45 protein-coding genes (1 of these 45 only partly in view) are annotated in these 57,671 nt (G+C 63.0%); 29 read left to right on the top strand and 16 right to left on the bottom strand.

Features of this window, described 5'->3' with window-relative positions; genetic code table 11:
• On the bottom strand, positions 1-74 hold the 5' portion of the coding sequence (locus TP2_RS18575) for a hypothetical protein (RefSeq protein ID WP_157617161.1). 103 nt of this gene lie to the left of the window's left edge; only the first 74 of its 177 coding nucleotides appear in the window; it begins with the start codon at positions 72-74; its stop codon lies off the left edge, out of view.
• Between the two features lie 489 nt (positions 75-563).
• Between TP2_RS18575 and TP2_RS17175 the strand changes: the two genes are divergently transcribed.
• From TP2_RS17175 to TP2_RS17115, 13 genes are all read left to right on the top strand, one after another.
• Complete coding sequence (locus TP2_RS17175; RefSeq protein ID WP_051692813.1) at positions 564-2,351, top strand: sensor histidine kinase; 1,788 nt, start codon at positions 564-566, stop codon at positions 2,349-2,351.
• Positions 2,348-2,965, top strand: a complete 618-nt coding sequence (locus TP2_RS17170; protein WP_038080016.1) for a response regulator transcription factor — start codon at positions 2,348-2,350, stop codon at positions 2,963-2,965. The genes TP2_RS17175 and TP2_RS17170 overlap by 4 nt, the downstream gene beginning before the upstream one ends.
• Positions 2,966-3,086: 121 nt before the next feature.
• Positions 3,087-3,863: a sulfate reduction electron transfer complex DsrMKJOP subunit DsrO gene (dsrO, locus tag TP2_RS17165; RefSeq protein ID WP_051692811.1), complete on the top strand. Its 777-nt coding sequence runs from the start codon at positions 3,087-3,089 to the stop codon at positions 3,861-3,863.
• The gene (gene nrfD / locus TP2_RS17160; RefSeq protein WP_038080014.1) at positions 3,863-4,972 is read left to right on the top strand and encodes an NrfD/PsrC family molybdoenzyme membrane anchor subunit; all 1,110 of its coding nucleotides are present in this window, start codon (positions 3,863-3,865) and stop codon (positions 4,970-4,972) included. The genes dsrO and nrfD overlap by 1 nt, the downstream gene beginning before the upstream one ends.
• Before the next feature lie 12 nt (positions 4,973-4,984).
• Complete coding sequence (locus TP2_RS17155; protein WP_038080012.1) at positions 4,985-8,059, top strand: molybdopterin dinucleotide binding domain-containing protein; 3,075 nt, start codon at positions 4,985-4,987, stop codon at positions 8,057-8,059.
• A gap of 546 nt (positions 8,060-8,605) precedes the next feature.
• A complete protein-coding gene (locus TP2_RS18140) occupies positions 8,606-13,243 on the top strand; it encodes a beta strand repeat-containing protein (protein ID WP_051692809.1) in 4,638 nt (1,545 codons plus the stop codon).
• A gap of 539 nt (positions 13,244-13,782) precedes the next feature.
• Positions 13,783-14,574, top strand: a complete 792-nt coding sequence (locus TP2_RS17145; RefSeq protein WP_051692807.1) for a nitrilase-related carbon-nitrogen hydrolase — start codon at positions 13,783-13,785, stop codon at positions 14,572-14,574.
• The gene (locus tag TP2_RS17140) at positions 14,574-15,494 is read left to right on the top strand and encodes a LysR family transcriptional regulator (RefSeq protein ID WP_051692805.1); all 921 of its coding nucleotides are present in this window, start codon (positions 14,574-14,576) and stop codon (positions 15,492-15,494) included. The genes TP2_RS17145 and TP2_RS17140 overlap by 1 nt, the downstream gene beginning before the upstream one ends.
• Before the next feature lie 96 nt (positions 15,495-15,590).
• Positions 15,591-16,550 (top strand): agmatinase, encoded by a 960-nt coding sequence (gene speB / locus TP2_RS17135; protein ID WP_038080011.1) that lies wholly within the window; start codon positions 15,591-15,593, stop codon positions 16,548-16,550.
• Between the two features lie 26 nt (positions 16,551-16,576).
• Positions 16,577-17,641, top strand: a complete 1,065-nt coding sequence (locus TP2_RS17130) for an extracellular solute-binding protein (protein ID WP_038080009.1) — start codon at positions 16,577-16,579, stop codon at positions 17,639-17,641.
• Between the two features lie 72 nt (positions 17,642-17,713).
• Positions 17,714-18,754 (top strand): ABC transporter ATP-binding protein, encoded by a 1,041-nt coding sequence (locus tag TP2_RS17125; RefSeq protein WP_038080007.1) that lies wholly within the window; start codon positions 17,714-17,716, stop codon positions 18,752-18,754.
• Positions 18,751-19,605: an ABC transporter permease gene (locus tag TP2_RS17120; RefSeq protein ID WP_051692803.1), complete on the top strand. Its 855-nt coding sequence runs from the start codon at positions 18,751-18,753 to the stop codon at positions 19,603-19,605. Before TP2_RS17125 ends, TP2_RS17120 begins: the two co-directional genes overlap by 4 nt.
• Positions 19,602-20,402 (top strand): ABC transporter permease, encoded by an 801-nt coding sequence (locus TP2_RS17115; protein WP_038080003.1) that lies wholly within the window; start codon positions 19,602-19,604, stop codon positions 20,400-20,402. The genes TP2_RS17120 and TP2_RS17115 overlap by 4 nt, the downstream gene beginning before the upstream one ends.
• Positions 20,403-20,494: 92 nt before the next feature.
• On the opposite strand, the gene TP2_RS17110 is transcribed toward TP2_RS17115, so the two are convergent.
• Positions 20,495-21,130, bottom strand: coding sequence for a TetR/AcrR family transcriptional regulator (locus TP2_RS17110; protein WP_038080001.1), 636 nt, complete (start codon positions 21,128-21,130; stop codon positions 20,495-20,497).
• A 110-nt stretch (positions 21,131-21,240) separates the two neighbouring features.
• Between TP2_RS17110 and TP2_RS17105 the strand changes: the two genes are divergently transcribed.
• The 6 genes from TP2_RS17105 (at position 21,241) to TP2_RS17080 (ending at position 26,920) form a co-directional block, all read left to right on the top strand.
• Positions 21,241-22,290 (top strand): polyamine ABC transporter substrate-binding protein, encoded by a 1,050-nt coding sequence (locus TP2_RS17105; protein WP_038080000.1) that lies wholly within the window; start codon positions 21,241-21,243, stop codon positions 22,288-22,290.
• Positions 22,291-22,303: 13 nt separating this feature from the next.
• On the top strand, positions 22,304-23,158 hold the full coding sequence (locus TP2_RS17100; RefSeq protein WP_038079999.1) for an ABC transporter permease: 855 nt from the start codon (positions 22,304-22,306) through the stop codon (positions 23,156-23,158).
• Positions 23,158-23,928, top strand: coding sequence for an ABC transporter permease (locus TP2_RS17095; RefSeq protein WP_038079998.1), 771 nt, complete (start codon positions 23,158-23,160; stop codon positions 23,926-23,928). The genes TP2_RS17100 and TP2_RS17095 overlap by 1 nt, the downstream gene beginning before the upstream one ends.
• Entirely contained in the window at positions 23,925-24,947 is a 1,023-nt protein-coding gene (locus TP2_RS19055) for an ABC transporter ATP-binding protein (RefSeq protein ID WP_038079997.1), read from the top strand. The genes TP2_RS17095 and TP2_RS19055 overlap by 4 nt, the downstream gene beginning before the upstream one ends.
• Positions 24,947-25,675 carry an MBL fold metallo-hydrolase gene (locus TP2_RS17085; protein ID WP_038079995.1) on the top strand — a complete coding sequence of 243 codons (729 nt, stop codon included), beginning with the start codon at positions 24,947-24,949 and terminating at the stop codon, positions 25,673-25,675. Before TP2_RS19055 ends, TP2_RS17085 begins: the two co-directional genes overlap by 1 nt.
• 297 nt (positions 25,676-25,972) lie before the next feature.
• Complete coding sequence (locus TP2_RS17080; protein ID WP_038079989.1) at positions 25,973-26,920, top strand: 1-phosphofructokinase family hexose kinase; 948 nt, start codon at positions 25,973-25,975, stop codon at positions 26,918-26,920.
• 182 nt (positions 26,921-27,102) lie between these two features.
• On the opposite strand, the gene TP2_RS17075 is transcribed toward TP2_RS17080, so the two are convergent.
• The 3 genes from TP2_RS17075 to TP2_RS17065 are packed head-to-tail and all read right to left on the bottom strand — an operon-like array spanning position 27,103 to position 31,776.
• A complete protein-coding gene (locus TP2_RS17075) occupies positions 27,103-29,010 on the bottom strand; it encodes a tripartite tricarboxylate transporter permease (protein WP_038079987.1) in 1,908 nt (635 codons plus the stop codon).
• A gap of 36 nt (positions 29,011-29,046) precedes the next feature.
• Positions 29,047-30,030 carry a Bug family tripartite tricarboxylate transporter substrate binding protein gene (locus TP2_RS17070; protein WP_038079985.1) on the bottom strand — a complete coding sequence of 328 codons (984 nt, stop codon included), beginning with the start codon at positions 30,028-30,030 and terminating at the stop codon, positions 29,047-29,049.
• 33 nt (positions 30,031-30,063) lie between these two features.
• On the bottom strand, positions 30,064-31,776 hold the full coding sequence (locus tag TP2_RS17065; RefSeq protein ID WP_169739556.1) for a class I adenylate-forming enzyme family protein: 1,713 nt from the start codon (positions 31,774-31,776) through the stop codon (positions 30,064-30,066).
• A 51-nt stretch (positions 31,777-31,827) separates the two neighbouring features.
• Between TP2_RS17065 and TP2_RS17060 the strand changes: the two genes are divergently transcribed.
• Complete coding sequence (locus tag TP2_RS17060; RefSeq protein WP_169739555.1) at positions 31,828-33,069, top strand: AMP-binding protein; 1,242 nt, start codon at positions 31,828-31,830, stop codon at positions 33,067-33,069.
• A 55-nt stretch (positions 33,070-33,124) separates the two neighbouring features.
• Here TP2_RS17060 and TP2_RS17055 read toward each other — a convergent pair whose 3' ends face one another.
• Together TP2_RS17055 and TP2_RS17050 are read right to left on the bottom strand one after the other, a co-directional pair.
• Entirely contained in the window at positions 33,125-33,712 is a 588-nt protein-coding gene (locus TP2_RS17055) for an outer membrane protein (RefSeq protein WP_038079981.1), read from the bottom strand.
• Positions 33,713-33,901: 189 nt separating this feature from the next.
• The gene (locus tag TP2_RS17050; protein ID WP_038079980.1) at positions 33,902-35,359 is read right to left on the bottom strand and encodes a class I adenylate-forming enzyme family protein; all 1,458 of its coding nucleotides are present in this window, start codon (positions 35,357-35,359) and stop codon (positions 33,902-33,904) included.
• Positions 35,360-35,812: 453 nt separating this feature from the next.
• On the opposite strand from TP2_RS17050, the gene TP2_RS17045 reads away from it, so the two are divergent.
• On the top strand, positions 35,813-36,376 hold the full coding sequence (locus TP2_RS17045) for a peptidoglycan L,D-endopeptidase MepK (RefSeq protein ID WP_084714448.1): 564 nt from the start codon (positions 35,813-35,815) through the stop codon (positions 36,374-36,376).
• Positions 36,377-36,393: 17 nt separating this feature from the next.
• Here the strand turns inward: TP2_RS17045 and TP2_RS17040 are convergent, their stop codons facing one another.
• The 3 genes from TP2_RS17040 to TP2_RS17030 all read right to left on the bottom strand — a co-directional run bounded on the left by TP2_RS17040 (position 36,394) and on the right by TP2_RS17030 (position 38,306).
• Entirely contained in the window at positions 36,394-36,702 is a 309-nt protein-coding gene (locus TP2_RS17040; protein WP_038079978.1) for a hypothetical protein, read from the bottom strand.
• A gap of 105 nt (positions 36,703-36,807) precedes the next feature.
• Positions 36,808-37,626 carry a GNAT family N-acetyltransferase gene (locus tag TP2_RS17035; RefSeq protein WP_038079975.1) on the bottom strand — a complete coding sequence of 273 codons (819 nt, stop codon included), beginning with the start codon at positions 37,624-37,626 and terminating at the stop codon, positions 36,808-36,810.
• Complete coding sequence (locus TP2_RS17030) at positions 37,623-38,306, bottom strand: GntR family transcriptional regulator (RefSeq protein ID WP_038079974.1); 684 nt, start codon at positions 38,304-38,306, stop codon at positions 37,623-37,625. Before TP2_RS17030 ends, TP2_RS17035 begins: the two co-directional genes overlap by 4 nt.
• Positions 38,307-38,534: 228 nt before the next feature.
• On the opposite strand from TP2_RS17030, the gene TP2_RS17025 reads away from it, so the two are divergent.
• The 5 genes from TP2_RS17025 (at position 38,535) to TP2_RS17005 (ending at position 43,227) form a co-directional block, all read left to right on the top strand.
• Positions 38,535-39,509, top strand: coding sequence for an ABC transporter ATP-binding protein (locus TP2_RS17025; protein ID WP_038079973.1), 975 nt, complete (start codon positions 38,535-38,537; stop codon positions 39,507-39,509).
• A 31-nt stretch (positions 39,510-39,540) separates the two neighbouring features.
• On the top strand, positions 39,541-40,806 hold the full coding sequence (locus TP2_RS17020) for an ABC transporter substrate-binding protein (RefSeq protein WP_038079972.1): 1,266 nt from the start codon (positions 39,541-39,543) through the stop codon (positions 40,804-40,806).
• A 66-nt stretch (positions 40,807-40,872) separates the two neighbouring features.
• On the top strand, positions 40,873-41,730 hold the full coding sequence (locus TP2_RS17015) for an ABC transporter permease (protein WP_038079971.1): 858 nt from the start codon (positions 40,873-40,875) through the stop codon (positions 41,728-41,730).
• Between the two features lie 3 nt (positions 41,731-41,733).
• On the top strand, positions 41,734-42,570 hold the full coding sequence (locus TP2_RS17010; RefSeq protein WP_038079970.1) for an ABC transporter permease: 837 nt from the start codon (positions 41,734-41,736) through the stop codon (positions 42,568-42,570).
• 6 nt (positions 42,571-42,576) lie between these two features.
• A complete protein-coding gene (locus TP2_RS17005; protein WP_038079969.1) occupies positions 42,577-43,227 on the top strand; it encodes an aspartate/glutamate racemase family protein in 651 nt (216 codons plus the stop codon).
• Between the two features lie 103 nt (positions 43,228-43,330).
• Here TP2_RS17005 and acmB read toward each other — a convergent pair whose 3' ends face one another.
• The 3 genes from acmB to TP2_RS18135 form a co-directional block, all read right to left on the bottom strand.
• Positions 43,331-44,530 (bottom strand): methyl acetate hydrolase AcmB, encoded by a 1,200-nt coding sequence (gene acmB, locus TP2_RS17000; RefSeq protein WP_084714445.1) that lies wholly within the window; start codon positions 44,528-44,530, stop codon positions 43,331-43,333.
• A gap of 96 nt (positions 44,531-44,626) precedes the next feature.
• Positions 44,627-45,649: an AraC family transcriptional regulator gene (locus tag TP2_RS16995; protein WP_038079968.1), complete on the bottom strand. Its 1,023-nt coding sequence runs from the start codon at positions 45,647-45,649 to the stop codon at positions 44,627-44,629.
• 221 nt (positions 45,650-45,870) lie between these two features.
• Positions 45,871-50,469, bottom strand: coding sequence for a fibronectin type III domain-containing protein (locus TP2_RS18135; RefSeq protein ID WP_206198358.1), 4,599 nt, complete (start codon positions 50,467-50,469; stop codon positions 45,871-45,873).
• A gap of 661 nt (positions 50,470-51,130) precedes the next feature.
• On the opposite strand from TP2_RS18135, the gene TP2_RS16985 reads away from it, so the two are divergent.
• From TP2_RS16985 to TP2_RS16975, 3 genes are read left to right on the top strand one after another with little or no spacing between them, the layout of a single operon-like run.
• Entirely contained in the window at positions 51,131-51,643 is a 513-nt protein-coding gene (locus TP2_RS16985) for a phage tail protein (protein WP_038079967.1), read from the top strand.
• Between the two features lie 36 nt (positions 51,644-51,679).
• Positions 51,680-52,219, top strand: a complete 540-nt coding sequence (locus TP2_RS16980) for a phage tail protein (RefSeq protein ID WP_038079965.1) — start codon at positions 51,680-51,682, stop codon at positions 52,217-52,219.
• Positions 52,220-52,249: 30 nt separating this feature from the next.
• The gene (locus tag TP2_RS16975; RefSeq protein ID WP_038079963.1) at positions 52,250-52,792 is read left to right on the top strand and encodes a phage tail protein; all 543 of its coding nucleotides are present in this window, start codon (positions 52,250-52,252) and stop codon (positions 52,790-52,792) included.
• A 288-nt stretch (positions 52,793-53,080) separates the two neighbouring features.
• On the opposite strand, the gene TP2_RS16970 is transcribed toward TP2_RS16975, so the two are convergent.
• From TP2_RS16970 to TP2_RS16960, 3 genes are all read right to left on the bottom strand, one after another.
• Complete coding sequence (locus TP2_RS16970) at positions 53,081-53,884, bottom strand: glutathione S-transferase family protein (protein WP_038079961.1); 804 nt, start codon at positions 53,882-53,884, stop codon at positions 53,081-53,083.
• 128 nt (positions 53,885-54,012) lie between these two features.
• Complete coding sequence (locus TP2_RS16965) at positions 54,013-56,436, bottom strand: plasma-membrane proton-efflux P-type ATPase (RefSeq protein WP_084714439.1); 2,424 nt, start codon at positions 56,434-56,436, stop codon at positions 54,013-54,015.
• Entirely contained in the window at positions 56,417-57,562 is a 1,146-nt protein-coding gene (locus TP2_RS16960; protein WP_038080034.1) for an alpha/beta fold hydrolase, read from the bottom strand. Before TP2_RS16960 ends, TP2_RS16965 begins: the two co-directional genes overlap by 20 nt.
• Positions 57,563-57,671: the final 109 nt, after the last annotated feature.

The following is a 57,671-nucleotide window of genomic DNA, read 5'->3' as shown; positions in this document are numbered from 1 at the left end:
AGCTGGTCCAGGGCAACCTTCTGCGGATCTTCGACATGCAGCATGATCTTCCGCGTGACCTCGGCATTGGACATCATGTTTTCCTCTCGATAGGGAGCACCGGGGTTCCTCTGGGGTTCCGTAGGGGCTCCAAATGCGACTTTCTTCAATGATGAAAATTGCTGGCACGCGTGTCATGCATTTCGCGCGGTTATCCACATAAATATATGATTTTTTGCGAAAAAATAGATACAGGCCCGGAGCAATATGGTTTCTTTTGGGGCATGCTGACTCCTTTGGAAATGACCCTTGCTGCGTTGAAAATCCGCGTGTCGGTGGTTCGAATGCGCCTCCGTCACCACTTCTTCCCTAAATGACAACCATTCAGGCGCAGGCATCACGCCGAGCGATGCTTCACAAGATCGAACCCATCTCGACGAAAGGCCGGTTTGGCATCTTAGCGGTAACTTGCACATCCAGATTGCAACTCCTCGCGAGACCAAGATAGCTTTTGTTTCACCAACCCACGAGATCAGGCACGCTGCAACGACGCGCCCTCGGCCCCGAGATACCGCAGAGGGACAATGGCGAAACTTCTCTGGATATTGAGATTACCTGCGGTGCTTGCGGTGCTGACGCTTGCCCTGCTGCGCCCCGCGATTGCGTCGGAAGAGCTCAGGATCGGGGTGCTCGATTTCGCAGGCGAGCTGCATTCGATCACCCATTGGCAGGCAACGGCGGACGCGCTCAATGCGGCGCTGCCTGAGTATCGGTTTTCCCTCGTGCCACTCGATCTCTCCGGTCTGGAGCGCGAATTGGCAGCGGGTCATCTCGACTTCGTCATCACCAATCCCGGCGATTACGTGACCCTCGAATATCGAGAACATATCAGCCGGATCGCGACGGTCGAGGAGGACACGCCGGTGGCCTCGACCCTCGTCGCCAAGGGCGATTTGACAACCCTTGAAGACCTTGCGGGCAAGCGGCTTGCCGTGGTTTCTCCCGATGCGTTCGGCGGGTTTCAGGCCGTGTGGGCAGAGATGCATCAAGTCGACCCGGGGCTGAAGGATCGGGTTCAGCTTGTCGTCACGGGGACACCGATGCACAAGGCGGCCGAGGCGGTGTTGGACGGGCGCGCTGACGCGGCGGTGCTGCGCGCCTGTATGCTGGAAGAGCTCCAGGCCGCCGATCCGGAGCGTTTTGCCCCGCTCCAGGCATTCGCCACCCGTCCCGAGAAAGCGCGCGGCTGTGCCGTGTCGAGCCCGGTCTATCCCGGCTGGCCCTTCGCGAAAGCCCAAGGCACCTCGCCGGCGCTCGCCAAGAAGGTCGCGATCGCGCTTCTGGGAATGCAGGCGGGGAATTACTGGACCGTGCCGCTCGATTATCAGCCCGTCCATGACGTGATGCGCGAGCTCAGGGTCGGGCCCTATCGGCGCACGGGCCCGGTCGCAATCTCGGAAGTCATCCACGATTATCGCGACTGGCTGATCGCCTTGGCCATCGCCCTGATTTTCTGGGCGATTTACTCCGTGCGGATCGAGACGCTCGTGCGGCGGAGGACGCAGGCGCTGAATGCGGCCAATGCCGGGCTCAAAAGGGAGATGGCCGAGCGGCGGCGCGCCGAAGAGGCGGATCGGCAGCACCGGCGCGAGCTCGAACATGTCGCCCGGCTCTCCATTCTGGGCGAAATGGCGTCGTCGATCGCGCATGAGCTGAACCAGCCGCTTGCCGCAATCAGTGGGTTCGCGCAGGGCAGCCTGCTCCGGCTTCAGGCCGGGAACTGCACCCCTGCCGACATGGAGCGCGCCTCGGAGGAGATTTCCCAGCAGGCCGAGCGTGCCGCGACGGTCATCAAACGTATCCGCGCCTTCGTGCGCAAACGCGACAGCCGACGCACGATGGTCGACCTGGCCGCTCTGACGGAAGAGGCGGCCGCCTTGTTCGCGGCGCCCACGAAACGCGCCGGGATCGTGACGCGCATGGATCTGCAGGCGGGCCTGCCGATGGTCAGTGCGGATGCGGTGCAGATTCAGCAGGTGGTGCTGAACCTTGTCCAGAACGCGGTCGAGGCAATGGGCGAGACCGCGCCGGAAGATCGCATTATAGAGATCCGTGTCGCCCGCGAGTTCGACCCGGTTCTGGGGACCGGTCTTTGCCTTTCGGTGCGCGACTATGGCACTGGGCTTGGTCCCGAAGGTTTGGCGCATTTCGCGGAAGCCTTCTATACGACGAAATCCGAGGGGTTGGGGCTCGGCCTGTCGCTGTCGCGGTCGATTGTCGAGGCGCATGGGGGCAGGCTGAGAGCAGAGATGCCGACGGAAGGGGCCGGGTTGCGGGTGAAAGTCTGGCTGCCGGTGAAGGAGAAGGAATGACCGAGACAGGGGCGGTGATCCATGTCGTCGATGACGACCGTGCGGCGCGCGAGGGGCTGCAATTCATGCTTGGCTCGCTCGGGCTCGAGGTGATGGCGCACGGGTCCGCCGCGGATCTTTTGGCAAAGCTGGATGATACCCAACGAGGCTGCATCCTTGCCGATGTGCGGATGCCGGGGATGTCCGGGCTTGAATTGCTCGACGAGTTGAAAGCGCGCCAGTGCCCGCTGCCGGTGATCATGATCACCGGGCATGGCGACGTGCCGATGGCGGTGCGCGCGATCCAGGCGGGCGCGCTCGACTTCTTCGAAAAGCCGGTGAACGGCATGGCGCTGGTCGAACGGATTCGCACGGCTTTGACCCTGTGCGACGAGCAGCTTGCGGTTGCGGTCGGGCGCAGTGCGCTGGCCACCCAGATCGACACGCTCACGCCGCGCGAAGCCGAGGTCGCGAAAGGCGTGCTGGCGGGGCGGCAGAACAAGCAGATCGCGGCCGATCTGGGCATCAGCCTCAAGACGGTCGAGATTCATCGCCACAATCTGATGGACAAGATGAACGCCCGCAGCGCCGCCGATCTCGTCCGAATGCTGATTGCGGCTGGCTGGGACGCCTAAGCGCCGGGGGCTTACACGCGCCACCCAAGGGTAAACCCCTAAGTCCCCCGGGTTTCCTCCGATTCCGCTCGCATGGTGGCGGACGTATCTTCTGGCCGATCGAATAGGAAAGGATCTGGCCATGGATACGAACCGCCGCGGTTTTCTGGGCGCGATCGGCCGGGTGACCATCGGCGCAGCAGCCTCGATCGCCGGAGTGACAGAGGCTTCCGCGTCCGAGATCGCCACCGGAGGCCCCGAAAGCGCCGTCAAGACGAAGGATGGTCATACCGTTCACTGGGGCATGGTTGTCGATCTGCGCAAATGCATCGGCTGCCAGGCCTGCACCGTCGCCTGCATCATGGAAAACGATGTGCCGGAAGATTCCTTCCGCACCCATGTCAGCGTCTACGAGGTGCTCAAGGACCGGCAGGATCCTGCGATGGTCATGCTGCCGCGCCTTTGCAACCATTGCGATGATCCGCCCTGCGTGCCGGTCTGCCCGGTCGAGGCGACCTTCAAGGCCGAAAACGGCGAGGTTTTGGTCGATGCGAGCCGCTGCGTTGGCTGTGCCTATTGCGTTCAGGCCTGCCCCTATGACGCGCGCTTCATCAATCACGAGACGCAGACGGCGGACAAATGCACCTTCTGCTATCACCGCACGCAAGAGGGGCTTTTGCCAGCCTGCGTGGAGACCTGCGTCGGCGGGGCGCGCAATTTCGGCGATCTCAACGATCCCGACAGCGAGGTGTCGCGGATGCTGCGGGATAACGAGGTCTCGGTGTTGCGTCCCGAAATGCACACCAATCCGAACGTCTATTACATCGGGCTCGACGAAGCGCTCGACGGCCGTGTCGCCGGTGAGGCCGCCTATCACCCGCCCCTGACTTCCAACACCCATCATGAGGAGAGTCTGTGATGGAGATTCATGAACTTGTCGGCGCCGTCCATGATGCCGCGTGGCTGCCATGGGCCGTGCAGTATTTCTTTCTGATCGCGATCTCGACCACGGCGTTCCTGATGGCGCTCCCGACTTTCGTGCTGGGCAATGAGGACGGGCTGCCGCGCGCGCGGCTGGCCTTGATGGTCGCGGTGACCACCGGGATCACCGCGCCGATCGCGCTTCTGGCCGACCTGCACCAGCCGTTCCGCTTCTGGGAGTTCTACGCCTATACCCACACGACCTCCTGGATGGCTTGGGGCGCCTGGATCGTGCCGGTCTATGTCGGTGGCGTGATCGCTTTCGCCTGGGCGCTGCATCGGCCCGCGCTCCATGCGATGGGGCAGGAAAACTGGCGTTTCGCTTGGGTCTTTCGCTGGCTCGCGCTTGGCGGCGAAACGAACTGGTTCGTTATCCCCCTCGGGCTGATCACCGGCGCCGCCGCGCTCGGGATCCTGACCTATACCGGCATGGAAGTGATGATCGTCCGCGCGCGCCCGTTGTGGAATACGCCGCTGCTGCCCCTGCAATTCGCGGCGACCGGGTTTGTCGGTGCGCTGGGCATGATGCTGATGCTCGAACGCGTCCTCGACCATTCCAAGACGCTTGAGGTGCGGCTCAATCGCCAACTTGTTTTTGCCTTGGCCGTTGTGGGTGGGCTCGGTGCGATCTGGTTCACGCTGGCACGCTCGGGGCTCTCTTCGGCCCATACCGAAGCGCTGACCTCGGTCGCGGGGTTCACGGTCTGGCGGATGATTGCGATCTGGGGTGGTCTCGCGATCGCGGTGCCCTTCGTGATCGCACTGATCCAGCCTGCGCATACCGGCTGGCTGACCGGGCTGATCGCGATCCATGCCGCCTGGATGTTCCGTTGGACCGTCTTCATGGGCGGACAGGCCGTGCCGAAGGTGGGGTCGGGTCTTTACGACGCGCTGATGCCCACCGGTGTTGCCGGACTGTTGGGAGTGATTGGAACCTTCGGGCTCTGGCTCTTCCTGCTCATCGCCTACACCACCTTCATGCCCTGGACCGAGGCCGGGCTGCCGCGTCGCAGCGCTGGTGCCCCGCGTCCGGCCCGTTCGATCTGAGGAGAGACTCACATGACCAACCGTCGCAATATCCTCAAGGGTGCAGCCGCAGCTGGCGCATTGGGCACGTTCGGCGTCGGCTATGCCGGCACCGTGAAGAAAATCGCCAAGGGCAAATGGTCCGGCGATGTGCCGCGCAACGAACATGTCACTGGCAACTCGTTGCCGCCTGAATACAGCGTTGATCCGCTGACCGGCGATGTCATCCCCAATCCCGACCAGGCGATGAGCTATACGATGTGCATCGGCTGCACGACGATGTGTGGCGTGCGCGTGCGCGTCGACAAGAAGAACAACAAGGTTCTGCGGGTCACCGGCAACCCCTATTCGCCGATGTCCACCGATCCGTTCATCCCCTATGAGAGCTCGGTCGCCGAGAGCTTCGCGGCGATGGCGCAGGCGGGTAAGGGCAACGGGCTGGCCAATCGCTCGACCGCCTGCGGGCGCGGCAACGCGGTGCTGCAACAGGTCGACAATCCGCGCCGGGTGCTCAAGCCGCTCAAGCGGGTCGGTCCGCGCGGGTCGGGCAAATGGGAGGCGATCAGCTTCGAACAGCTCGTCGAGGAGGTGGTCGAAGGCGGCAACCTCTTTGGCGAAGGGAATGTGGCGGGTCTGCGCGAGATCCGCGATCTTGAGACCCCGGCGGTGCCCGGGGCGCCCGAATTCGGTCCGCGCGCAAACCGGCTGGTCTGGATGAACTGCGTGGATGACGGGCGCGACAACTTCGTGCTGCGCTGGCTCAAGCAGAGCTTCGGGTCGAACAACTTCACCCGTCACGGCAGCTATTGCGGCGGGGCCTATCGCTCGGGCTCGGGGGCGATGTTCGGTGACTTCAAGGCGATGCCGCACGCGAAGCCCGACTTCCTGAATGCCGAGTTCATCATCTTCGCCGGCACCGCGCCGGGCAATGCGGGCAACCCGTTCAAGCGCGTCGGAAACCTGATCGCCAAGGCCCGGACCGACGAGAACCTGAGCTATGTGGTGATCGACCCGATCCTGAACAACGCACAGAACGCGCCTTCGGGCGAGCGCTCGAAATGGGTGCCGATCAAGCCCGGCACCGATGGTGCGATGGCGATGGCGATGATGCGCTGGATGTTCGAGAACGACCGCATCGACCATGCCTACCTGTCGCAACCGGGCGCTGAAGCGGCCAAGGCGGCGGGCGAGGCGAACTGGTCGAACGCGACCCATCTGGTGATCGTCGAGGCCGGTCACAAGCGCTACGGCCATTGCCTGCGCGGCTCCGACATGGGGCTCGAGATTGCGGGCGAGGCCTATTCGGAGGCCGATCCCTACATGATCGCTTCGGATGCGGGCCCGACCCCCGTGGCGGGTGCCCCGGCCCCGCTCTTCTTCGAGGGGGTGGCAGAGACGGCGCAAGGGCCGGTCGCGGTCAAAACCGCACTGACGCTGCTGCGCGACGAGGCGATGCGCAAGACGATCGACGCGTATTCGGCCGATTGCGGCATCCCGGCCGACACCCTGGTCGGCCTCGCGAAGGAGTTCACCAGCCATGGCCGCAAGGCTGCGGTGAACAGCCATGGCGGCATGATGGGGGGCTCTGGCTTCTACAACGCCTATTCGCTGGTGATGCTGAACACGCTGATCGGCAACCTGAACTGGAAGGGCGGCACGATGATCGCTGGCGGCTGGTTCCCCGACAACAAGGGCCCCGCCTACGACGTCGCGAAATTCCCGGGCATGGTGAAGGCCAAGGGTCTGCCGTTCGGGCGCAACGTTCCCTATGAGAAAACGACCGAATTCAAGACGAAGAAAGCTGCGGGGAAACCCTTCCCGGCGGATGGGCCGTGGTATCCCAACGCGCCCGGCCTCGCGACCGAATGGATCAGCTCGCTCGCCAATGGCTATCCCTATCACGCCGAGGCTCTGGTGTTCCGTAATACGAACCCGGTCTACGGGGTGCCCGGGATCGCCCATCTGGTCGACAAGCTGAAAGACCCGAAAGTGGTCCCGCTGATCATCTCGATCGACCCGTTCATCAATGAGAGCTCCTCGATCGCCGATTACATCGTGCCGGATTCGGTGATGTATGAGACCTGGGGCTTCGCCAAGCCGTGGGGCGGTGTCTGGACCAAGGCCACCACCGCGCGTTGGCCGGTGATCGAGCCGAAGATGGAGAAGAATGCCGAAGGCGAGCGTGTCGGGATGGAAACTTTCCTGATCGCCACGGCCAAGAAAATGGGTCTGCCCGGCTTCGGCGATAACGCGATCCCGGATGCCGAGGGCAACCTGCACCCGTTGAATCGGGCCGAGGATTTCTACATTCGCGGCGCGGCCAACGTGGCGATGCTGGGTCAACCGGTGGGTGATGCGACAGATGAGGACATTGCGCTGTCGAATGTCGCGCGCATTGCCGACGATCTGAAAGCGGTGCTCAAGCCCGAGGAATGGCGCAAGGCCGCGACGATCTATGCCAAAGGCGGGCGCTACGAGAATATCGAGCACGCCTATGCGGGCGACGAGGCGACCCATCAGTTCAGCGAGCCGATGCTGGTCTGGAACGAGGGTTTGGGCAGCTTCCGTCATGCTACGACGGGGCGCCACATGCCCGGTTGCCCGACCTGGCGCGAGGCGGAGTTCGCGGACGGCACCAAGGTCAGCGATCACTACCCCGAGGCCGAATGGCCGGTGAAGGTCATGAGCTTCAAATCGCCTTTGCAGAACTCTTACTCGGTCGGGGCGAAGGCGCTGCTGCGGATCGTCGCTGCAAATCCGGTGAACGTGGGGGCTGAGCTGGCCGCCGCGCATGGGATCAAGAACGGCGATATGGTCCGTCTGACGACGCCGGGTGGTGTGTTGGAGAGTGTCGCGGTCGTGCGCGATGGCGTGGCGCCGAATACGGTGGCGATCGAACACGGGTTCGGCCATCGCGGCTTCGGGGCCCGCGACATCACCATCGACGGCGAGACCTGGCCCGCGGACTCGCGTCTGGCTGCTGGCGTGCTGCTCAATGACCTCGGCATGGTGGACCCCACCCGTGAGAAGTCCGGGGTCTGGGTCGATCCGGTTTCGGGGACGGCGGTGCGTCAGGGGCTGCCCGCGCGGATCGAACGGATCGGCTAGGTGATGGTCGGGCGGTGCGACGGAGGTTTCGGTGTCACGAGGTTTCTTCGGCGTCGGTAGACCCCAAGCCTCTAGCATCCCTGAGGGGCGGCGGGAGTAGGCGTTGAAGCCGCCCCTCATCCAGATGCCAACGATGGGCTCATTGAGCGCTTCACCGGTTTAGCCCGCTTTCTCGAGGCGATTGCCGGATCGGCCGCCCCGTATGGCGACACTTGCGTGGTTGTGGTGGAGCTCCCTGCCGGGATTGCTGGGTTCGTCCTCTATCTGCGGCATGCAGTGTCTTACCGTTGCCGCTCGGATCATTGCTCGGCGACGCCTGTGGTGTGGGGGCGGTCACAGGCGAAAGGATCCGGACGGAATTGCTCTAAGCTTCCCAGCGTGGATCGGGCAGCGTTTGCCGCGCTGCGCCGATAGGCCGGCAACGTCCGAAGCTTCGTCAATATCACGTAATGTTTAGAAAGCTTTATCGGACGATCGCGTCGAGATGATGCATTCCTTGGCCCGAAGTTGTCGAAAAATGGCAATGTTTCCAAGGGGACAAGTGGGATGGGAAATGAGCCGCGCTGGTCTGTGCGCGTGACGCAGGATATTCTCAAATCGAGAAAGACGCTGCTGTGGGGAACCTCGGCGCTTTTGTTGGCGCTGAACTTTCTTTCGGGCGAAGTATACGCCGCTCAGGTGGGGGGCACTGGCGGTAATGGCGGCTATGGGGGCGCTGGTGGATCGCCGGATTTGACGACCGGCACCGCGACTGACGGCGGCAACGGAACCCGGTTTATCAACATCGGCACGGGCGGCGGTGGCGGCAGCGCCGGGATTACCGGCGGTGCGGGCGGGTCCGGCGGGACCTCGATGAGCGCAGGCGGTGGCGCTGGCGGCGCTGGCGGCGCGGCCGCGGTAGGCGGTGTCGGCGGCGACGGAAGCAACGGGAGCAATGGCGGGGCCAGCTCCGGCGGCGGCGGCGGCGGCGGCGGAGCGTTTGGCGCCGTGTCGACAACTTTCCCGCTCGCGGGGCCGGTGCAAGGCGGCAATGGCGGACGTGGCGGGAATTCCAACGGCATCGGCGGTGGTGGCGGCGGCGGCGGCGGCGGCTTCGGCGTATTCATCATGGGCGCGGGCGGAACGAACACCACTTCCATCACCGGCGGTGCGGGCGGAAACGGCGGCAACAGTTCCACGTACAAAGGCGGCGACCTGCCTGGCGGTAACGGTGGCGCTGGCGGCGCAGGCGTCGTTTTCGCTGGCACGGGGTCTCTCGCAAACTCCGGCACAATTCAGGGCGGTAACGGCGGAACTGGTGGAACGGGTGGAACCTATCATGGGTCGAGCCAGCCTGGCGCAGGTGGCGTGGGGGTCGCAGGCAGCGGTTTGACGATCGTCAATAACGGCTCGATCAGCGGTGGCTTGAGTGGCGATGGGGTCACCCGCGCCGACGCGATCAACTTTACCGGCGGTGCCAACACCCTGACCGAAGGGGCCACCGGCACGCTTACCGGCAATATCGGCATTAACGGTGGTGGCAGCCTGCTGATCGACCAGACTGGCAACAGCGCGACGCTCTCGAACGCGATCACCGGCAACGGTTCGGTCGAGATCCGGACCGGTTCGAACGCACTGACGCTGAACGGCGCCAGCACCTATCGCGGGGGCACGACGCTCACCAACGGCACGGTGTTCGTCGGCAGCGACAAGGCGCTGGGCACCGGCGGGGTCACCATCACCGGTGGTTCGGCGCTGATCGGCACCGGATCCGTCAGCCTCGGCAACGCCATCAACGTCGCCTCGGGCCAGACCGGCATCATCGGCGCGGTGACCGGTTCGGAGCTGGCCCTGAGCGGAGCGATCAATCTTAGCGGTGCCAATCTCCACATCGGTGTCAGCAACGGCCTGGGTACCGCTGATGGCACCGTGGTCACGGCCTTCTCGAGTCTCACCAGCGATGCCTCTTCTTCGATCAGCGTCGATTACGGCACCCTGCAGATCGGCGCGACGGACGGGGGCGGGACGAAGTTCGACCTGCCGGTCACCGTCGTCGGAAGCGGCGCCGCGAGCGCCACGCTCGATGTCAACGGCCATGCGGTCACCTTCGCCGGGCTTTCGGGCAACGCCAACGGGGTCATCACCAACGGCGGCACGACCAACGTCACGCTGACGGTCGACGACAGCGCCGGCAGCACCTTCGGTGGCACCATCAACGACGGCACGGCGCAGATCGCGCTGACCAAGACCGGTGCCGGCAACTTCGTGCTTGCGGGGGCCAATGGTTACACCGGCCTTACCACCGTGAGCGGCGGGTCGCTGACACTCGGCAACGCTGCGGCGATCGGTAACCAGTTTGTGGTCGACGGCAGCGGCTCGGTGATGGATCTCGGCGGCTACAGCGTCACGGTCGTCTCGGGCACCGTTCAGGGGAGCGGCACGCTGCAGAACGGCACGCTCGAGATGACAGCCAATAGTGCGACCGCGCTGCAGCTCGGCGACGCTCTCGTCGCCGCCAACCTGACCGGCGCGGGTGCTGGCGTGACGGCGTTTTCCGGCACCAGCATTCTGACCGGCACGAACACCTACGGCGGCGGCACGACCATCGGGAGCGGCGCCACCCTGATCGCAGGCAACGGCAGTGCGCTGGGGACTGGCGGGGTGAGCATCGGTGACGGCGCCACGCTGGTCGGCGATGGCACCTTCACGCTGTCGAACGGGATGACCGTCGGCTCCGGCAACAGCGGCACCATCGCGGCGACGAACGGCAACACGGTGACGCTGACCGGGGCGGCGAGCTTTGACGGCGCGGCGGTTCACATCGGCACCGCGACCTCTGCGGGCACCGTGGTGGGCGCGTTCTCCGGAGTGAGCGGGACACCAACATTGCTGTCGGTCGATTACGGCACCTTCCGGATGGGCGCGGGGACGACCGACCTGCCCGCGACCAATCTCGGCGCGGCAGGCACGCTCGACGTGAACGGAAACTCCACGACCTTCGCTGCGCTTTCGGGCGATGCTGGTGGGGTGCTGACCAATGGCACAGCGAGCAACGTGGCGCTGACGGTTGCCGGCGGCACGACGAGCTTTGCTGGGTGTATCGAAGACGGCTCGGGCGGTGGCATCACAGCGCTTGAGGTGGCTGGTGCCGACCTGACGATGTCGGGTGCTAATACCTATACTGGCGGCACCACAGTGACCTCCGGTGGTCTGGCAATCGCCGCAGGAGGATCGATCGCCGGGCCCTTGGAGGTCTCGGGCGGCAACGTCAGCAACGCCGGCGCGATCGGCGGAACGCTCAGCGTAGCTGGCGGTACGGTCACCAACAGCGGCGTCGTCAGCGGCGCGACGTCGATCTCGGGCGGCACTGTGACGCTCGCATCCGGTTCCAATCTTTCCGACAGCGCGGGCGTGACGCTGACAGGGGGCACGCTCTTCGTGGATGCGGCCGACGCCACCGGAGCACTGACCAACGGCGGGACGGTGAGTGTCGGCAGCACCGGCAATCTTACGGTCAACGGAGACGTCACCAACACTGTCGGGGGAACGATCAATATCGCGACGGGCGGCACGTTGACCGATGCGCTGAACAACTCAGGCACGGTGAATAACGCGGGCACCTACAACGCCGATGTGAACAACTATGCAACGGGGGTGATCACCAACAGCGGCACCTGGAATGGAGATTTGCTGTCGAATGCCGGGTTTGTCTCGAACACCGGAACGTGGAACGGCAATGTCGTGTCGAACTCCAGCACGATCAGCTTGGGCAACGGCTCGACGATCACCGGCAATGTCGCCAGCTCAGGCGGCACGCTGGCGCTAGAGACCGGCGCCTCGGCGACGATCGGTGGCGACCTGAACGGTGGCACGATTTCGATGCAGAACGGTGCGGCCACCGAGGCACTTGCCGTGAGCGGGACCACCAGCGGGCCGCTCACCGTCAACCTTGATGTCGACCTCACCACGGGCACTGCCGATAGTCTCTCGCTCAATGGCGGCACGGGCGCGGTGGCCATGAACTACAACCTGATCGGCTCCCCCACCCTGGGAACGCCGATCACGGTTATCAGCGGCACCAATCTCGATCAGCTGAGCTACACTGCCACGGGTCTTTCGAGCGGCGCGATTGTCGCCAGCCAGGAGGTCACTCCGACCGCCGTCAGCGTGGTGGCGCAGGTCAACCCGTCCCTTGGCGGGACGATCACCGGCCTTACAGTGGTGCAGAGCTTGATGGGGGTGGTGATCGACCGGCCCGCGCCGATCTTCGACGCGCAGCCTGAAGGTGCAGGGCAGTGTAGCGGCGCCTGGGCTCGGGCCGTCGGTGGCTATGCCAAGGGTACGGCCAGTACATCGAACGGCATCTCCAACCAGCCGTCGCAGACCCGCGTCCACTACAATGGGCTGCAGGTCGGGGGCGACTGGGGTTGCGGCGAGAGCGACGGTGGTATGGCCCTGCGCTGGGGCGCGATGGCAGGGATCAACAACGGCTCGACGGCACAGGGCGTTTACGGGCTCAACGCGACCGACCCCACTGTCCTGACAAGCACGCTCACCTCGACGACCCGCTCCGACTTCAGCCAGTCTTATGCGGGGGTCTACCTCGCGGGCCAACAAGGCGGGTTCGGCTTCAACCTGCAACTCCGCAAGGTGCATAGCGATTTCGACCTCAGTGACCCGAGCTTCTTTGCGCCGGGTACCTCGACGGCGCTCAACACCACGACGCTCGCCGGCGACGTTTCCTTCACCCAGAGCTTCAGTCGTGGGTTGAGCGTGACATCTCTGCTCGGGCTGGGGCTGAGCCGCACAGGAAGCTCGTCGCTGAGCTACCTCAACGGCACGCTCGTCACCCAGGCTCATGACGGTCGGGTGGCCTTCGTCGGGGCCACGCTTCGGAAGGTATATGCGGTGAATGGCGAGGCGGCGAAAATCACGAGCTTCGCCACCGGCAAGGTCTACCACGATTTCAGCCCTGACATCGTGTCGACCTTCGCCCCGACCGGGGGCGGCACGTCATCAGAGGTTCGCAGCGGCAACCTTGGTACCTACGGCGAGGTTTCGCTGGGGGTGAACTATGTCAAACCCCTCACCTTTGGTGGGACCAGCCCTGCAGGTCAGCTCGGCGCGGCCCTCGGGCTCACCGGTCAGTTCTCGGACAAGGTGCACAGCGTCGGGCTGCGCGCGCAGCTTCGGGTCCAGTTCTGAGGGGATAAGCGGGGAGGCGACATCCGCCTCCCCAACCAGAAGGTTGCCGGGCGCAAAGCAGGGACGGGTCGGACCGAACGGTGGAAGATGTCTCTGTTCAAGACCCGGCGGCACCCTTTCTATCGAGACCTGCTACGCGATCCATTCCAGCCAGTCTTGAGTGCGCCGAGCGCGATCTTTCGCTCCACTCCCATTGTCGCGGAAGTCAGGCCACGACTACGGGTTCATGGCTGGAGGAGGCGTGAAAGTGCATGACGTCGCGCCGCTTTTCTGGCGCCTGAAGAGGCGCGTTCGGGGAGGCGGTTGAACGGAAATTCGCAGAGTTTCCGTGGAACGACATCGACACTGAAGCGTGCAGCCTGAATATCCCTCGCGTCGTACTTCCTCCATGACATTGCGCGAGACCGTAGCGTGGGCCTCCGACAGCGGCGGTCTGATCCGGCTTGCAGCGGTAGCCGAGACCGGCAAGATTATCGTAGCGTTGTGACCCTATGACGCCGCCGGCAGATCTCCTGCAAAGACGAAAGAGAAGAACAACCATGAACAACGAGACGCGGACCGGGATGGTCGTTGCGCTCTGGCAAGGGCGAACGGTCGCTGGAGATCGTGATGCCGCTTTTGACGAGATTGCGCGTGTTGCCGGGGCTGCAGGTCGGGCCGGGGCCGAGGTTGTGGTCTTTCCCGAACTCTTCCTGACCGGGTATCAGCGCGATGACCTCGGCGATCTCGCGTTGAGCATCGAGGAGATGGCTGAGCGGATCGCTCCGTTGGCCCGCGCGGCCGGCTGCGCGATCTGCGTGGGCTACCCGGAGCGCGCAGGGGAGGGGCTGTGCAACTCCGCTCTCTGCATGTCGGCAGCGGGCGAGCTGCTGGGCAATCATCGTAAAATCCAGCTCTACGGCGCCGCTGAAGCCGATCGTTTCGTGCAGGGAACGCGATACACGATCTTTGATCTGGGCGGGAAACGCGCGGCGATCCTGATCTGCTACGATGTCGAATTCGCGCCGCACGTCGCAGCTCTGCGTGCGCGCGGTGTCGATCTTATCCTCGCGCCCACCGCGGCGATGCGTCCTTTCGAACATGTGGGAGAGCATGTCGTGCCTGCGATGGCGGCCAATCACGGGCTCGCAATCGTCTATGCCAATCTCTGCGGGGCGGAGGCCGATCTGGAGTATTTCGGCCTGTCGGTGATCGTGGGGCCGGATGGCAAGACCCTCGCGCGTGCAGGAGCGGAACCTGCGATGCTCCTCACGACGCTGAAGCCGCATTACGACGCCGCGTTGCTCTCAACCCAGGCGCGCGATTTTCGGCCGATCGAAGAGGATCGCTGATGCAGCTTGCGGGAACGGATCTACGCCTTCTCAGAGTGTTTGATGCGGTCGTGCGCCATCGCGGTTTCGCGGCGGCGCAGGCGGAGCTCAATGTCAGCCAGTCGACGATCTCCACCCAGATCACCGCTCTGGAAGATCGTCTGGGCGTGACGCTGTGCCGTCGGGGACGTGCCGGGTTCCGGCTGACCCAGAAAGGCGAGATCGTTCATGCCGCGGTAATCAGGCTGCTCGCTGCGACGGAGGAGTTCGTCAGTGAAACCGCCGCCTTGCGCGGCACGCTTTCCGGAACCTTGCGTGTCGGTCTTGTCGATCATGTCGTCACCGATCCGAATTTCCGGTTGCCCCAGGCGATTGCAGCGCTGGAAAGGCGCGCGCGCTCCTTGCGCTTCGAGCTTGCCCAGGGCTCTCCGCAGGAATTCCAGACCCGCGTTCTCGAAGGCTCGCTTCATCTCGCGATCGGGTCGTTTCCGCACAAGGTTGCGGGGCTGCATTATCAAAAGCTCTATGAAGAAGAGAATTTCCTCTACTGCGCGCCGGGGCATCCGCTCTGGGCTGTGCCCGATGCGGCTCTGACACCGGAATTTGTCAGCTCGATGCGTGCGGTTGGCCGCAGTTACTGGCGCGACGATCATTGGAATAATCGAGATTTTCCGCACACGACCGCAGTCGCGCAGGGGCTTGAACAGCAGCTCGTGATGATCCTGTCGGGAGCCTTCATCGGGTATATGCCCGATCATTCGGCGCGTCGCTGGGTCGAGGCAGGGCGTCTGCGGGCGATCCTGCCTGAGCGCTTTCTCTATCGGTGTCCGTTCGAGGCCGTCACTCGGCCCGATGCGGAGGCCTCCCCACTTGCACAGGCGATGCGTGCAGAGCTGCAAGCGCTTTACGCGAGTGATGCTGAAAAAAGCGACAGCTGTTGATTGATGCTTCGATTTTTGTCGAAGTGAATTTCAACGCATCGATATTTTTCAGATCAACGCGGCATCGCATTCTCCGCCCGCGCAACGGAGACTGCGATGACCGAAAACCGTTTGAATCAACCCCTGAGCGGCAATGCCATGCCGCGCACCGGCGGACCCGCAACGATGATGCGACTGCCTTCCGCACCCACAGCGGAAGGACTCGACGCGTGCTTTGTCGGAATCCCGATGGATATCGGAACCTCCAATCGTCCCGGCACGCGACTTGGCCCGCGCCAGATCCGTGACGAAAGCCGGATGATCCGGCCCTATAATATGGCGACGGGTGCCGCGCCCTTCGAATATCTGCAGGTGGCCGATATCGGGGATGTGCCGATCAATCTCTACGATCTGAAAAAGTCGGTGGAGATCATCGCGGAGCATTACCGCTCGATCCTGACGCATGACGTGATCCCGCTCACGCTCGGCGGCGATCACACGCTGACCTGGCCCATTCTTCGCGCGATTGCCGAGAAGCACGGGCCCGTCGCCCTCATTCACGTCGACGCGCATTCTGACACGAATGAGGACATGTTCGGTGAGACCGTCGCACATGGCTGCCCGTTCCGGCGCGCCTGGGAAGAGGGCTGCCTGATCAACGATAAGGTCTTCCAGATCGGGCTGCGAGGCACCGGCTACGGACCGGATGATTTCGACTGGGGCCGTGAGCGCGGCTGGACCTGCATTCAAGCTGAGGAATGCTGGCACAAATCGCTTTCGCCTCTGATGGCGGAAATCCGGGCGCGTATTGGCGATGCTCCGGTCTATCTTTCCTACGATATCGACAGCCTCGATCCGGCCTTTGCGCCCGGGACAGGCACGGTCGAGGTCGGCGGTCTTACGACGATGCAGGGGCTCGAGATCATCCGCGGAACGGCGGGGCTCAATCTCGTGGGCTGCGATCTGGTCGAGGTGTCGCCGCCCTATGATATGGCGGGCAACACTGCCGTGATTGCCGCCAACTTCCTCTATGAAATGCTCTGCGCGCTGCCCGGCGTGCCGCATGGGCGAAAATAGAAGCCGGACAACAGGGAGATAATCCAATGAAAAGACGCGAGTTTCTACTGAGTGCGGCGCTTGGAGCGGCCGCTCTCGCGGCCCCCACCGTGCCGCGCGCGGCTACGTCCACGCTGAAGGTCGGCACCTATGGTGGCTACTTCAAGGACAGCTTCGACAAGTTCATCTACCCAGATTTCACGGCGGCCACGGGCATCGAAATCGAGAGTATCGCCGAGCCCACGGGCGAGGCGTGGCTTGTTCAGCTGTCTCAGGCCGCGCGTGCGGGTCAGGCACCGGCCGACGTGTCGATGATGGCGCAACTGCCGCGCATCAAGGGCGAGCGTTCGGGGCTTTGGGCCAAGCTCGACGCTGACAAGATGAGCAAGATCGCAGCGCTGCCCGACCACTTCGTGCATCGCTACGAGGATGGCAGCGTCTATGGCACCGGGGCTGTGAGCTGGTATATCACCCTCGTGACCAATACCGACGCCTATCCCGAGGCGCCGACGTCCTGGCAGGCGCTTTGGGATCCGGCGAACAAGGACAAGCTGGGGCTGATGTCGCTTGCGACGAACTCCTTCCTGCTCGAAATCACCGCGAGCACCCATTTCGGCGGCACTGACATCCTCAAGACCGAAGAGGGCATCCTCAAGGTCATGGAGAAGCTCGCCGAGGTGAAGCCGAATGTGCGCCTTTGGTACCGTGACGAGGGGCAATTCCAACAGGCGCTCGAAACCGGGGAAATCCCGATGGGCGAGTATTACCACGATGTCACCTCGCTCGCCGCGTCACAGGGCAAGCCTGTCCGGTCGACCTTCCCGCAAGAGGGCGCTGTCCTCGATTCCGGCTCCTGGGTGGTGTCAAAAGCCTCGAGCGCGCTCGAACAGTCGCAGATCTTCATCGACTACATGGCGCAACCCGAGATCCAGGCGAAGATGTCGCGCAATGTCGGCACCGCCCCGACCGTGCCGCGTGATCTGACCGATCTGACCGACGAGGAGTTCGCGTCCGTGTCCTCGGACCAGGCGCCGATCCTGCCGCTTTACGACATCTATGTGGATCGCGGTGACTGGATCAATCAGAAGTGGTCCGAAATGATCACTGGCTGATCTGGCCAAACCCGTGCCGTGGCGGCTCCTTGCTGCCACGGCATTCATCTGTTCAGACGGAATGGGACAGCGATGACAAACCTGCGCATCGAACGGTTGTGCAAGACATTCGGGACATTCACTGCGCTCGATGATGTCTCGCTCGAAATTCCCACGGGCAAATTCGTCTGCCTTCTCGGGCCTTCGGGGTGCGGCAAGACTACGCTGTTGCGGGTGATCGCCGGGCTTGAAGCTCCAAGCGGTGGTCGCATTTTCGTCAATGGAGAAGATCAGACCCGGATGCCGACACACCGGCGCGACATGGGCATGGTGTTTCAGTCTCTGGCGCTTTTCCCCCATCTCGATGTGGCTGGAAACATCACCTATCCGCTTGCGATCCGGGGAGCGGATCGTGCATCGCGCGCGGCACGGGCCGAAGAATTGCTCGAGCTGGTGCGGCTGCCGGGGATGGGCGCGCGGCGGATCGACCAGCTCTCGGGCGGACAGCGCCAGCGTGTCGCTATCGCGCGCGGGCTTGCCATCGATCCCAAGGTTTTCCTTCTCGACGAGCCGCTTTCGGCCCTCGATGCAGGGCTGCGCGAGCATATGCAAATCGAGCTGCGCCAGATCCAGCAGAGCCTTGGCGTGACCACCATTGTCGTCACCCATGACCAGAAGGAGGCCCTGACCATGGCCGATCTGGTGATCGTGATGAAGGATGGCGTCATCCAGCAGGCAGGCGCACCGATGGAGATCTACCGAAATCCGGCGAATGCCTTCGTGGCAGGCTTCATCGGTACGACCAACCTTCTGCCCTGCGCGATCCATGACGGGACGATCGAGGTTCTGGGGGCGCGGTTGCCGATCACCGAGGGCGACCGGATCGGTGTCGATCACGGGGCGGTGCAGCTTTCGGTGCGTCCCGAGCACATCGGGATCGTGCCCACCGGCAAAGGCGCGATCGAGGCCGAGGTGACCTTTGTTCGCGATCTGGGCGAGAGCCGCCATGTGCTGTTGCAGGCGAGCGGACAGGAGATCATCGCGCAACTCACCCCCGAGACGCAGGCGAGCTATCGCCCCGGCGACCGGGTGAGCCTCGACTTCCGGCCGGGCGAGCGCGTGGTGGTGACATGAAGGACGGGGCTGAGATGCGCGCGACGCCGGGTTGGGTCGGATTGTGGCCGGCGCTGATGCTGGCCATCTTCTTCCTCGTTCCCTTCGGCATCATGCTGGCGGTCTCGGTCTCGCATCGCGATCCGGCGGGCGCCTTCATCCCCGGGTTTGAGCTCACCCATTACGCGCGCTTCCTGTCGGCCTTCTTTGCCAAGGTCATGGCGGTCTCGGTCGGGGTGTCGGTCGCGGCCGCCGCGATCTGTGTCGTGCTGGCCTTTCCCTTCACCGTGTTTCTCGCGTCGATGAGTCACCGCACGCAGACCGTGGCGCTTGTCGTTCTGCTCTCGGTGCTGTCGCTCTCCGAGGTGATCATCGGCTTCTCGCTTTCGACTTTGCTGTCCAAGACAGCCGGGATTTCGAACCTGTTCTACTGGCTTGGGCTGATCGCAGAGCCGCGGGCCTACACGCCGTCCCTGTTCGCCCTTGTGACCGGGCTTTGCTATATCGGCTTTCCGTTCGCGGTTCTCGTACTCTACCCACCGGTTTCCCGGCTCGATCCCGAGATCGTGGAGGCCGCCCGCGTGATGGGGGCGTCGGCTAGCCGGGCCTTCTTCGGAGTGGTCGTGCCGAACCTGAGGGGCGCCATCGTCGGGGCGTTCATCCTCGTCTTCGTCTTCACGCTCGGTTCCTATCTTCTCCCGCAGCTTCTGGGGCGCTCTGAAGACTGGACCTTGTCGGTTCACATCACTGACCAGGCGATCTACCAGACGAACCTGCCCTTCGCCGCGGCGATGTCGATCTTCCTGATGCTCGTGGCGCTGGCGCTTGTGGGGCTTGCCTCGCTTGCGGGGCGCCAGAGGAGGGCGGCATGACGCAACTGCTCAAACGCGCCTATGTGGTGGTAATCCTGCTCTTGCTGCTTGCGCCGCTGGTGGTGGTGACGGGGGTGTCTCTGAACGGGCCGCAGACGCTGCGATTTCCACCCGTCGAGCCGTCGCTGCGCTGGTATGGCTCCTTGTTTCAGGATAGCGCATGGCTCGTGCCGCTCGGTCATTCGCTTTTGATCGCCGCCTGCGCCTCCGCGCTCTCGGTGTCGATCGCGCTGCCGCTCGCGCTTTTCGCCTGGGAACGAAACGGTGTTGCGGCGCGCGTGCTGACGGGGCTCGGGCTTGCACCGTTCACCTTGCCACCCGTGATCACGGCGCTCGGTTTCATGGTGTTCTGGATGACTGTCGGCGGTTACGGCCAGATCTGGGCGACGATCATCGCGCATGCGGTCTTCCTCGTCACGCTGCCGCTCGTAACGATTTCTCTTGGCCTGAAAGGTATCGACAGATCGCTGCTCGAAGCGGCGCGCGTGATGGGGGCAGGGCGCTGGACCGTGATGCGCACCGTGATCGGCCCGCTCGTGCTGCCCTTCATCGTCTCGGGCTATGCCTTCGCCTTCGTGCTCAGCCTGAACGAATACATCATCGCCTATATGGTTGCCGGGTTCACCGTCGAGACGATCCCGATCAAGATCTTCAACGCCCTGCGCTATGGCTACACGCCCATCCTCGGCGTGGTGTCGGTTCTCTTCGTCCTGCTTGCCGCTCTGGTCTTCGGTCTGATCGGCCGGTTCGGAGATCTGCCGCGACTGATGGGATCTGAACGCGGTCGTAGCGAATGAGCGATCTGGTCGCTCGCAGGCCTCTGTGCCGATCAGATGTTGCGATCGAAGGCGGCGGGCTTCACTGGCAGTCCCTCGTGCCTCACGTCAATCTATGCCTCGGCGCGATCGTCCGAGTGCTCAAGGAACCGCATCATTTCGTGCATCTGGGCGAAGACCGTTTCCTTGAGCGCGGTAAGGCTCATCGTCTCGGAGGTCGTGAAGGCCATGAAGTGACCATTGAGACAGAGAAAGATCATCTCGCCGAGAAGCTGCGGTCGAGCCTCTTGCCTGATGGTGCCGCGGCTTTGCAAGCTGTGCACCAAGGCAATCACCTGATCGCTCAGGGCCGCGTCGAGCCCTCGATAGCGCTTGGAGAAAGGTGTCTCGGGATGCTGGATCGCGAGCGCCATTGCCGTGCGCCACATCTCCTTGGTCAAATAGACCAGCGAGTGATCGTAGTAGACGGAGATCAGCGCGCACAGAGCGTCTTTGGGGTTGGCAGGCGGGTTGGCGAGAACCTCCTCGCCCTGATGAAGAACCTCTTCCACCTCCATCGACACGATCGCGAGGAGGAGATCGGCCTTGGTTTCGAAGTAATTGTACAACGTGCCGACGGAGACTTCGGCGCGTTCCGCGATGGCTTCGATCCGGGCTGCCTCGTACCCGCTTTGCCCAAAAAGCGCGCTTGCTGCCTCGAGAATGGCGCGATTGCGCTTGGCTTTCTGTTTTTCGCGAAGCCCCGCCATCGGTCCTCCTGATCGGTCTGAAAATTATTATTGACTACAAAAATGAACCAGTTCAACTTTTTCGTTATCGCACGGCGCGAAAAGATGCCGGCACGCAACAGGAGAGAGAGATGACTTTCAAGAGAACATGCGCCGCTGCGGCGTTGCTGCTCGGTCTGGTCCCCGCGGCGCAGGCTGAAGAACTCAATGCACTGATCTGGTGCGACCATGCGGATCCGAAGCTGCTCGAACCCTTCGAGAAGGCCCATGATGTCCGCGTGAACGTCAAGGAGTATGAGGGGACTGCGGCGGGGTTGACGATCCTCCAGCAATCGCAGCCCGGAGACTGGGACGTGATGGTGATCGACGCTGTCGATGTCGCGCGCGCCGTGGAACAGGGCTATCTCGCGCCGCTGCCGGACGGGGCTGTCTCGACCGCTGATTACTTCCCGCAGGTCGTACTGGCGGATCATAATTCCGTCGATGGCAAGACCTACGCGGTGACCGAGAAGTTCGGGTACAACACGCTGGCCTACAACAAGGCGAAGGTGGACCCGAAGGACATGGAAAGCCTCGCTTCGCTCTGGTCGGGGAAATATGATGGCCGGATCGCGATCTATGACTATTACCTGCCGGTCCTCGGGCTGGTCGGTCTCGCGGAAGGGATCGACACCGCCAATCTCGACGCTGCGGCGCTCGAGAAGCTGCGCGATCCGCTGATGAAGCTCAAGGCGGCCTCCAAGCAGGTCTCGGACGTGGTGGCGAGCCAGACCGCGCTTGCAACCGGTGAGGTCGACGTGCTGATCGGCGGTGGCGAATGGCTGACTGCGGTGCTTCACTCCGAAAATCCCGATCTCGACTGGACGATCCCGAAGGAGGGCGGCCTGCTCTGGGCGCAGTCGATCGGGATGGTCGAGGGTACGCAAAAGCCCGAACTTGCGATCGAGTTCATCAAATACATCACCTCGCCCGAGGGGCAGGCACGGCTTGCGACCTCGTCGTGCTATTGGGGCATGCCGGCGAACATGGCGGCGGGAGATGCTCTGAGCGAGGATGAGAAGTCGGTCCTTCGTTGGAGCGATCAGACCGATTATCTCGCCCGGGCGCAACTTTATCCGGTGCCGGATGCGCAGACGGATGCGGCGATGCAGGACATGTGGACCGACATGCTCCAGAACTAAGGACGGTGCGCGCATGAGCATCGAACGGATCGAGAAACGTCAGGGAGCGACACTCGTCGCTCCCGCACTCTTGTGGACTCTGATCTTCTTCGTCCTTCCCTTCCTCGCGATGGCGCTGATGAGCCTGTCGCATCTTGAAGGACGCTCCGTGGTTTCGGGGCCGGACTTGCGAAACTACGCGAAGATCTTCACCGAAGCGTCGCTGCTCAAAGGGATCGCAGTCTCGCTCGAAATCACGGTGCTGGTCACGGTCATTTCAGTGGCGCTCGCCTGGCCGCTCGCCTGGATCATTGCCACTCGCGTCCCGGTACGCTGGCGGCGGCTGGCGCTGCTGCTCGCGGTCCTGCCGTTCTGGACCTCCTATGTCGTGCGGTCCTATTCCTGGGCGCTCGTGCTGGGAGAGAAGGGGGTCGTGATGAATGCCCTCGTCGGTCTCGGCATGCTTTCCGAGCCGGTGCAGATCATGGCCACGCGCAGCGCGACCGTGACTGGCTTCGTCCATTTCTTCGTGATGCTGCTGACGCTGACCATCTATTCCAATCTGGTGCAACTCTCGCCGAATTATGCGCGCGCGGCCGAGGATCTGGGCGCTTCGCGATGGCAGGTGATCCGCCTGGTGATCCTGCCGCTTACGTTGCCCGGGGTCGTGACGGGGGCGTTCCTGACGTTTGTGCTGTGCATCGGCGATTACATCACTCCGCAGATCCTTGGCGGCAATAACGAGCTGACCCTGCCGCAGCTCATCATGCTGCAACTCGGGCGGCGCGGCGATTATCCGATGGCTTCCGCTCTCTCACTGGTTCTGATGCTGATCGTGACGCTTGCCTATCTCGCTTGCGCACGCTGGCTCAAGATGGAGCGGGTCTGATGCGCACGCTCTCCTGGGTCTATCTCGGCGCGATCTTCACCTTCATCCTGCTTCCCGTCGTCGTGTTGGTCATCTTTTCGTTTCAGGACGGCCGGTTGCCCGTTCCGCCTTTCAAGGGCGCGACGCTGAAATGGTATGCCAAGATCCTCGGGGATCGCGACCTGATGGACGCGCTCGTCAATTCGATGATGGTCGCCATCCTGTCGTCGCTCGTGGCCGTCACCTTGGGGTTTCTAGCTGCGTCTGGATTGGCTCGGGCGGCCCTGCCGGGCAGCGCGCTGATGCGCGGACTGCTGATCGCACCGATGACGGTTAGCTACCTGATCATCGGCCTGGGGCTTTTGCAGATGTTCAATCAGGTGGGCATCCGGCCTTCGCTTCTGGCAACCGGGATCGGTCATGTCGTGATCAACCTGCCGCTTTGCTTCGCGATCCTCTACGCCGCGATCGGGGAGCACCAGAAAAGCGCGCTTCAGGCTGCACGCGATCTCGGCGCGCGCGAGTGGCAGGTGCTCTGGCATGTCGCGGCACCAATGCTTGCCCCGTCGCTCGCTGCTGCTTTCTTCCTGTCGTTCACCTTCAGTTGGGATGAGTTCATCATCGCCTTCCTTCTCACGCGCTTCGACGTGACGCTGCCTGTCGAGATCTGGTCAATGCTGCGTTCCGGCCTTTCGCCCGCGACGAACGCGGTGGGCTCGCTCGTGTTCCTTGTCTCTGTCGCTGTCGTCGTGACGCTTGAGCTTACGCTTTTCCGAAAGGGGTCCAAATGACCGCCGAGGTGCAGATCCGTTCCGTCAGTCACAGGTTCCAGAGTTTCACGGCGCTCGAGGGAATTGATCTCGAGATCGCTGCGGGTGAATTCATCGTACTTCTCGGGCCTTCGGGCTGCGGCAAGACCACGCTTCTGTCCATCATCGGTGGCTTTCTGACGCCGTCAGAAGGCGAGGTCCTGATTGGCGGCCGTGATATGACCCGTGTCGCCCCCAAGGATCGCCCGACCACCACGATGTTTCAGGACTATGCACTTTTTCCGCATATGAACCTGCGCGACAATGTCGCCTTTGGCCTGAGAATGCGCGGCGTCGGGCGCAAGGCGCGTCATGACCGGGCGCTCGAGATGCTCGAGATGGTCGGGCTTGCAGCGTTTGCCGCGCGCAAACCGCACGCGCTTTCGGGCGGACAGCGACAGCGGGTGGCACTTGCCCGGGCGCTTGCGGTGGAGCCGGATGTGCTCTTGCTCGACGAGCCTCTCGGCGCGCTCGATCTGAAGCTGCGCCGCCAGATGCAGGACGAACTCAAGAATATCCAGCGCAAGGTCGGCACCACCTTCATCCATGTGACCCATGATCAGGAGGAGGCGATGGCGATCGCCGATCGGATCGTGGTCATGAACCGCGGCCATATCGAACATTTCGGAACGCCCGAGGATGTCTACCTTCGCCCGCGGACGCTGTTTTCTGCCGATTTCATGGGAGAGATGAACCGTATTCCGGTGCGTCGCGAAGGCGGGACTTCGATCTCGCCGCTCGGCCCGCTCCCGTTCGATCTCGGCGAAGGTCTCTTGTGCCTGAGACCGGAGAATATCGGCTTCGATGGCAGCTTCAGTATGGGGCGCGCCCGGCTGCAAGAAGTTGCATTCTTCGGAACCCATCACCGCTGTCATTTCGTGCCGCTCAAGGCGCCCGATCTCACCCTGACGGTGAATCTGCCTCAGGGCGCGCATCCCGCGCCGGGGGCGGAGGTCGAGCTGTTCGGGCGAGATCCGGTGCTGCTCTCGGAGGACGTTTGATGAACCGTATCCCGCCGAAGGATTGGTATCGCCAGCGCCGCGTTGGCGATGGGATCACCTGGATCGACGAGCCGTGGATTCAGGAATTTTACCGCTGCAACATCTGGCATGCGCGCGGGCGCGATCGTGATCTGATGGTCGATAGCGGCATGGGCGTTGTGTCGCTGCGCGAATGGGTCCCTCTGGTGAGTGAGCGTCCGCTCGACGCGGTGGCGAGCCATACCCATTTCGATCACATCGGCTGTCACCACGAATTTCCCTGCAGGCTTTGCCACGAGGCGGAGGCCGAGATTCTGGCGCGTCCGACGCGCGCGAGCACGTTGGCCGATCCCTATGTCACCGACGACATCTTCGACGCGCTTCCTGACGTGCCTTACAGCTCGACGACCTATGCAGTGAAAGGGGCGCCCGCGACACGGTTGCTCGTCGATGGCGATATCATTGACCTCGGGGATAGGCATTTCGAGGTGATCCACACGCCCGGCCATAGCCCCGGCGGCATCGCGCTCTGGGAAGCGGCGACCGGTATCCTGATCTCGGGTGACATCGTCTATGACGGACCGCTCATCGAGGACACTTATCACGCCGATGCCGCCGATTACATTCGGTCCATGGAGCGTCTTCTGCGATTGCCGGTGCGCGTCGTTCATGGTGGGCATTTCCCCTCGTTCTCGGGGGAGCACCTGCGCGAACTCATTACGGATTGGCTACGCAAGAAGCAGGCGTGAAATCAGAGGCGACGGTCTTCGCTCACGACATAGGTCGATTTCAGCGCAGCTTCGCCCGTTCGGAGTGCTTCGCGGCATTTCGTTTTGTCGGACAAGGTGTGTGACTTTGTCGGCGGCAGGTCGGCGCGCATGATTTGCCGCAGCCGTCGTTTCGAAAATCACGGCTAGGCTGAAAACCTTGCGGGTCCGCTGTGCGCCGGGCAATCATAGGGCGGATAGGGGCGCCGGAATGAACGAACGTCATGCCGGTCGGGATTCCCCGCATCGTCACCGTCATCTGCAACGGGGGGAGGGGCCGTGCCGGACATTCTGACGATCACCCTCAAACCGGCTGTCGATTTTGCGACTTCCACGGATCATGTCGAGGCAGGGCCGAAGCTCTATTGCTCGGAGCCGCGGGTCGATCCGGGTGGTGGTGGGGTCAATGTCGCGCGCGCGATCTCGAGGCTTGGCGGAGATGTGCGGGCCTTTGTCGTGGTTGGGGGCGCGATGGGCGATCGCCTTCTGGCACTGCTGGCGGCGGAGGGCGTGCCGGTCGAGGCATGCCGGGTGGCTGGCGAAACAGGATACAGCCTTGCGGTCACCGACGGGGCTTCAGGCGAACAGTTTCGATTTACCCTGCCCGGCGGGCGGGTGAGCGAGAGCGAAGCAGCCATGATCCTCGAACGGATATCGGAGGTGGTTCCCAAGAATGGTTTTGTCGTGCTCAGCGGGGGCGCCGCAAAAGGCCTTCCCGAGGACTTTGCGCAAAAGGTGCAGGCTGTTGTGTCGCAAAACAATGCACGACTGATTGTCGATACCTCCAAGGCGCCGCTGTTACACTTGATATCGTCCCCGACGGCGCCGTTGGATGTTCTGCGGCTTGACCGAAGCGAGATGGAAAAGGCGCTGGGCTGTTCGATGCGCTCGGTTGCTGACAATCTGGCCTTTTGCGAGGGGCTCGTTGAACGCGGCGTCGCGCGTATCGTGATCTCCGGGCACGGCGCGCAGGGCTCCGCGATGGTCGCCAATGGCGAGAAGTTTTTCTGCCACGCCCCGCAAGTGCCGGTGCGCAGCAAGATCGGCGCAGGGGATGCGCTGGTCGGGGCCTTCACCTTTTCGCTCGCGCAGGGAAAGGCGCCAGAGGAGGCGCTGAGATGGGGCGTGGCAGCCGCCGCCGCGACTGTCGGTACGGAGGGAACCGCGCTGCTCGACAGGTCCGGGGCCGAGGCCTTGTTCGCGCAATGCAGATTGGAGCGGTTTTAGGCCCGTGAGCCGCGCGCAGCCAAAGAACTCGCGGTGGAAGTGAATTGTCGACGACCGATGAGACACCCGATTTCCAGACGCTGCCGGCGTTGCCTGAAAGGGGCTTTGTGAGGGGTGGCTGGACCAGACTTTTCCGTCGCGTTCCCGCCGAAAGCGTCCTTTTCCAGTTATGAGGCCCGCCACTAAAAAAGAAGTGGGGCGGGCCATGTCTGAGGCACGAGCAGATCGAATAGGAACCAGAGTGCTGCAAGCACGCCGACCATGATGCCCGCGAGGTGCGGCAGGCGATAGCGATAGATCGCGGCAATGATCAGAAGAAATGCTGCCGTTCCAGTGAGATGTCCGAAGGCCAGTAGAAGCGCCGAAAGGAGGCAAACGAGGGCGATGAACTTGATATCCCCTCCGATGGCCCAAGCCGTGATTTCGCGAGGCTTTTTCCACCACAACAGGCTGCGGCCGATCAAGATCAAGCTCAGCGAAAGCGCGAGTGCGGAGGTCGCGGTCGGAAAGATCATGGCGGAGAAAGGCAGGGTACGAAGGCTTATCAATCCCGCCGCAAAGACGAACGCAAGCAAGATAAGGAAGGCGAGATCGGCGCGCTTTGGCGGAACGCGGGTCCGACCTGCGCGGGCGCGAAAACCTTTGAGGATTTGTCGTGCGACAAGTGCGACTGCGACTGCGAGAAAAAGGACGACCAGCGGCTGAGACAACCAGGTCCAGCCCGAGATTTGGTAGGAGAGAAAGAAGAAGCTCTCGAGGTTGTGGCCCAGAACGAAGCCCAGCGCAAAAGCCGGGCGTGACCAGCCAAGCCCCCGCAACATGATCCCCAAAGCGCCGAAGATCAGCAGGAAGAGGAGATCCATCACATCCTTATGGAGCTGGTAGGCGCCGAAGACCACAAAGACCATGGCGACCGGCACCAAGGTCGTTCCCCGCACTCTCGCGATCCGAGCGAGAAGCGGCGTGAGCCCCAGGCAGGCCCCTGTCGCAACGAGGTTTGCGATTGCGATGGTCAGGATCATCGTGATCACCAGCGGTGCATGGTCGTCGAGCATGCGCGGCCCGGGCACGATCCCGTGCAGGGCGAAGGCGCCGAGGAGGATCGACATCGTGGCCGAGCCCGGAATGCCGAAGGCGAGCGTGGGTAGCAGAGCGCCGCCTTCCTTGGCGTTATTGGCGCTCTCGGGGGCGATCACGCCACGGATGTTTCCTGTTCCGAACTCCGCCTCATGGGGTTTGCGTTTTCGCGCGGCATCGCCATATGCGATCCATTCGATCACCGTCACGCCGACCCCCGGCAAGGCGCCCAGACAGGCGCCGATCCCGCCCGAGCGAAGCACGAGACGCCAGTTTCGCAACGTGTCGCCGATGCCTTGGCGCAGTCGCGTGCGATCCTGACCTTCGGCCTCCTGACTGACGCCGCCACGGTTGAGGATCGAGGCGAGTTCCGGAATCCCGAAGATACCTAGAAACACGAGAGCTACGGGAATGCCGTCCCAGAGGTAGAGCAGGTCGAAGGTCCAGCGTTCTTCCCCGGCATGTGGATCAAGGCCGACGCAGGCGACCAATGCACCCAGGCAGGCGGCGAGCAATCCCTTGAGTTGATCCTGTCCCGAGAGCATTGCGACCAGCGTCAGCCCGAATATCGTGATCGCCAGCAGATCTCCGTAATTCAGCATCAGCACGAGCGGCCGCATGACGGGCAAAGCGAGCGACAAAAGGACTGCGCCGAACAGCCCGCCAATCATCGAGGCAGAGTAGGCCGCTCCGAGGGCGCGTGCGGATTGCCCCTGTTTGGCCAAGGCGTGGCCATCCAGAACCGTGGCGGCCGAGCCCACCGTTCCGGGCACACCGATCAACACGGCCGGGATCGTGTCTGACGTTGTCGTGACCGAGGCCATCCCAAGCAAGAGTGCGAAGGCGGCGACCGGGTCGAGCGTGTAGGTCAGTGGAACGAGGAGCGTGAGGCCAAAGAGGCCCCCGATACCCGGAATGACGCCGACAACGAGGCCCAGAACGACCCCGCCCAGCAGCAGACCGAAATTGCCGGGGCTGAGAATGTCGCCCAAGGCCGCCCAGAGGATATCCATCGCGTCTCGCCTAACGCAGGCCCAAGTGCATATGCCTCACTCGACCAGCTCACGGGCCCGTTGCAGGATTTTCGGATCGGAACCGAGCAACTCCGCTATATACGCTTCGACTGTCGCGCCATCCGTTATCGTCGATACGATCCCGCGTTTCTTCGCGTCCGCAAGAAACTCCGGGTCGGTTGCGAGAGCATCGAAGGCGGCGCGAAGAGTTGCGACCTCGGCATCCGGCGTGGCGCCCGCGACGATGTAGGGATGATGCATACGCGTCGGCGCGAAGACAATCGAGAGCGCTGCGCGATCGTCGGGGTTTTTCACCAGATCCAGGAGGAAGGGCTCTCCCTGAATGGAGCCACGGCTTGCGGTGCCAAGCTCTGCCAGGATCCGGTAGCGATCCAGCGTATCCGCCTGATTGAGCGTGGTCACGCTGATGCCGCAGCGCACCTGTACATCCCCGCGTTCCATCGCGAGATTGATCTCATTGCCGCCGCCGAACCCGGTAACGATGTCGAATTTCCCGTCGAAAGCCTTCTTGATCGCCGCGACATAGGTATAGGTCGAACTCGACTTTCCCGTCGCTCCCGCCTTCGCATTCGAAGCGATGAAATCCTCGACTGAATTGATCCCGGAATTTTTCGGCGTAACACAGTAAGAGGATTCATTCGAGGCGCTCGCGATGTAGCGCACATTGCGCGGATCGAAGCTCTCCGTATCCGGATCGAAGACGGGTTTCAGGGCGAGCGCATTGCTCACCGACGCGATCTGGCTTCCATCCGCGGCGCCGCGTGTCTCGATCAGCCGGGCGAGCTTGAGGCTGCCCGCGCCCGGCACGTTCTCGACGATGATATCCGGCGATCCTGCGAGGTAACGCCCGAGATGATCCGCGATCAGGCGGGCCATGGTGTCGTATGAGCCGCCCGGTCCGTACCCGACCTGAATGGTGATCCGGTCGCCTGCCTCCACGGAGCCGGCCAGCGCAGAAAAGGCGAATGCGAGCGGCAGGAGGGTGTTTCGAAATTTCATCTCGTATCCTTGTGTCAGCGGGGAAGGGAGGGGTCAGGCGGTCTCGGCACGCCATTCGACGAAGGCGCGCGTGAGCCCCTTGCGATCGGCCTTGCCGGCAGCCGTGAGTGGAATTTCAGGTAGAAGTGCAACGTGAAACGGAAAATCGGTTCCGAGCCGATGCGTCATGTGATGACAGAAATCCTCGAGCGCGAAGCCTTCTTTGCCCACTATCGCGAGGCCGATCTCGTCCATGCCGTTCTCGACCGGAGCGCGGAAGGCGATCACTTCCGCGACATGCCCATGATCGAGCGCGAGCGCTTCGAAATGGCTTGGGGCGAACTTGTTGCCACCGACATTCAGAAGATCCGAGAGCCGACTGGTCAGCTCGAATGACCCGTCGGGCAAAAAGCGCCCGACATCCCCCGTCGCAAACCATCCGTCGGCATTCACGAGCGGCTGTCGCGACGGGTAGTCGAGAAGAGCGATCTCCGGGTCCACCTGCAGAAGAAGTTCGCCCTCTTCACCGGGAGCGGCGAGGCGTCCATCTTCCTTTCGCAGCTGGGCCGGGTAATCGGAATAGATCCGGCCCATTATCCGGCTCCCTCCTTCGCGCGTTGCCGGACGAAAATGGGCGATCGAACCCGTTTCGGAGCTGCCATAGGTGTTGAAAAGTTCGCAGCCGAAAATCGCCTCCGCCTCGCGGGCCGTCTCGGGTGAGACCGCGCTGCCGCCAAGAACGATTTGCTGCAAACCGGAAGGCCGGAAACCGCTTTCACGCGCGGTGCGCAAAAGCTTCTCGAACACATGTGGGGGGGCGAGCAATTTCGTCACCCCATGCGTGTCCATCATGTGCAGTGTCGCCTCCGGGGTCGGGGCCATGCCAAGTTGCAGGGAGCCTTCGAGAAAGAGCCGGAGGAAATGGTTTGTCCCCGGCGACGAGACCGACGCGTAACCGACCAGCGCCGGTCCTTCGACCCAAGCCCGGTGTCCGGCGCTGCGCAGGATGCGCGCCGACTGGTTCGTGGCCGTGATCAACCGTAGCTTCGGGACGCCAGTGGTCCCCGAGGTGCTGCGGATCATGGCGCCGCCCTCGACGAGAGGTAATACTCGTCGGGGCGGTGCGATCCAGCTGGGATCGATCGGGATAAAGCGCGTCTGTCCACTGGCTTGTGCCTGCGCGCTGTCTCCCAGATACCATTCGGGTTCCGAAACGCCGTTCGCTGCAAGGACCTCGTAGGGCACATTTGTCGCCGTCGCCCCGAGATGCATGACCGCAAGCCGCAGCAACATGTTTGCGATCCGGTCTTGCAAATCGACCACGACGGTCTGACCAGCCGAGACCCCTTTCGTCTCGAGGCGATCAGCGAAAGAGAGGATCATCAACTGGAAGTTGCGAAAGGAAACCGGCTGCCCCGAAGGGTCGAGCATCGCGACCCGATCGCCATAGGTTTCGGCCGAGTCCCGCAGCAGGCTCAGGATGTTTTGCGCCATGGCTTCCCCCTGCGTAAACACTAACCTCAGTGGAAAATTCCAGCAAGCACCACAATGTCTTGACGCCGTATCTTTACGGGGGTCGAATGTGTGGCGAACCAGCCTTGAGAGATATTCGTGAGCCTCATCGACAGTTTCGCGCGCAGCGCACTCGCCGGCCCGGACAAGATCGCCCTGATCACCGAACGGAGCCAGTTGAGCTTTGCGGATTTGCTTCAGCTGGTCCAAATCTTTGACGGTAAACTCGCGGCACAGGGGCTGAGCTCGGGTCAAACAGTCGTGCTCGAGGCGCGCCGCGCGGAATTCGCGATCACGATGGCGCTTGTGGCGAGCCTGCGCGGGTATTGCCTTTCGCTCGTGCGGCCGGAGCTGATGCAGGCGGCCGGCCAGGAATTCGACCTTGTTCTCTCCGATCAGGAGCGTTCTGCCGATCCGCGTTACCTGACCATCATGCCGGATTGGTTCGCAATGATGGGCGCGCAACCCCAGACGGATTTTCGTGACCAAGGCGGTGCGGCGCGTTTCATCTTCGGCTCTTCGGGCTCGACCGGGCGTGCCAAGTTGATCTGCTCGGAGGAAGCCGACCGGGAGGAGACGATGCGGCAGACCCATCCGCTGCCTGGTGTCGATATTTCCACCCGTCGATACCTCAGCACGCTTCCGCCGAGCAATGGCATGGGCTTGAACAGCTATCTGTGGGTCTTGATCAATGGAGGCAGCGCGGTCGCTCTCGATCCGCAATCGCCCTCGCTCCTGCCGTATATCGATCTCTACCGCGTCGATACGATCGGCAGCACGCCCGGCATGATCCCGAAACTGCTGCGGGAGGCAAACGCCGCGCAATATCTTTCCGGCGTCCGTGACGTTCGCTTTGGCGGAGCGCTCAGCAGTGCCGAGTTGCTTGATGCATTCTCGAAGATCTGCCCGGCGCGATTGCATTTCGGCTATGGGGCCGCCGAGATCGGAACGTGTTTCCATGCGCAATATGACCCCGCGACCCCGCCAGAGATGGGCTATGTCGGTCGCCCCGCGCGTTCCGATCTGGAAGTAGCCTTCTTCGATGAGGGCGGGGTTCGGCGCGAAGAGGCCAGCGAGGGGTTGATTGGACTTCGGCTGGCCGGGGCGGCGGCGCGACAGTATCTTGGTGACACATCGCAAGCTGTCGACTCTGGCTCCGGATTTCGCGACGGATATTTCCTGCCCGGAGATTTCATGCGCCGTGAGAACGATGATTTCTTCCTGATCGGCCGGACCAAGAACATCATAAACTTTTCAGGCAACAAGGTTTCGCTCGAGACGATACAGCAACTGCTGGAAGCCGCTTTCCCAGACACCAGCTTCGCGCCTCTCGTCGATTCAGGCGCGGATGGGCTGGAACGCATTTTCCTGATCTACAGCGGCAGCTCTGAACACGACACCGGGCAGATCACCGCCCTGTTCGAGCAGGCATTCCGTGGGATCGAGATATCGCGCCTCCTCCGGCTCGACGCTTTGCCAATGACCGAAAGCGGGAAAGTCGACTTCGAAGCTCTGCGCGAGGCCCATCTGGGCAGAGGAGCTGGCTGAAACGAGAAAGGCCGGGCATTGGCCCGGCCTTTGGAATTCACGTGATCGGCAGAGATCAGAAGCGGAAGCCTGCGCGAACGCTCACGGTGGTCATGTCATCGATCTTGTAGCCGTAATATTCGTCGACCTTCGCGCCGAGGTGGCGCTTGAGCACTTCTGCGCCGATGAAGCCTTTGGAGCCGATGCCGGTCTCGAAGCCGAGGCCGAAGCTCGCGCCATTTCCGTCGGAACCTCCGACCGGGGCGTTTTTCACGTCGACATCGGCCATGCTGTAACCGACGACACCATAGACGAGCGTGGTGCCGAAGGTTTTGCCGAAGCGTGCCTTCAGATCGACGACGTCCTTGATTTCGAACTCGCTGTAGCGATCAACGCCGTAGCCCGTGCTGTAGGCGATCTCGCCACCGGCAACCCAGTTGTTCGCGAGTGCGAAGTTGTAACCGAAGAAAATGCCGCCCTGCGAGCCGTTGACGCCATAGCTGTCGGAGCTGTAGCCGATGAACTTCATGTCGCCGGCAACCGGCAGGTTGTACGACAGACCGCCATAGAGGCCCGCGACATCCTGAGCTTGTGCCGTCGAAGCCATCCCCGCCAGAACTGCTGCGCCGCTAGCAAATGCGATTTTCGCCGGGTTCTTCTTCATATCACTCATATCCCCTTTTGATCAGCAAGCCCCACCCACAAGGCACTGCCTCGAAACTCACAAGTACGTTAACAAAAGATTGATCCAGTCGCCAAGGCAGAACGCGACCCGACGTCAATTTCCGGTACAGATCGGTGATTTGGGGTGCAAACGTTGCATCTCAGTCACAAACGCTGCGGAAGCTTCTGCCTAGTTTTTGCGCCTTTCGTTCGCACGTTGCGCACGCATGGCGATGACCATCGCCATGCAGGCATCGCGGTCCGCGCGCCCCGTCGATGTACGGGGCAGCTTGTCGGCAAAGAGAAACCGCTCGGGCACGGCTGCACGACCCGCAGCGCTGAGCACGGCGATCTTCGCACTCGCCTCGATATCGGACGGGTGTGTTCCGGGGGTGATGGCCAGGAATGCGGTCAGTCTTGCCGTGCGGTCGGGGCGCGGCATCATGAAGGTGATCGCATCGTCTATCCCGGAAACGCCTTGCAGGATCCGGTCAAGGAGCTGTGCGCTGACATATTCCTCTCCGATCTTGAGCCACTCATCGGTTCGTCCGGTCAGAACGAGTTCGCCCGCAGGAGTGGTCCGGGCGAGATCTCCTGAATAGAGCCATCCATCGTCGAAGGCCGCTGTGTTTGCGTCCTCACCTGCGAGATATCCCAGCACAAGCGAAGGGCTGCGAAGTCGGAGGATTCCTTCGTCTCCTTCCGGCACCATGTTGCCCTCGGCGTCGACAATCTCGAATTGCCCCGCACAAGGCACGGGGAGCCTGTTGAGTTCGCCTCCCATCCGCTCCGTTACGATTTCCGCGGTAACCGGCCCGATTTCAATGGGGCCGAAAACCAGTTCCAAGTTGTCGAAATGACTCAGAAGATGTCTCAAGACCGTCTCGGGTAGACGGTTTCCGATGATCCGGGCGCGCGGCAGCTTCGGGGGGGCGAAACTCGTCTCGCATAACGAAAGAAAATGCCCTGACGCGCCGATCACGAGGGTCACTTTAGCGCTCGCCCATTGCTCAGGCGCCATGCCGGCGACGATGCATCCCCCGGATGTCAGAGCCGCAATGGCTTCGGAGAGATAGAACCACGACCCCGGCGGAAAAAGCGACACGATGCGCGCCCCGCGAGGGGGGGCGGGATATGAAACGGAACGCAGTCGCTCCATCACGATCTTCGGGCTAAGGGCGACCAACTCGACGCGACCGCGACGGCCTTCGACCGGGTGCAGGAGCCATGCCTCATCTGGATCAAGATAGCCGGGAAATTGCGCTCGCATCGCGGTTTCCGGCGGGCGAGCCCAGCTCTCATCAAGGCGAACGCCCTTCGGCAATACCGGCTCGTCATCCGCCTGAAGCACGATATCCGCGTTGAGACGCCGATCCGTGAGCAAATCGTCATGGCCATAGGACCAACGCATGCCCAGAAGCGCCGACGCGAAGAGCGACACGAGCACGACAGCCGGATCCTGCGCCCGTACGAGGATCGTATCGCCCGCGCCGAGCCCACGCGCTTGCAGGTGTTGCGCCATGAAAACGACGAGAGGCTGCATCTCGGCGTAGCGCAGACGCCCATCACGGAAAAGCAACGCCTCGGCCGCCGGTGTCGCCTCCGCCTGGCGCAGAAAAGCGAGCCCGAGATTGTAATCCTGCGCCATGAAAACGCACCTGCCCAGAAAACGAGTTGAGCCCGCAAACTGACTTGCCCTTGCAGGCAAGGCAACAGCTTAGTCCGGCGGGGAAACGACGAGAGCCGCAGTGCTCACATGGAAATCTGCTGGCACAATCCCAGTGTGTTTTGCGAAATGGGGAACTGCGTCTCACCCATTGTGTGAGGAGACCAGAGGGAGCGTGCCGAAAGAATCGGCCCTTCATCATGCTTGATCCGGAGTTGCCGCGGCCGTGAAGGGCGGGCCGCATCCAGTCGCGCTCCCGTCAACGAGATTTCAGTTTTTCGCACGCGAGATCACGGTGGTTCAGATCTGCTCGATCAGGTGTGCCCGATCGGCGAAAGCCAGCCAAGGCGGCGGCATTTCTTTGCCCATTTTTCTCACATTTCGAGGCGCGCCCTTTCGCCTGGTCCGATTTTTTCGACTTTGCGCGCCAGGTAAATGGAACCGAATGGGATCTTTCACTTCATGGTACAATCAAACCGAATGCTCCGTCGCCAGTTTCTCGTAGCGAGCGCATCCTTTCTCAGCACGCCCTTCGTCGCCACGGCGGCGCGGGCCGGTCAAGCTCAGGAGCGCCGTTTGCAATTTCACAACCCACATACCGGCGAGCATTTCGACGCGGTCTATTTTTCGAATGGGCGATATCGGAACGACGCGCTGAGCGAGTTCTATCGGATCGCGCGCGATTGGCGGCAGGATGCCGAGGTCAAGATCGATACGCGCACGATCAACGTCGTCTACAAGATCCAGACGCTTTTGGAGAAGGAGGGGCCGTTCCAGCTCGTGTCCGGATATCGCACGCCGCAGACCAACCACCTCGTACATGGTGCCAAGCACAGCTTTCACATGCGCGGCGAGGCGCTGGATATCGCGCATCCCGAGGTCTCGACGCGCCTTCTTCACAAGGTGGCGCTGCATGTGCGTGGCGGCGGCGTTGGGTACTACCCGCGCGAGCATTTCGTCCATGTCGATTGCGGGCCGGTCCGTAGCTGGACGGCGTGACCCGATAGCCCGAGGTCTTACTGTCCGGGCGGGCCGATCAGAAGAACGCGCCGGACATTGCGGTTCGAACGCTCGGCCAGGCGCTGCTTCGCGGTCGTCATCTTCACCTGAGCGATCTCGAAGTGAAGAAGCGCCCGGCTACGAGCGTCGAACAGCCGTCGCACGCGAGAGCCGGGATTGCCGATCATACCCGAATGAAGCGGGGCGCCCTTCGGAAACCAGTCATTGAGGCCGCGAATTGCCATGCGCCACGCTCTGTCGGCTTCGATGTAGCGCTCGAAGGCGAGGCGCAAGGCACGACGGCGCGTTGTGAGTTCAGGTCGCATCTTCTCTCCTCCCCAGAAGTTTCGACTCGCTTTGATTATAGCAGAAGCGCCTGTGAGGGTCAGGTTTCAGAGCATGACGGCATCGGCGCAGGGGGGCGCCGGGGGTCAGCCGAGCTCCATCGTCGCGATGGCTTGGATGCGGTGATCATCGCGCGGCTTCGGACCGCGATACATCCGGGCGGTCTCGAACCCCATCGAGAAACCGCGCGCCAATAGCGTCTCGCGGAGCGCATGATTGGCTTCGGGCAGATCGATCGACACTTGCGCGGGGGCGAGGATGCCAACCGCGGCTTCGGCGAGCCCGAGCGCCTCTTGCGCAGTTGGCGCGATGATCGGCCCGATCTTCGCCCCCTCGCGGCATTGGCGGATCGTGGCGAAGCCTGACCGGTCCGAAAGAACCACGCTTCGTCGTGAAGCGGTAGGCTGGAGCCAGGCCCCCAGAAACGCGGCGCGCGACAGACCGCTGGCGCCGGTATCGAGGGCGATCAGATGCGGGATGTCTTCCGGCGCAACGTCGCGAATGTCGGAGCCGCTCCGCGATGTCAGCTGGCCGGTGAAGCGCTGTGTCGCGCCGCTGCGCACGAAGCCGGATTTCGCATAATTTGCCTGCTGCGCGGCCACGCCATCAAGCCCGACGGTCCGCGCACCCGCATGGTCCAGCGCGTGTTGCCAAAGCGCATATCCAACCCCTTGGCCGCGCGCGTCCGGCCGACAGATGTAAAGCCCGAGAAAGGCATGATCGGCGTCGTGGTTGACGACAGAGATCGCTGCAATCGGGGTGCCCTCCCGCTCTGCGACGAAGAACCCCTCGGGGTCGGCGACCTGAAACGCGGCGGCGTCGTCGCGCCCGGGATTCCAGCCCTCTGCGGCGGCCCATTCGAGTACCGTCTCGATCTCTGGCAGGGCCGCGACCCGCAGCTTCATCCGCTCAACGCCTCGCGCAGGCTCGCCGGGGCCGAGGACCGGTTGCGCAGGTCGAGCGACGAGACGAGGTCGAGGAGATGCCCGCGCATCAGATCCTCGGCGAGCACCCCATCTCGCGCGGCGAAGGCGCGCATCAGCGCGTGATGGGCATGACTTTCGCAAAGCGCCCCGCGTCTTTGCCAGTAGAGCGCGATGATCAGCGACGAGCGTGCAACGAGCTGAGTGATGAATTCCGCGATCGTGGCCTGATCGGCAATCCGCGCGATCTCGAGGTGAAACTGGCCCGAGAGATAGAGGGCGCGTCCGGCTTCGCCTTCGCGGATTGCCGCGTGCTCCTCGTCAATATGGCGCTGAAGGGCCGCGAGGTCGTCGTCAGTGATCCGTTCAGCCGCCGAACGGGCGGTGCGCGGCTCGAGCAGGGCGCGGGCCTCGAAGACTTCGCGGGCTTCACGCACCGAGGGCTGGGCGACGTAGGCGCCGCGATTGCGCTTGAGTTCCACCAGACGGTCATGCGCGAGCTTTTGCAGCGCCGCGCGAATTTGCGTGCGCGACACACCGTAAATCTCGGCGACCTCGTCTTCGGACAGCTTGGTGCCGGGGGCAAGACGATGTTCGTGGATCGCCAATGCGAGATCGGCGGCGATCATCTCGGGGTCGGCAGGGCGCAGGCTCTTATTCATGTCTTTCAAATCTCCACGCCAATCTTGAGCCACGCCGGGGTCGCGTGCAACTCCGGATACTCTGTCGACACAATCGTATACAATCCTGTTTTACAAATTGTGCGCTTTGTCGCGAAGGCTGCACAAATAGCAGGCAAAGCCGGATTCACGCATCTCGAACGTCTGTTTTCGGTTCGTGAAGGCGTGAGTCGCCCCGCAGTCTGGGCTCAGGACACGGGAAGGAAAGCGATGCGCACACCCCACGATCTGGAATTGGTGAAGCTGACCAAGCGTTATGGCGACACGGTCGCGGTCGATGCGATCGATCATGTCTTCGCGCCTGGGAGCTATGTCTGCCTGCTCGGCCCCTCGGGCTGCGGCAAAAGCTCGACCCTGCGGATGATCGCGGGGCATGAAAGCGTGAGCGAGGGCGCAATCCGCCTGAACGGTCTCGATATCTCGGCCTTGCCGCCAGCCAAGCGCGGTACGGCGATGATGTTTCAGAATTACGCGCTCTTTCCGCATCTCTCAGTGAAGGACAATGTTGCGTTCTCGCTGCGGATGAAGGGCGTGGACAAGGCGACGCGTCACAACAAGGCGATGGAGCTTCTCGAACTTGTCGACATGGCGCATCTCTCCGAGCGTCTTCCCGCGCAGCTTTCGGGTGGGCAGCAACAGCGCGTCGCGCTGGCGCGCGCGCTGATCAGCGAACCCGAAGTCCTGCTGCTCGACGAACCGCTTTCCGCGCTCGATCCCTTCCTGCGGGTGCGGATGCGTGCCGAGCTCAAGCGATTGCAGCGCGAGCTCGGCATCACTTTTCTCCACGTTACCCACGGTCAGGACGAGGCGCTTGCGCTCGCCGATGAGGTCGTGGTGATGAACAATGCCGTCATCGAACAGGCAGGCCCCGCGCGCGCGGTTTTCAACGCGCCGCAGACCGAGTTCGTCGCGCGCTTCATGGGGGGACACAACGTCGTCACGCTGAACGGCGTGCGCCATGCGATCCGCTCGGATGCGGTGCGGCTTGGCGCAGACGGGCTGCCCGCGACGGTCAGTGCAATCGAATATCAGGGCGACCGCGTCGCGGTGACGGCCCAGGCCGAAGGGCAGGAGCCGATCATCGCGCTGATGAGCGACGAAGCCTTCTATTCCAATGACATAAACCCGGGCGCGCAGGTGCGTCTTGCCTGGGATGAGGGGCGGCTGCACCGCCTCCGTGCCTGAAATCGACACTCCAACAGAGGGAAATGTGACAATGTCGAAAGCCGGTTATACCCGCCGCTCGATTCTGAAAACCGGTGCGGCGGCGCTTGGCGCCTCCGCCCTTCCGGCGCCGATGATCTGGGCGCAGGAAATCAAGAACATCACGCTGCGCCAGTTCGGCACGGGCGTGTCGAACCTCAATGACGTGGCCACGAAGGTGAAGGAAGACCTGGGCTTCACGCTCGAGATGACGGCGCTCGATTCCGACGCGGTGACCCAGCGCGCGGCGACCCAGCCCGACAGCTTCGACATCGCCGATATCGAATACTGGATCTGCAAGAAGGTCTGGCCGACCGGAAACCTTCAGGCGATGGATACCTCGAAGATCAAGAATTACGACAAGATCGTCGGTATCTTCAAATCCGGAAAACTGACGCCCGAGAGCGTGATTGCGCAAGGCACCGCGCCTTCGACCGTGGGCTTCGTCGACGGCCCCGGCGGCACGACCTTCGCCGATCACGAAACTGGCTGGATGACGCTGATTCCGACCATCTACAACGCCGATACGCTGGGCATCCGCCCCGACCTGATCGGCCGCCCGATCGAGAGCTGGACCGAACTGCTGAACCCCGAATTCAAGGGCAAGGCCTCGATCCTCGACATCTCCTCGATCGGCATCATGGACATGGCCATGGTCTGCGAGGCGATGGGTGAGATCCAATACGGCGACAAGGGCAACATGACCCGCGAGGAGATCGACAAGACCATGGCGATCTTCACCGAGGCGAAGAAAGCCGGGCAGTTCCGCGCCTTCTGGAAGACCTTCGACGAGTCGGTGAACCTGATGGCCTCCGGCGAGGTGGTGATCCAGTCGATGTGGTCGCCCGCGATCACGGCCGTGAAATCGCGTGGCATTCCCTGCGTCTACCAGCCGCTGAAGGAAGGCTATCGCAGCTGGGGCGGCGGTCTGGGTCTGTCCAAGTCGCTCTCGGGCATGGAGCTCGATGCGGCCTATGACTACATCAACTGGTATCTCTCGGGCTGGGTCGGTGGTTACCTGATGCGTCAGGGCTATTACTCGGCCGTGCCGGAGACCTCGAAGGAATTCATGACCGACAACGAGTGGGGCTACTGGTTCGAGGGCAAGCCCGCGACCGACGTCATCACCAGCCCGACCGGCGACAAGCTGGCCGAGGCCGGCGAGACCCGCGACGGCGGCTCCTTCTACGACCGGATGGGCCATGTCGCGTGCTGGAACGCGGTGATGGACGAGAACCAGTACATGGTCCGCAAGTGGAACGAATTCATCGCGTCGTGATGACCTGACGTGGGGGGCTCCTGGCCCCCCACATTTTCCAATGAAATTCGAGAGGGCAGGATCGCGATGAAAGTGACCCGCGAGACGGTGACGGGATGGTTGCAGGCAGCGCCCCTGACAGTGGTGTTGCTGGGCTTTCTGGTCGCTCCGATCATTACCATCGTGATCGTCAGCTTCTGGCAGGCGACCGAGTTCTCGATCATCCCCGCCTTCAGCCTTGAGAATTACGAATTCCTTTTCGGCTCGCCGGTGACCTACAAAGTCTTCGCCGCGACCTTCAAATACGCGTTCCTGACCTGGGCGATGACACTCGCGATCGGCTTTACGGTCGCCTATTACCTCGCCTTTCATATCCGCAGCCAGACGATGCAGATTGCACTGTTCTTGCTGTGCACGATCCCGTTCTGGACCTCGAACATCATCCGGATGATCTCGTGGATCCCGTTTCTGGGGCGCAACGGGATTGCCAACCAGACCCTGATCTCATGGGGCGTGATCGACCAGCCGCTCGAATGGCTGCTCTATTCCGATTTCTCGGTGATCCTCGCCTTCGTGCATCTCTACACGCTGTTCATGGTGGTCCCGATCTTCAACACGATGATGCGGATCGACCGCAACCTGCTGGAGGCTGCGCGCGACAATGGCGCGAGCGGGTTCCAGACGCTGGTTCATGTGATCATTCCGCTGACCAAACCCGGCATCATGATCGGAACAATCTTCGTGCTGACGCTGGTGATGGGCGATTTCATCACCGTGCGTTTCATGTCCGGCTCGCAGCGTGCCAATGTCGGACGCTTGATCTCCAACGATATCGCCCTGCTGCAATACCCGTCGGCGGCCGCGACGGCGGTGGTACTCTTGTGCACCGTGCTGATCGTGATCGGGATCCTGCTGCGCTTCGTCAACATCCGCAAGGAGCTCTGAGCCATGGAGAAACGTCCGCGCAGCTTCTACGTCCTGAGCGTCTTCTTCGCGCTTTTCGTGCTGTTCCTTTACGGCCCGACGATCACCATCGGCATTCTGAGCTTTCAGGGCCCGGAAGGCGGGCTGACCTTCCCGATGCGGGGGGTGTCGCTCAACTGGTTCCACGAACTGTTCCAGCAACAGGCGGTCGGCGATATCTGGGGCGCGTTCCGTCGCTCCTTCATGCTCGGGCTGATGGTGATGGTCACCACGGTCGTCGTCTCGGTCATGGCGGGCCTTGCCTTTCGCAAGAAGTTTCCGGGCTCAGGCGTGCTGTTCTACCTGACGATCGCCTCGCTCGTGATCCCCTCGATCCTGATCTCGCTGGGGGTGGGTCTGATCTTCAACCAGCTTGGGCTGAAAGTGCATTGGGCAACCTCGGGCTTCGGCTCGCAGCTGACCTGGACGCTGCCCTTCGGTCTTCTGATCATGTTCGCGGTCTTCAATCGGTTTGACAAAAGCTTCGAGGAGGCGGCACGAGATCAGGGCGCCAGCGCCTGGCAGACGATCCGTTTCGTGGTGCTGCCGATCATCGCGCCCTCGCTGATCGGGGTGGCTCTGTTCGGCTTCACGCTGAGCTATGACGAGTTTGCCCGCACTCTGCTGACGGCGGGCAGCTATAACACCCTTCCGCTTGAAATCTTCGGCATGACGACGAATGTGACGACGCCGGTGGTCTATGCGCTCGGCACGCTGACCACGGCCTTTTCGCTGCTGATCATTGGGGCGTTCCTGCTCTCGGCGTGGGTCATGGCGCGGCGGCGTGCGCGGCTGGGGTCGGATGCTGGCAAGGGCGTCTGAACTGCGATGCGGCTTCTCTATATCAATCCCAACTCCACCGCCTCGATGACCGAGCAGATCGTGGGCGTCGCGCGCGCGGCCCTGCCTGAGGCTGAGATCATCGGCTGGACCAATGCGGAAGGTCCGCCTGCGATCGAAGGGCCGGAGGATGGCGCGCGCGCCGTGATCGGGTTGCGCAAGCTCTTGCCCGAGGCGAAGGCGATCGGTGCCGATCTGATCGTGATCGCCTGCTTCGACGATACCGGGCTCGAGGAATTGCGCGCTGCCGCCCATTGCCCGGTGATCGGGATCGGTCAGGCCGCCTATACGATCGGCGCACTGGCTTTCGGGGCGTTCTCGGTGGTGACGACGCTCCCCGTCTCGGTGCCCGTGCTGGAGGAGAATATTGCGCATTACGGGTTCGCAGGCGCATGCATTTCGGTGCGCGCAAGCGGTGTTCCGGTGCTGGCCGTCGAAGACGGATCAGAGCCCGTCCGGGCACGCCTGTCCGAAGAGATTGCCGCCGCCGGGAAAGAGGGCGCCCGTGCGGTCGCCTTGGGCTGTGCGGGCATGGCACATCTGCGCGCTGATCTTTCCGAGCGCACCCGCGTTCCACTGATTGACGGGGTCGTCGCCTCGGCGCAATTGGCGCGCGCCATTCAGGCGAGCCTCGCCTGACCCTCTGGTCGCGGCAGGCGGGTCCCCGTCCAAATCATCGAGCGACTTGAACGGGGGAGACGGAGCCGGACCGGCTCCGTCCGAGTTATCAGTCGCGCGCCCGTCAGCCGCGAGAGAGTGCCTCGTAGATCGCGCTTTCGAACTCCATGTAGCCGCCGAAGGAAAGGGCATCGGCGAAGGGCAGGATTTGGGTCGCCCAATAGCCGCCGACCCCGTTCTTGCGGTCGATCCAGTAATAGCTGTTGGCGAGCCCCGCCCAACCGATTGCGCCCGCCGGGCGGCCCGTGGGGGCCTCTTCCTCGTTGACCATGAAGGTGTAGGACCAGTTCTTGCGCTGGCCGGGGAAGAACTCGGCATCGTTGGACAGGGCCGGGATCACGCCGGGCAGCATCGTCACCTTCTGCGGCGGCACCAGCGCGCCTCTTACCGCCCAATCTACCGTTTCCGGGTTGAGCACGCGCCCCTTCGGCCCGTTCCCGTCATTGAGCCACATCCGGATGAACTTCATGTATTCGGGAACGGTGGCGTGAAGCCCATGGCCGCCCATATCGATCTCGGGATTGTCGGGCAGGGCAAAGTCATCCATCGGGGTCAGGCTGCCATCGGCGCCGCGTGCGTGGATCGTCGCGGTGCGCGCCTTCATCGCGTCCGAGCGGGTGAAGGCGATATCCTCCATGCCGAGCGGATCGAAGACGCGTTCGCGCATCACTTCGCCCAGCCGCTTGCCGCGGACGCCCTCGACCACCTGGCCGAGCCAGTCGATATTGGTGCCGTATTCCCATTTCGTGCCGGGATCGAAGAGAAGCGGTGTCTCGATACAGGCGCGGCTCGCGGTCACGACCGAGGGCTGACCCTGCTCTTCTGCAAGCCGTTTGTAAGTCTCGTTGAAGAAGTCATACCCGAAGCCCCCGGTGTGCAGCATGAGCTGGCGCGTGGTGACATCGCTCTTGGGAGCGCGCAGGCGCGGTGCGCCATCGGCATCGAACCCTTCGATCACTTGTAATTCGCCGATCGCGGGAGCGTATTCCTTCGCGGGTGCATCAAGATCGAGCAGCCCCTCCTCGACGCATTGCAGGGCGGTTGTGCCGGCAATCGCCTTGGTGGTGGAGAAGATGGCGAAGACCGTGTCTTCGGTCATCGGCTCGCCGCCCAGCCGCCGCTCGCCCGCGGCCCCGGAATAGATGTCGCCTTCGCGGTCAGTGACCATGGCGACGACGCCGGGCACGCGCTTTTCACCTTCGGACAGGCCGTTCAGGATCGCATCGCAGCGCGACTTGATATCGGATGTGGTGATGTCTTTCATCGGTTCCTCCCTTGAATGCATCAGGGAGAGAGTGCCGAACTCGATCCGGCCCGACTGTTCGCAATCGGCACGCTCTGTCCGATTTCGGAAAGAAAATCAGCGTCGCGGGGCGGCGCCCTTGAGGCTGCGTGCGCGCGTCTGGGAGGGCAGCTCTCCGAAGCGTGCGCGATAACGTCCGGCCATCGCGCCGAAATTCGAAAAGCCCCAGCTCGCGGCGATCTCGGTCACCGTCTTGTCGCCGGGCTGGGACGCGAGATCGGCGCGCAGCCCTTCGAGCCGACGTGCGGCGAGGAAATCGCGAGGCGCGACGCCCCGAAACTGACGAAATCCGGCCGAGAGCGTGCGGGCCGAGACACCGACGCGCTGTGCAACTTCTCCGATGACCGGGGCTTCGCGGGCCTCCGCGGTCAGGATTTCCTCGGCGCGGCGCACATAGCCCGGCGCGGCGCTGCGTGCGCCATCTTCCAGTTTGAGCCCCGCGGCGGCGGCCCATTGGCGCAGGAGTTCGACGCAGAGCACCTCTTCGATATGGCGCGCGATCGCTGCGTCTGCGGGCACGAGACCCGGGCGCGTCAGTGCGCGCGCCGCGTAATCGAGGAGCGACGGCCAGGCCGTGTCCGGTCCGCCGATCTTGACCCGGCGCGTCCAGAACCGATCATCGGGAACAAAGCCGAACCAGCGTTCCGCCGTATCGGCCATGACCTGATGTGGGATCGTCAGATTAAGCTGCATGTGGTCGGGATCGCCCTCGAGCCAGTATTCCGTACGTGAGCAATCCACGACGAAACTCTCGCCGGCACCGGTCGCGACCGAGCCGCCATCGGTCTGATGATCAAGCGCCCCCCGCAGCGTGTTGAGAACGAGAATATTCCCCGCGTCGGGGTCGAACCGGTCGAGATGGATGCCGGTCCCGTAGGCAAAGCGCGTCATGGTCACGCGCCCGGCCTTGGCCGATATCATCGTCGCATCGGGGCGTGCATGCCGCTCCAGCGGGCGAACGCGATAGGGCATATAGACCGAGGTGCAAAAGTCCTGAACCTCGTCCCAGTCCGTCGAATGGGTGCGACTGTCGTGCTGGATCGGCGCGCCTGCCGCGTCGAGAACCAGGGCATGTTCCATTGAAATCCCGCTCCTCCTCGCGATTTCGTTGACGGTCATCCTAGCACGTAATCTTCGCGATGCGCCTATTTGGTTCGCTGAAACTTTCTTGAACGCGTTCGGCCTTGGGAGCGCGCCTGCCGCGCGACCGGCCCCGGTCTTGTGGCGGGTCCGGGCGTGTCCCCCATGTCCGTCTGGGTGGGGCAGCCCCCACCCAGCTCACTCTCGATCGGCAGCGCCAATCAGAATTGCTTGGACAGTTTCAGCATGATGCTGTTGGTGTGGCTGTTCGACCCCGACGTGTTGCGGATGTCGATGCTCAACCGCATACCGCCTTCGAAGGCGATATTCGTGCCCAGCCCGACCGTCAGCAGGTTCTCATCCGATTGCGGCAGGTTCAGCACATATTGCGAGCCGTTCACCAGATCCGCATAGCTCATCCCCGCGGTGATATCGCGATTGAGAACGCGGTGATATTCCACTCGGAAACTGGGCGAGAGCGTGCCGAAGCTCATCTGCCGGGTGAAGCCGCCGCGCAGCCCCAGATCGAGCTGGGTCGAGCCGAAGCTCTGCCGATCGTAATGCAGGGCATCGGCCGGGTCGTCCGTGCGTTCGGTATAGGCATCGAGATGCCCCGAGATCACCTGCACCCCGGCATAAGGCGAAAGCATCCAGTTATCCTTGTGGAACTCCATGCCTGCGCGGATCTGTCCGAAGATCTGGTCGCCATCGCGTGATCCATAGGCCATGTCAGGCCCGCCCTCGATCGCGCGGCGGCTGTCGAAGCCCAGCGTGCCGTAACCCGCCAGAACGTCGACGAAGCCACGCTCGCCCGTTCGGAACGTGCCGTAGAGCACCGCATTCGTGCTGTGGCCACTCGTCTTGGATCCATCATTGCCGATATCGGAGCGGCCATTTCCATAGCCGACCCCGAAGCCGACGATCGCATTGGCGCTTGGCTGGTAATCGAGCCCCGCACTCAGACCGTCACTGTGGATGTCGAGCACGCCCTCTTTGGTCAGGTTCAGAGTGCCCGCCGTCCAGAGGGCGACTTTCGCGCCGAACAGGTTCTGGGACTCTCCGCTCGTCGAGACGGTCGGGGTGGGTGCGGCTGTACCGCGCGCGGTCCCCCGCCGGTTCGGCGCACCAGGATCATTCGCCGTGCCACCGAAAGGCTCGGGGGTATCGGCAAAGCCCATCGAGCGGGTGATACTGAGAATCCCCAGCCGCGCGCCGAAGCTGTCGCGGGGCCCGTTGCCATCGCGCAGCGCTTCGAGATGCGAGGAGAAGTTCCCGATCTGGGCGCGCGCGAATTGCATCGCCATCGTGTTCTGCGCGGTGATGATCCCGACCACGTCTGGGTCCTGCGTCGGATCGGGGGCGGTCTCGACCAGAACTGTCAGCGTGGCCGTGCCCGGCGCATAGCTGGCATTGCCCGGCGTCGTGCCGGTGATCTGGCAGCTGCCCGCCGCGATCGGCGTGACGAGCGAGCCACTGAGCGTGCAGATCGAGGGCGTCGCGTTGCTCAGCGTCACCGTCAGGCCGGAGCTTGCCGTCGCTGTGGCCGTGATGGGCGCGCTGCCGATCCGCACCGGAGAGCTGACCGGGGCAAAGGTGATCACGTCGGTCTGGCGCGCGACGGTGGCGGTGATCGTGTAGCTCTGCGTGGCGATCCCGTCTGCGGCGGTGACCGCAACGGTGATATTGCTCGCACCCGTTGCCAGCGCGACCGGTGCCGAGGTGCTGCCCGAGGCTGTCGCGTTACCGTTCACGGTGAGGCTCGCGCCGCTATCCGTGGCCGTCGGCGTGACCGTGATCGAACTCGTGCCATAGGGCAGGTCCACCGAATAGGCGGCCGTGCCCGAGCTGAAGCCGGGGCTCAGCGTGCCCTGACTGACTCTCAGTGCCGAGAGCGTCGCGACATTGGACAGATAGGTGAACTGATCCGCGCTGGTGGCGCTCGAGGTGCCGCCCGGCGTGGTCACGCTCAGATGCACCGTTCCCGTGCCCGACGGCGCAGTCGCGGTGATCTGCGTGTCGGAGGCGACGGTGAAGCTGCTCGCGGCCGTTCCCCCGAAGCTGACCGAGGTTGCGCCGGTGAGGTTGCTCCCCGTCAGCGTGACCGATGTGCCGCCGCTCGCCGAGCCCTGTGCCGGGCTGATCGCGGTGATTACGGGGGCCGCGCGCTGGATCGTGATGGTGATCGTGGCGCTCTGGAAACTCGCGACCGGTATGCTGCCGTCATAGCCGCTCACGGTGAAGCTATAGGTGCCATTGGCGGTGGGCGTGCCGCTGATCGAGCCGGTATTCGAGAGCGACAGCCCCGGCGGCAGCGACCCGCTCGCGGGGGTCGGGTCGAAGCTATAGGGGCTGGAGCCGCCCGAGACGCTGAGCGTGGCCGAGTAGCTCGTGCCGACCTGCCCATCCGCCAGCGTCCCCGAAGTCACGGTGAAGCTGGGCGCCGAGACGGTGATCGTGACCGTCGCGGGGGCCGAGGTGCCGGTCGCGTTGGTGCCGGTATAGGTGAAGCTGTCCGAGCCGTGATAATTCGTGACCGGGCTGTAGAAGATCGAGGTGCCGCTCACCTGCGTCGTGCCGTGGCTGGGTCCGGAGGCGACCGCAACCGAACTCGGCGTGCCGTCGGTGAAATTCAGCGGCACGGCATTGTCGACCGACCCATATCCGACGGTCTGGCTCACCGGGTTCGCGGTCGGTGCCGCCAGCGGCGAGACGCTGTTCGACGCACCCGAGGCCGGGCCGGTGCCCGCGGAGTTGGTCGCGGTGACGGTGAAGGTGTAGCTCGTGCCGTTCGTCAGCCCCGTCACCGTGATCGGTGTGCTGGTCCCGGTTCCGGTGAAGCCGCCCGGCGAGGAGGTCGCGGTATAGCTCGTGATCGTCGCGCCGCCATCCGAGGCGGGCGCGGTGAAGCTGACCTGCGCGCTGCTATCGCCCGCCGTCGCGGTGCCGATCGTGGGCGCGCCGGGCACGACCGCGTTCACAGTAAAGCTCTGCGTGACGGTCGGGGCGGGGCCATAGGTGGCATCGCCCGCCTGATCAGCGTCGATCGAACAGGTGCCGGTCGAGGTGAATGTCAGCGTGCCGCCCGAGGTGATCGTGCAGACGCTCGTGGTGGTGGAGGTAAAGCTGACCGTCAGGCCTGACGACGCTGTGGCCGTCACTGTGGGCGTGGTGCCGTAATCCTGCGCGCCGGGATTGGTGAAGGTGATCGTCTGGCTCGCTGTCGGCGTAACGCTGTTCGAGGGTGCCGAGGCCGGGCCCGTGCCCGCGGAGTTGGTCGCGGTGACGGTGAAGGTATAGGCCGTTCCGGCGGTCAGCCCGGTGACCGTGATCGGTGCGCTGGTCCCGGTCCCGGTGAAGCCTCCCGGCGAGGAGGTCGCGGTATAGCTGGTGATCGTCGCGCCGCCATCCGAGGCGGGCGCGGTGAAGCTGACCTGCGCGCTGCTATCGCCCGCCGTCGCGGTGCCGATCGTGGGCGCGCCGGGCACGACCGCGTTCACAGTAAAGCTCTGCGTGACGGTCGGGGCGGGGCCATAGGTGGCATCGCCCGCCTGATCAGCGTCGATCGAACAGGTGCCGGTCGAGGTGAATGTCAGCGTGCCGCCCGAGGTGATCGTGCAGACGCTCGTGGTGGTGGAGGTAAAGCTGACCGTCAGGCCTGACGACGCTGTGGCCGTCACTGTGGGCGTGGTGCCGTAATCCTGCGCGCCGGGATTGGTGAAGGTGATCGTCTGGCTCGCTGTCGGCGTAACGCTGTTCGAGGGTGCCGAGGCCGGGCCCGTGCCCGCGGAGTTGGTCGCGGTGACGGTGAAGGTATAGGCCGTTCCGGCGGTCAGCCCGGTGACCGTGATCGGTGCGCTGGTCCCGGTCCCGGTGAAGCCTCCCGGCGAGGAGGTCGCGGTATAGCTGGTGATCGTCGCGCCGCCATCCGAGGCGGGCGCGGTGAAGCTGACCTGCGCGCTGCTATCGCCCGCCGTAGCAGAGCCGATCGTGGGCGCGCCGGGCACGACCGCGTTCACGGTAAAGCTCTGTGTGACGGTCGAGGCGGCCTGATAGGTGCCATCGCCCGCCTGATCGGCCTTGATCGTGCAGGTGCCCGCCGCGACGAAGCTCAGCGTGCCGCCCGAGGTGATCGTGCAGACGTTCGTCGTGGAAGACGAGAAACTGACCGTCAGGCCCGAGGACGCTGTGGCCGTCAATGTCGGCGAGGTGCCGTAGGTCTGCGCACCCGGATTGGCGAAGGTAATCGTCTGCGCGGCTTTCGGGGTCACCGCATTCGAGGGGCTCGAGGCCGGGCTCGTGCCGATGGAATTCGTCGCGGTGACGGTGAAGGTGTAGCTGGTGCCGTTGGTCAGCCCGTTCACCGTGATCGGAGAGGTGGCGCTCGTGCCGGTCAGCCCGCCCGGCGAGGAGGTCGCGGTATAGCTGGTGATCGGGTCGCCGCCATCCGAGGTAGGGGGTGAAAAGCTGACCTGCGCGCTGCTATCGCCCGCCGTGGCCGAAACAGTCGTCGGTGCGTCCGGAGCGGTCGCGGGCGGCGGGAAGGTGAAGGTGACGGTGTAGGTGGCATCGGTTGTGCTGTTGCCGCCAGATGAGATGCCCGCCGCATAATAGAAAGGGACACTGAAGCCGCTGGCCACATAGGTCGTCGGGGGCGTGTCCAAAGTAACCGTGTAGGTGTCGTAAACGTACGAACCGCCGCTGCCCACGTTAGGATCCCACACCCAGGTGTCAGGGTTGATCGTGATCACCGCCCCGGAGGCCGGATCCGAATAGGTTTTTGGAGTTGTACTATTGCCAGCCGAGATGGGTTGGGCCGTCATCGGGGATAGGTTTGCGTCGCGATTAATGGCGTCGAAAAGGCCCCAGCGGACATCGTCGCATTCACCACTTACGTTGAGCTTCTTACTGGAGCTGTCCATCAACAGCGTCGTGCCGGAGCCGCAGGCGGCCAGTGAAGCACTTGCCCCGGCGGCCGCCAGAAGCACGCCTGCCAGAAGCCGCAGGATGAAAATCCGCAGAATATAAATTCGCGTTATGCGAGAAATTCGATTGAATGCCTGACCGGCGGCGCATGTGATGCGGCCGCGCGGCGTCGATGCCCTGAACATATCTTGTCGTCCCCACTGAAATCACAGTGTAGCTCGGACACATCGGTGAAAATCGTCAGAGAATCCCCTTGGGGCAATCAGTAAAATAATGCGCGAGTTCCTGTTCCCTTCCTGGGACGCTACGCCTCGGCATGATTTCCGTCAATGTTTCTTATGTTTTGTTCCCCGCGCAAGAGGTGAGAGGGGGTGCGGCCGTGACAGCAAAGATGCAGTGGTGCGGCGCAGAGATATTGGCCAGAACATGTCAGGCGCGAAAGAACGGCTTCCCATAATGAGAGAATGTCAATGCGGCAAATCAACACAAAGTTGTACATTGCTGCATGGGATTCACACCCGTAACGTCGCCTTAGAGGAGAGTTGAGGGGATACTCCAATGGAACCATTACTGGGTATGATCATGCCCGTTGCTTTCGATTTTGCGCCGAGAAACTGGGCGCTGTGCAACGGTCAGTTGATGAGCATCGCGCAATATTCCGCGCTGTTTTCACTCTTGGGGAACGAATTTGGCGGCGACGGGCGCACGAGCTTTGCACTCCCCGATCTGCGGGGGCGCAGTCCGCGCGGTGCTCCGATCCAGACGCGAGCACAACAAGCGGGTAGCGAGACGGTGACGCTCACCGAAACCACGATGCCCAGCCATAGTCATCCCTTTGTAGCCTCTCAACTGGCGATCGCGGGGCGCGCGCCGATTGCGCCGGACAATAAGGTGATCGCCTCGGGCAACATTCCGGCCGGGACCCTCTATGGAAGTGTCGAGGCGCCGGTCGCTCTGGCGCAGACGAATATCGGTCACACAGGCGGCGGCAACGCGCATCCCAATATGCAGCCGTCCCTCTGCGTCAATTACATCATCGCCCTCCAGGGCATCTTCCCGCAGCGCTCGTAAGGCGCGACGGATCAGCCTGAACGGAGAGGAAAAAACATGGAACCCTTCATCGGACAGATCATGCTGTTTGCCTTCCCGCGGACGCCGCAGGGATGGATCAGCTGTCAGGGGCAATTATTGGCGATCAACCAGTATCAGATGCTGTTTGCGCTCATCGGGACGTTTTACGGCGGGGATGGCACCACGACCTTCGCGGTGCCGGACCTGCGCGGGCGTATCCCGCTCGGAATGGGGCAAGGACCGGGGCTCTCGGTCTACAAGCTGGGCGACAAGGTCGGGATGGAGGCCGTCGCGCTTACGGATGCCGAGATGCCCTCGCATTCGCACGCGATTCAAGCGGCGAGCCAGAACCCGGCCGCCAACGCCACGGCCGTTCCCGGCCCGGATGTCGAGTTCGCCACCGCGGGCGGAAGCGACGTCACGCGCTATTCGGCTCAGCCCGGCGGTACGCCCGTGACGCTGAACCCCGCTTCGATCGGCTTGAGTGGCTCAGCGCACCCGCACCAGAACATGATGCCGACGACGGTGATGAACTATTGCATCGCCTATGACGGTATTTTCCCGCCGCGCTCCTGAGCGCCCCGGTCTTTTCGGAAAGGACAGGATATGGACCCCATTCTTTGCACGGTCATGCCATTTCCCTACAGCTTCATTCCCCAGGGCTGGCTGCCTTGCGACGGCCGCCTCGTGCCGGTTTCGCAATACACGGCCGTCTTCTCGTTGATCGGGACGACCTATGGCGGGGACGGGCGTACCACTTTTGGATTGCCCAATCTCAATGGCGCCAGCGGCATGTCGTCCAGTGTCGTCGCGGGGCAGGGCGCGGGGCCGGGGCTTACTCCGCGGGCGATGGGTCAGCGTGTCGGCACCGATGCCGTTTCGCTGACCGAAGCGGATCTGCCGCCGCACTCGCATGCGCTTTCGGTCTATCCCGAGGGCACGAACGCGACCGCTGTCCCGGCTGCGGGCGACACATGGATCTCGACGGGGGCGAATGGCTATACCGACACGCCGATCCAGAACCCGACAACATTCGCGCCCGGTGCGGTCATGCCATCGGGGAGCGGTGCTCCGCATGAGAACGATCAGCCGAATTTGTCGCTGGTCTATTGCATCTGCGTGCAGGGGGTCTACCCGAGCTTCGACTAAGCGTCGCGGCTGTCGTCGATTGGCCGCCGGCACAAACGGCGGCCTTTTCCCACCTCAAGTAATCCCGCGACCAATCTTGCTTGATCTGGATCGTGCCGGGGGAGGGTGAACTCAGCGCATCACGACGAAGGGTAAGTGTTAGCGTTCCTGAGCCTCGTCACGCCCGGACCGCATCCAGATCGAACGCCGCACATATGGCCGCTCGGGGAAAGCGCCGCTCTGACGACGCTCGGTCAATACTTGGTTTCGCGCGACAACCGGTAAAGCCGAACGCCGGGACCAGATGCCTTATGGCGATGTTAAACCAAGAGCTTCATCTGTCGCGGCGCGCCCGTACTTCGTCGATGGGGGCCAAGGGCGCGACGACCAATCGGGTTCGAAAACGAAGCTTGAGAGGGAACGCCCCGGTAGAAGCGCGCCATTACCGGCCCCAAAGGCGTAATCATAATAGAGTTTCACGATCTGCTCCTTGCTGACCTGCTGCGCGGCGCGGTGGGCGAGGCAGGCCTCCTTCCAGCGGGCGACACGATCGAAGCCATCATCCTTTGGAAGCTCGAAGCCCTCGTAATAATCGAGAAACCAGAAGCGCATGAAAATCGGCGTGAAGACGCATTCGGCGTAACCGAACTCATCGAAAAGGTAGGTCCCGTCCGGATTGTGTTCGTCGAGAAAGTCGTCGATGGCGCGATAGGCGTTCAGAAGGCGCTTGAGGAAGTCAGGCTTGCGCGCCCTGTCTTGGTTCAGGACCATCTCGTAGCCCGCGCTGACAAACGGGCCTTCCTTTGCCGTCAGCAGGCGTTCGATCGCGTGCTCAAGCGGATCACGGCGCCGAAGCGTCGGTCCCGGCAAAACCTCGTCTAGATAGTCGAGTATGATCAGGCTTTCCTTGAGGATCCGGCCGTCCGGCAATTCGAGCATCGGCAAAGCAGTCGTCCCGCGGGACTTTGCCAGCAGCTCGGGGTCGCGCGGGCGCGTGATGTCGACCGCCCGAAACTCCACCGCCTCCAACTGGTCCCGAAGGCTCAAGAGGATTTCCAGCCGCTGCGAGAACGGGCACGCCGGGATGTGATACACGATGGGTTTGGTCGTCACTTTGACCCTTCTCGTGCCAACTCGCGGTAAACGGGCTCGAGTGCTTCGATGTCGCGTCGAAGAGCATGCCGCTGTATCTGACAGACCTCCATGATCCGCTTTTACCACGTTTCATGGGGCGCAAGAAATCAATGCACCAAGCCGGCTCCCCGGGGCGATACCTTGCGATCGTAGACCGCGCGCACCAGGATCGCCATCGCCCCTTCAAGCGGCAGCCATGCGAGACAATAGAGCCAGACCAGCAGCGCGGGCCCCCAGCCGATGGGCGTCACGAAAAGCCCATAGACCGCGATCAGCGTGCCCAGGAGCTGTGTCGCCTCGGTGGTCGCAAAGAGCCGCAATGCCGGGAAGGGCCTGCGCCAGAACCAGCTTTGATGGCGTGTGACGAACAGCGTCATATGCCCCGAGACGAGAAGCTTGAGGAAGATGATCGTCTGGATCTCCTCGCGGGGCAGGCCGAGATGGGCATCGACGAACCAGAACAGCAAAAACGTCTCGATCACTCCGGTCACGCCGAGGGCGGCCGCAACGGTCAGCACGCGGCGCATATCCCATCGCACCGGGCGCTGTGAGACAGAGACGTTATCATAGGCGATCATCATGATCGGGAAATCGTTGAGCACCGCCAGCAGCACGATCATGATCGCGGTCACCGGGTAGAAATCGAAGACGAGAATGGTGAGCGTCATGAACAGCAGGACCCGGATCGTCTCGGCCACGCGGAAGGTGGCGTAGCTCGTCATCCGGGCGAAGATCCGACGCGACTCCTCGATGGCCGTGGTGATGATCGACAGTCCCTTGTCGGTGAGGACGAGATCGGCGGCGGCGCGGGCGGCATCTGTCGCGCCGCTCACGGCAATGCCTGCATCGGCCTTGCGCAGGGCAGGGGCGTCGTTCACCCCGTCCCCGGTCATCGCGACGATGGAATGTCCGGCCTGAAGCACCTCGACGATGCGGAACTTGTGTTCGGGCAGAACACGCGCGAAGCCGTCAGCGGCGCGAACATTGGCCTCCACGGTCGCCGGGTCCCCGTCGAGCAATTCGCCCGCGGGATAGATCTTTTGGCCGAGATCGAGCTTGCCGGCGATCTGGCGCGCGATCGCCTCGTGGTCGCCGGTGATGATCTTCACGTCGATCCCCATTTGACGCGCCTCTGCGATGGTGCTGGCCGCATCGGGGCGCGGCGGGTCGATGATTGGCAGCAGGCCAAGAAACTCCCACGACTTGCCAGCAACCTGTCTCGCTGCTGCCAGTGCGCGATAGCCCTGCTGCGCCAGTTCCTCGACCTGGCTATCAATGGCTTCGCGGACCGGTCCGGCCACGGCGCAAAGTTCCACGATGACCTGCGGCGCGCCTTTGGAGACCTGCCAGTGCTCGGTGCCGACCTGAACCTCTGCCGCGCTCCGTTTGCTGATCGGATCGAACGGGGTGAAGCTGAGCGTTTCGGCATCTGCCAATGCGACCTCGTCCGCGACCGCGAGCACCGCCGTATCGATCGCGTCGGGGGCATCGCGGTCACAGGCGAGCGCAGCAGCACGCAGCAAATCCTCGACCGCGATGCCTTCGGCCGGGCGCGGATCCTCGACCGTCAGCTCGTTGAGCGTCAGCGTTCCGGTCTTGTCGGAGCAGAGCACATCCACCCCGGCCAGTTCCTCAATCGACACGAGCCGCGAGACGATCGCCTTCATCCGCGCCAGACGTTCCGCGCCCACCGCCATCGTGACCGAGAGAACCGTCGGCAAGGCCACCGGGATCGCCGCCACCGTCAGGATCAGCGCGAACTGGATCACCTCGAGCGGCGGATTGTGCCGCTGGAAGGAGACGATCACGATCATCGCCACCAGAACCAGCGCCGCCGCGATCAGGAAATTGCCGATCTGCATCACGGCTTTCTGGAAATGCGACTTGCCGGTCGTGGTCTGAACCAGCGACGCGGTATGCCCGAAATAGGTGTCCATTCCGGTCGCGGTAACTTCGCCGGTCATCTCGCCCAGCTTCACGACCGAGCCGGAATAGGCGCTGTCGCCAACGGCCTTGTCGACGGGGAGCGACTCGCCCGTCAGCGCGGCCTCGTCCACGGAAAGATATTGTCCGTCGAAGAGCGTCAGATCGGCCGGGATGATCTGGCCGATGGAGAGGCGGACGATATCGCCGGGGACAAGATCGCGCGCCGCGATTTCCTGCCATTGCCCGTCCCGTTTCACGCGGGCATTGGGCGCGAGCTGCGCCTTGAGCGCCGCGATGGCCGAACTCGCCTTGCTCTCTTCCTTGAAGCCGACCGCGGCGTTGATCAGCAACATCACGAAGATCACGCCGAAATCGGACCAGTCGCGCAGCACGAGGGACAGAAGCGCGGCAAGCTCGATCAGCCAAGGGATCGGCCCCCAGAAATAGCCCGCGATCCGTTGCAGCAGGGTTTTCTCGTCGCTCTGGAGCGCGTTGGGACCGTATCGCTCGAGCCGCTGGGCCGCTTCCGCCGCGCTCAGACCTGTCTTGCGGTCCGTTGTCGGCACGTTGTTGCGGGTTTGCGGCTCAGTGACGGTCTGATCCATTTTTCGTGTCTCCGGATTTGGCCCCGAGCGCCCCGAGCCACTGGCCGATTTCCGGCCAGACTGTCGAAAGGGTGTGGCTGCCCATGAAGAGGCCGATATGGCCGCCCTCGACCAGGCGCGAGGTGATCTCGCCGCGCGGCGTGCCCAGCAGCGTCTCGGCGGCGAAGACCTGTTCGCGCGTCGTGATGTCATCCGCCTTGCCCGCGAGCAGGAAGGCGGGGCAGGTGATCGCACCCAGATCGAGCTTTTGCCCGAGGCCCACGAACTTACCCTTGGCAAACAGGTTTCGTTTGAACAGCAGCTCGATCGCCTGCAGGTAATAGCGTCCCGGCAGGTCGATCGGGTTTTCATACCAGCTCTCGAACCGCTCGGTGCGCTTCATGAAATTGCGGTCGTCGATATGCTCGTAGAGATCGACGAACTTGCCGAAATACTGCTGATCGGCATGCATGTTCTTCCAGCCGGTGAGCATGAAGCGCCCCGGCATCCGGCCCTCGCCAGCCTCGACCATCTCCCGATAGGCCGAAAGCGGCATCTGATGGGCGAGCTTGCGGATCGGTCCGTGCCCGGCATCGGTGTCGATGGGCGAGCCCGCCAGCACGAGCCCCGCGACTTTCTCGGGGAAGCGCGCGGCATACATCGCCGACATCCAGCCCCCCTGACACAGCCCCACCAGCATCACCCGCCCGCCGAGATCATCGACCGCGACATTGATCTCGGCGAGATATTTGTCGATGTCGAAATCGCGCATCTCGGGCGTCGCGCTTTTCCAGTCAGTGCACAAAACGCGCCCCAGCCCGGCAGCCAGCAGCGTCTCGATCAGGCTCTGGCCTTTCGCGTAATCCGCGATGGTCGAGGAATGCCCGGCATAGGGCGCATCGACCAGAACCGGGATGCCGCCGCCTGTGCCGCCGAAATCGCGCAGCCGCATCGTGTCGAGATCAAGGAGCACCTCGTTCTTCGTGGCCCATTGCGGCTCGGGCGGGGTCGTGATCTTCGCGGCCTCGTCGAGATAGGTCAGCCCTTTCTCGACCGCGTCGAGGCCGATCTTCTGCCACTCCATCGCAGCCGCCATCGGCCAGAAGAAGGGAACGCTGTGCTCGTAGGTTTTTTCGGCATCGCTCATGATCATCACTCGCAAGATGTTTCTGCACCGCCGCATCTTCTTGAAACGCCACAGGCTGTGCAATTGCAAGCGAAGTCCGAAAGGCGCGCGGGATCGTGAAATCTCGGTG

The sequence above is a fragment of the Thioclava pacifica DSM 10166 genome (assembly GCF_000714535.1).
Taxonomy (GTDB): Bacteria; Pseudomonadota; Alphaproteobacteria; order Rhodobacterales; family Rhodobacteraceae; genus Thioclava; species Thioclava pacifica.
This window is presented reverse-complemented; position numbering and strand designations above follow the sequence as displayed.

Bases quoted from the DNA above. Each gene is read 5' to 3' on its own strand.
- TP2_RS17175 (WP_051692813.1), top strand. From the start codon at position 564: ATGGCGAAACTTCTCTGGATATTGAGATTACCTGCGGTGCTTGCGGTG.
- TP2_RS17170 (WP_038080016.1), top strand. From the start codon at position 2,348: ATGACCGAGACAGGGGCGGTGATCCATGTCGTCGATGACGACCGTGCG.
- dsrO (WP_051692811.1), top strand. From the start codon at position 3,087: ATGGATACGAACCGCCGCGGTTTTCTGGGCGCGATCGGCCGGGTGACC.
- nrfD (WP_038080014.1), top strand. From the start codon at position 3,863: ATGGAGATTCATGAACTTGTCGGCGCCGTCCATGATGCCGCGTGGCTG.
- TP2_RS17155 (WP_038080012.1), top strand. From the start codon at position 4,985: ATGACCAACCGTCGCAATATCCTCAAGGGTGCAGCCGCAGCTGGCGCA.
- TP2_RS18140 (WP_051692809.1), top strand. From the start codon at position 8,606: ATGGGAAATGAGCCGCGCTGGTCTGTGCGCGTGACGCAGGATATTCTC.
- TP2_RS17145 (WP_051692807.1), top strand. From the start codon at position 13,783: ATGAACAACGAGACGCGGACCGGGATGGTCGTTGCGCTCTGGCAAGGG.
- TP2_RS17140 (WP_051692805.1), top strand. From the start codon at position 14,574: ATGCAGCTTGCGGGAACGGATCTACGCCTTCTCAGAGTGTTTGATGCG.
- speB (WP_038080011.1), top strand. From the start codon at position 15,591: ATGACCGAAAACCGTTTGAATCAACCCCTGAGCGGCAATGCCATGCCG.
- TP2_RS17130 (WP_038080009.1), top strand. From the start codon at position 16,577: ATGAAAAGACGCGAGTTTCTACTGAGTGCGGCGCTTGGAGCGGCCGCT.
- TP2_RS17125 (WP_038080007.1), top strand. From the start codon at position 17,714: ATGACAAACCTGCGCATCGAACGGTTGTGCAAGACATTCGGGACATTC.
- TP2_RS17120 (WP_051692803.1), top strand. From the start codon at position 18,751: ATGAAGGACGGGGCTGAGATGCGCGCGACGCCGGGTTGGGTCGGATTG.
- TP2_RS17115 (WP_038080003.1), top strand. From the start codon at position 19,602: ATGACGCAACTGCTCAAACGCGCCTATGTGGTGGTAATCCTGCTCTTG.
- TP2_RS17110 (WP_038080001.1), bottom strand. From the start codon at position 21,130: ATGGCGGGGCTTCGCGAAAAACAGAAAGCCAAGCGCAATCGCGCCATT.
- TP2_RS17105 (WP_038080000.1), top strand. From the start codon at position 21,241: ATGACTTTCAAGAGAACATGCGCCGCTGCGGCGTTGCTGCTCGGTCTG.
- TP2_RS17100 (WP_038079999.1), top strand. From the start codon at position 22,304: ATGAGCATCGAACGGATCGAGAAACGTCAGGGAGCGACACTCGTCGCT.
- TP2_RS17095 (WP_038079998.1), top strand. From the start codon at position 23,158: ATGCGCACGCTCTCCTGGGTCTATCTCGGCGCGATCTTCACCTTCATC.
- TP2_RS19055 (WP_038079997.1), top strand. From the start codon at position 23,925: ATGACCGCCGAGGTGCAGATCCGTTCCGTCAGTCACAGGTTCCAGAGT.
- TP2_RS17085 (WP_038079995.1), top strand. From the start codon at position 24,947: ATGAACCGTATCCCGCCGAAGGATTGGTATCGCCAGCGCCGCGTTGGC.
- TP2_RS17075 (WP_038079987.1), bottom strand. From the start codon at position 29,010: ATGGATATCCTCTGGGCGGCCTTGGGCGACATTCTCAGCCCCGGCAAT.
- TP2_RS17070 (WP_038079985.1), bottom strand. From the start codon at position 30,030: ATGAAATTTCGAAACACCCTCCTGCCGCTCGCATTCGCCTTTTCTGCG.
- TP2_RS17055 (WP_038079981.1), bottom strand. From the start codon at position 33,712: ATGAAGAAGAACCCGGCGAAAATCGCATTTGCTAGCGGCGCAGCAGTT.
- TP2_RS17050 (WP_038079980.1), bottom strand. From the start codon at position 35,359: ATGGCGCAGGATTACAATCTCGGGCTCGCTTTTCTGCGCCAGGCGGAG.
- TP2_RS17045 (WP_084714448.1), top strand. From the start codon at position 35,813: ATGGAACCGAATGGGATCTTTCACTTCATGGTACAATCAAACCGAATG.
- TP2_RS17040 (WP_038079978.1), bottom strand. From the start codon at position 36,702: ATGCGACCTGAACTCACAACGCGCCGTCGTGCCTTGCGCCTCGCCTTC.
- TP2_RS17035 (WP_038079975.1), bottom strand. From the start codon at position 37,626: ATGAAGCTGCGGGTCGCGGCCCTGCCAGAGATCGAGACGGTACTCGAA.
- TP2_RS17030 (WP_038079974.1), bottom strand. From the start codon at position 38,306: ATGAATAAGAGCCTGCGCCCTGCCGACCCCGAGATGATCGCCGCCGAT.
- TP2_RS17025 (WP_038079973.1), top strand. From the start codon at position 38,535: ATGCGCACACCCCACGATCTGGAATTGGTGAAGCTGACCAAGCGTTAT.
- TP2_RS17020 (WP_038079972.1), top strand. From the start codon at position 39,541: ATGTCGAAAGCCGGTTATACCCGCCGCTCGATTCTGAAAACCGGTGCG.
- TP2_RS17015 (WP_038079971.1), top strand. From the start codon at position 40,873: ATGAAAGTGACCCGCGAGACGGTGACGGGATGGTTGCAGGCAGCGCCC.
- TP2_RS17010 (WP_038079970.1), top strand. From the start codon at position 41,734: ATGGAGAAACGTCCGCGCAGCTTCTACGTCCTGAGCGTCTTCTTCGCG.
- TP2_RS17005 (WP_038079969.1), top strand. From the start codon at position 42,577: ATGCGGCTTCTCTATATCAATCCCAACTCCACCGCCTCGATGACCGAG.
- acmB (WP_084714445.1), bottom strand. From the start codon at position 44,530: ATGAAAGACATCACCACATCCGATATCAAGTCGCGCTGCGATGCGATC.
- TP2_RS16995 (WP_038079968.1), bottom strand. From the start codon at position 45,649: ATGGAACATGCCCTGGTTCTCGACGCGGCAGGCGCGCCGATCCAGCAC.
- TP2_RS18135 (WP_206198358.1), bottom strand. From the start codon at position 50,469: ATGACGGCCCAACCCATCTCGGCTGGCAATAGTACAACTCCAAAAACC.
- TP2_RS16985 (WP_038079967.1), top strand. From the start codon at position 51,131: ATGGAACCATTACTGGGTATGATCATGCCCGTTGCTTTCGATTTTGCG.
- TP2_RS16980 (WP_038079965.1), top strand. From the start codon at position 51,680: ATGGAACCCTTCATCGGACAGATCATGCTGTTTGCCTTCCCGCGGACG.
- TP2_RS16975 (WP_038079963.1), top strand. From the start codon at position 52,250: ATGGACCCCATTCTTTGCACGGTCATGCCATTTCCCTACAGCTTCATT.
- TP2_RS16965 (WP_084714439.1), bottom strand. From the start codon at position 56,436: ATGGATCAGACCGTCACTGAGCCGCAAACCCGCAACAACGTGCCGACA.
- TP2_RS16960 (WP_038080034.1), bottom strand. From the start codon at position 57,562: ATGAGCGATGCCGAAAAAACCTACGAGCACAGCGTTCCCTTCTTCTGG.